A 56,877-nucleotide genomic window follows, 5' to 3' on the forward strand; every position below is an offset into this window, starting at 1 on the left:
GCCGGTGTGGCTGGTAGCCGTCGGCGCGCTGGTCCTCGCGGCGATGATCCAGTCGGCGCTGATCCCCTTCCACACTTGGTTGCTCGCCTCGATGACCGCGCCCACGCCGGCCTCGGCGCTGATGCACGCCGGGTTCGTCAACGCGGGCGGGATCTTGCTGACTCGCTTTGCCCCAGTGGTTGCCATCGACCAGACGGTCATGTTCGCGATCGTCCTCGCGGGCGCTGCCAGCGCACTCCTCGGAAAACTCCTCAAATCCGTCCGGACTGACGTCAAGGGCACCCTGGCCTGCTCGACGGTCGGCCAGATGGGCTTCATGATCATGCAGGCCGGCCTGGGTTTCTTTGGGGCCGCGATCACCCATTTGATCCTTCACGGGTTCTACAAAGCCCACCACTTCCTGAGCGCCGGCGAGGCAATCGAGCGCACCACGCCCGGCGAGGAATCCACGGACGGACTGGGGCTCGTCGGCATCGCCGTCACGCTCCTCACGGGGCTGGCCGGTGGCGCGCTGTTCGCGGTCCTGACGGGGAAAGGTCTCCACGTCGACGGCGGCCTCGTGCTCGTGCTGATCGTGGTCGTGACGACGCTACAGGCGACCCGGGAGGTCGTCGCGCGCACGTCGCTGCCGGCTCTGTTCCGGTACGGGGCGATCCCGACTGTGTTCCTGCCGGCCATCGCCGTATACGCACTCGTGTATTCGGCCGTTTCGGAGCTGATGGACGGCCTTCCGGTCGTGACGGCACCGACGGAACTCACCGTCGTCCACGTCGTCGTCGCCGCCGGGTTCGTCGGCGCGTACCTCGCCGTGGAGACCGGCGTCTACGAGCGAAGCCGGCGACTCTACGTGGCGTTGCTGAACGCGAGTCATCCGTCCGCGCGTACCGTGCTGACTGCCAGGGAGGACTACAATGAGTACTGAAGACACCATCGAAAACAGCATCGAGAAGGCGGCGGCTACCGTCGGGTCCGCCTGGCCGATCCACTCGTTCGTCACAGCCAACCCGCTATCGGGCTTCGAGGACACGCCCTTCGAGAAGGCAGTCCGACAAGCGGCCGACCTGCTCGGCGGCCGTGGCTACCCCGATCCGGAGACGTTCCGGGCCGCCCTCGACGACGGCCGGATCGACCGCGAGATACTCGAAGCCGAGCTCGCCGAGCGCGGATACGCGGCGGACCCGGAGTCGTTACTCGACCGCATGGACGTGACCGGGACGTCCGACCGGAGGAAAACGAGGACGTCCGACGGTGCGGCCGAGCGTGTCGATCACGTCCTGACCAAGTGGCTCTCGGCGTTCCTCGACGAGGGACACGCCGAGTGGTCGATGCCCGACCGCGAAGCGGGGTTCTACGCCGCGTTCCGTGCGGTAGCGTCACACGACACACAGATCCCCGAGACCGGACTCGTCGCCGACCTACCCGAGAACGCTCACGACGCCATCGCGGCCATACTGGAGTCGTATTCGAAGAGTCAGTGGGTCCCCATCTTCGAGGAGCAACTGGCCGCGTTGCCCGGCTGGACCGGATTCATCAAACGTCGCGCCGAGGACGGTGACGTCTGGCAGTCGACTGCCCCCAGCACGCTGGCGGACTATCTGGCCGTCCGACTCACACTCTGTGACGCTTTCAGCGTCGACATCGAGCCGTCGATCGATCCCGGGAGCGAGGCCGACGCGAACGACGATGTCGCCACGGCGTTCCTGCGGGCCTGGGAGCGGAGTTACCGGAGCGAACTCCTCGAAGGCGTCGCGACCGAGAGTCGGTCGGTCGCCGGGACCGATCCGTCGGGACGCCCGGCCGCCCAACTGGTCTTCTGTATCGACACGCGTTCGGAGGTCATCCGCCGGCACGTCGAGGCCACGGGCGACTATGAGACCCACGGCTATGCGGGCTTTTTCGGCGTCCCGATGGAGTACCAGGGCTTCGACGCCGAGCGCTCGGTCGACGCCTGTCCTCCGATCGTCGATCCACAGCACCGCGTCACGGAGCTGCCGACAGAGACGGAGGCGAGGGCCCGTCACGATCGCTGGGCGCGGCTCCGCGCGGCCGCCGGCGACCTCGTCGAGACGCTGACGACGAACCCGGCCACCGCCTTCGGCTTCGTCGAGAAGGCGGGGAGCGGATACGGGCTGTCGCTGGCGGCCCGCACGCTCGTTCCCGCTCGCGTCTCCGACCTCTTCGCGGCCGCCGACGACGTGACTCCGGACGAACACGAGTTCTGTGATCCGCTCGTCGATCACCAGCACACCTACGCCGGCGACCTGCCGGTCGGCCTGACCCATGACGAGCAGGTCGAGTACGCCGCCAGCGCCTTCGAGTTGATGGGCATCGAGGAGTTCGGCCGCCTGTTCGTCTTCGTCGGCCACGCCGCCGAGACGACCAACAACCCTTTCGATTCGAGCCTGGACTGTGGGGCCTGCGCCGGCAACCCCGGCGGCCCCAACGCCCGGGTCCTCGCGACGATCTGCAACGACGACGATGTCCGGACCGCGCTGTGCGAGCGTGGGGTCGAACTCCCCGAAGACACCGTCTTCCTCGCCGGCGAGCACAACACGACCACCGACGAGATCACCCTCTTCGACGACGCTGTCCCCGAGAGTCACGCCGAGGACCTCGCTCAGTTGCGCGAGGATCTGGCTACCGCTCGCGAAGGTGCCGCCGCCGAGCGCGCCGCGTCGATGAGTGCGGCGGGGATCGCAGGTGTCGCCGAGACCGAGCGCCGCGCGTCCGACTGGGCGGAGACGCGTCCCGAGTGGGGATTGGCCGGCAACGCCGGCTTCGTGATCGGCCCCCGCGAGTTGACGAACGATCTCGACCTCGAGGGCCGTACGTTCCTTCACTCGTACGATCACACGACGGACCCCGACGGCGACGCTCTCGCGGCGATCCTTACCGGTCCGATGGTCGTCACGCAGTGGATCAACGCCCAGTACTACTTCTCGACGGTCGACCCTGCCGTCTACGGCAGCGGCTCGAAGATAACCCACAACCCTGTCGGCAACGTCGGCGTCTACCAGGGCAACGGCGGCGATCTGATGACCGGCCTCCCGCTGCAGTCGCTGTTTGGGGCCGCCGAGGAGCCCTACCACCAGCCGCTTCGCCTCTCGACGGTCGTCCACGCGCCGGTCGACCGCGTCACTGCGGTCCTGGCCGATCACGGGGAACTGCAGGAACTACTGGACAACGACTGGCTGTCGATGTCTGTCGTCGATCCGGCCCGGGACCACCGTGTCTTCCACTACGACGGACAATGCACCTGGACGCCGGCGACCGAACCGATCGCGGACGAACCGATGGTCCCGGACGCGCCCGCTGTCGGGGACGATTGACCATCTAGCTCCCAGCCCCGGGCGTCTCGACCGGGCCCACGCCATTCAATACCGTCGCGGACCAAGCGGCCGTTGTGAGCGACGACATCACCTCGCGCCACGAGCGCCTTGATCGCCACGACGTGCCCGGCCCTCGGAACGCCCTCCGGCACTGGATCAAGACGCGCAATCCGCTCTGGATGCTCGTCGTGCCGGCGATCATCTGGGTGCTTCGGCTGGTCCCGAGCGTCCGCATCAAGAACGTCGTCCTCCGTCTCCTCGGGGCCGAGGTCGGCGAGGGTGTCGCCCTTGCAATGGGTGCGACGCCCGATATGCTCTGGCCGGACTTGCTTGAAATCGAGGACGACGCCATCGTCGGGTACGACGCAACCTTGCTGTGTCACGAGTATCTCCAGGACGAATATCGCACTGGGACGGTCGTCGTCGGCGAGCGGGCGATGATCGGCGCGAGTGCGGTCGTCCTCCCCGGCGTCCGCATTGGGGCAGACGCTCAGGTGGCAGCCAACTCCCTCGTTTCGGAGGACGTGCCACCGGGTGTGACTGTGGCGGGTGTGCCTGCCGAGGTTGTGAGTCGTCCGGAGGAAACGTCCGGGACGACCGATGAGTCGTCACCTGAAGCGGGTGACGCCTGATTGGAAGACGCGCTGGTTCGGGACGATGAACTCGGCGTCGTCGTTTTCGACGTGCGTCACGAACATGTCGATCTCCTGGACGACGCCGCGTCGATCGCCGATCTCCACCTCGTCGCCGATCGAATAGGGTTCCGACAGCAGCAGGTAGATCCCGGCCGCGCCGGCGGCCAGCAGATGTTTGAACGCCAACCCGCCCAGAAACAGTATCCCGAAGACGTAGACGCTCAACAGGACGAGCAGGGCCGTCGTTGCGACGCCGAGTTGCCCAAGGGCGACCAGTGCGGCCACGTAGAAGATACTGTATTTCACGAGCGGGGCCAGGACGTAGATCTGCGGGAGTTTGATGCTACGGAGTCGTTCGCTGACTGCCAGAGAGGCTTTGTCACCCAGGATCAGGCCGGCGATCACTGCGAGAGCGGCGATGAACAACTGCGAGAGGTAGGCACTGAATCCGGCCCAGAACTGGGTCGGGTAATTGAGCTGGGCCGTCTGGATGGCGATGAATATCGCCAGCGCGTACACGAAAATCGCCGCGAGCTGGGCGACCAACCCGACCGTCGAGAACCCGACGTTCTGGAGTGTCCGCTCGAAGACCGTTCCCTCGACGGCCTCGGGGATCCCAGCCTGTTCCAGAACCGAATGGGTCATGCGCCAGACGAGATAACTGAGAACAGTACCGATAAACAGGACAAAGATCGCCACGACGACCGCCGTCTCCTCGGAGAAAAGCGTGCGTATGAGATCGGGGATGTCAACCATCAGTACTCCTCCGGATCGAGTTCGAGAATCAGCTCACCGCCTTTGAATGCTCGTACCAGCCCGTCGCTTTCGCTGAGAACGATCGCCGTCGCATTCGTATCCCGCGTCACCGCTCCCGCAGCCATGTGGCGGGCACCCAGCCCCTTCGGAATGTCGACGCCTTCCGCCGACGGTTCGAGATAGCGGTACGCAGAGACGATCTTCCCCGAGTCGGAGATGACGAACGCGCCATCGAGCCGCGAGAACTCCTTGAGCATCACGTTGACGATGGGATCCCCGACGTGGACGTGGGACTTCTCGAATGGATTGTAGCTCAGCGGACGCGACTTGTTCATCACTTTGCCGGCGTCGCCGACGACGAACAGTGCGCCGACGGGCTTGCCTTTCTGGCCTTTCTTGCCGAGTTCGACGGCGACTTCGAGGACGTTCCGGATAACGCCCGGTTCGGCCCGCGAGTTGACGAACAGATCGTAGACGCCGGATTCGACGAACTCACCTGCGCGGACGCGAACGATCGTGTCGAGTTCGTCAGCGTAGGTCCGCCCCAGGCACAGAATATCGTCCGTTTCCATTACGTACTCCTTTTCGAGCGCACCTTCGACGCCAAATCGGACGCGATCGTCGATGGCCGTGAAATCCAGCGGCAACTCGACGAAGCGCTCCGCATCAGGGCCGTTCTCCGCGCCAACGACGATGACCGTGTACGCTTCCGCGAGTTCATCATAGAGGCTATTGCTCGGCGCAAACAGGAATATAGCGTCGAGATCAGCACTCAACCGTCCCAGCACATCGTCAATCTGACTCATTGTCCTATTTTCGATCGGACACGAAAAAAGGGTTGCGGGCGTCAGACGCTCCGCTTCGAGGCACGTCTCGAAGTGGCGACATCGCTGAGAGTCTTCGCCAGCTTCAGCCACTGACTTGCCCGGGAACGCGATCCCAATCAAGGGAATGCCGAGAAACGACGCCGCGGACCGCACTTGCTGACCGCCACCATCAAGATATGGACAACTATTAAGTACGAATGACTGAAACGATCATTCCGAACAAGCAATGATCGACGAAGAAAAAACACGTAACGCAGAACACGACGACACGCGATCGATCGACCGACCAACGGGCGACAAGCACACCCTGTCGACACCATCACGGCGACGGTTCCTCCAGGCAACAGCGGGAACCGGAATCGCCGTCGCGAGTGGTGGCTTGGTGGGGCATGCAGCGGCCGATTCACACACGAGTGCGCTCCCACCGCTCAGACGGAACGGTAATCAGATCGAGACACCCGATGGGGAGACGATCGAACTCCACGGCGTCAATATCGCCGATCCAAAGCGAGTCGACGTGACCGCGTCGGTACGCGGGAAAGATGCCGCCCAGGCGATCGATCTTGCGACAGACCCCAGTCAGGGCTGGCATGCCGACGTCGTCCGGCTGCCGGTCCAGCCGGTCGACATCGGCGAACACCAGGCTGGAGCGGGACCGGAGCCGCCGGCGTTCGACGAATCTCAGCTGCAGGACTATATCGAGAACCATCTCGATCCGGCCGTCCAACAGTGCGCGGCAAACGGGGCGTACGCGATCATCGACTACCACCGGCATCGCGACATTCCGTGGACGGATGACGGGCTCAGCCAGGAAGTGACGATGTTCTGGGACATCGTCGCCCAGCGGTACGGTGAGATGGATCACGTCATCTTCGAAGTATACAACGAACCCCAGGGCAACCCGAACTACGGCGTCTCTGGCCAGGAGTTAGTGGACTTCTGGGGTGAGTGGAAAGCCACAGCCCAGCCGTGGGTCGACACCGTTCGGGAGTACACAGAGAATCTCGTGCTCGTCGGGTCACCGCGGTGGTCACAGATGACCTTCGGTGCGGTGATCGAGGAGTTCGATGGGGCAAATATCGGCTATACACTCCACCTCTATCCGGGACACGGACCGACGACACCTGGAGACTACGATGACTTCGTCACGCCGGTCAACAACGGCGGCGGAGATGTTCCCTACGACGACGAGACGCCCGCCTGGGAGGTCGCGCCGGTCTTCATGACCGAGTGGGGATTCGATTACGACGCCGACCCGGCCGCGGGCGGCGGCGTCAACGAGGATACGGCAGCTGGCGCGGACTGGGCGGAGCACGATTCGGATTTCGGCCACCACGTGACCGAGTGGCTCTCGACGCGCCCGGTGCATTCGACCGCGTGGGTGTTCGACGTGCTCTGGGACCCCAACATGTTCACGCGTGGGTTCGATGTCCCCGACGACGAAGGCTGGGCACCCTATACGGGTGGGGAGATCCCGGAATACGTCACTGATCGGCCTGCCGAATGGGTTCTTCAGACCGGCGACGGCGAAGCTGATATCGACGACGTCCGGTGGCTCCTGAATAACCGCGACAGCGAGGCAGTCAAGACGAACCCGGACGCCTACGACTTCGACGGTGACGGGACCGTCGGCGTCGGCGACATCCTGGCACTATTCAGATCGATCTACTGAGAGAGCCATTCTCGGCATTTCCGCGTCCAACCCCAAAAGCAACGCTCACGCCGGAGAGTCGCTCACGCCCAGTCGTGGTTGTCGATGCCCTCGTAGTGCTTCAGACGACTCTCGATCTCCCAGGGTTCCCAGCCACACTCATTGTAGAGGACGTTCGCAAGTTTGTCGAAGTTGCTCTTATCGAGTTTGATCCCACGGCGTCCGCGGTGGATAATATACGGTTCGCCCCTGAGATCAGCATACACGTTGCGACCTGTCGGGTAGTCGCCGTCGATGGCCGAGAGGTTGAGGAGGGCATCCTCCGTGATCGGTGTTCCCCACTTGTGCTTTGCGATCATCGTCGCCAGGAGGGCGCATTTAACGGATGGCTTCCGCATGATCGTGAAGAAAAATCACGCTCATATAAATCCTGTTAATAGCAAGTTACGTGAGGGGAAATACTTATACACGCATAGAACAGATTCACCTGTATGAGCAGCATGAAGCACGAGGACAGCGATCGCGGGCAAACGAAGGAACTCCGGAAGGAGCATCCCAGTGGATGGTTTCATCTCACCCAGCACGACGCCGTTCCCATACTTGTCGACGCGCTTCTGGACCTTCCACCGAACCGTGAGTTCAACAAGACTGAACTCGCGGAACACGCCGGCGTCACGCGCCAGACTGTCGGGAACTACACTGCCCTCCTGCTTGAAGTCGAACTCCTCGAAGAAGTCCCGAACACGTCACCTCGTCGGTACCGGGTCGCAGACAGCGATGTCGTCCGAGAACTCTTCGAGCTGAACAGCGCACTCAACAACGTCAGCGGATAGAAACCAGAAGACGCACTTGAACGCCCCAGGCGAGTCCGTTCGAAAAACGACGTGAGTGAATGTGGAGACTGGGACGCGATTTTTCGGGATCAGGCTGCCGCACCGACGTACAGCACCGCCACGAGGAACACCCAGACGGCGTCGACGAAGTGCCAGTACATCGAGACAGTACTGACGGACGTGTGCCGGTGCTCGGAGTACTGACCGGCCATGCCGCGTGCGAAGACGATCCCGATCAGAACCGCCCCGAGGGTGACGTGTGCGCCGTGAAGGCCGGTCAGCCCGTAGAAGGCACTTCCGAAGGTCCCCGTCGACAGCGAGAACCCATCAACGACGATGAACTGGTAGTACTCGTAGGCCTGTCCGCCGATGAAGACGATGCCCAGCGCGAGCGTGACGCCCAGCCACTGGAGGAATCGCCGTCGATTACCTCGTCGGAGCGCGAGGTGGGCGACGTGGAGTGTTACGCTTGAAGCGATCAGGATGGCCGTATTGACGACGACGAGACTCCCCAGCAGGTGGGGAAGGTGATCGGGCGGCCACGCGCCGGCGCGGATGAAGAAGTAGTAGACGAAGCCGGCACCGAACGTGGCGATCTCCGAGCCGAGGAACAGTAACATACCCAGCCGGAGGCCGCTACTCGCGCTCGGGTCGGCGCCGCGATGCCAGAAGTCCACGACGAAGGCGTGATACAGCCAGCCGTACATCCCAACCAGGAACAGGAAGACGCTGACGATGATCGCACCCGGTCCGACGGATGAACCCACCAGGGGGTCGTCCCCGCCGGCAAGCAGCCAGAGCGCAGCGCCCAGATAGATCCCGGCGGCACCGATCGCGGTGATAAAGGGCCACCAACTGGCCTCACCGAACCCCTGTGGCCAGTCCTCCTCGGCGGGGAGGTGATGCCCGTCGCCCGCATCCGTGTCTTCGACAATGCTCATAGGAATGAGTTCCCCGGCGGCGGGCAAAAAGGCACCTTCGGGGGAGTCTTTTGCCGCCGTCGCCCGATCACCCGGCTGGCCGGCGGGAAGCTGACAGTGTCCTGGCCGCGTTGCCCAAGCCGGAACCTACACGGGCCGGACCCACGAAGGGGCCCCAATGGCGTCGCCTAGAAGCCGAGAACTCGGGCATCGACTGCTCGCGGTCGCGGCACTCGGAGTCGCCGGGCTTCTCGTCCCGTCGGCCGCCGCCCACGGCGGGAGTCTCGGGGCGAGCGCCCGGGAAAGCGTCACCGTCCCGACCTGGCTGTTTTTGACAACCGGCGGGGCCATCGTGGGCGCTTCCTTCCTGCTCGCGAGCTTCGTCACCGATCGCCGACTCATCGACGAACTCCACGGCTGGCGGGCGACCATCCCGTTCCACGGTCGCACGGCAGTTGGATCGATCGTGCGCGCCGGTGGCGTCCTCGGGATGATTGCCATCGTCGTGATCGGCTATGTGGGTCCCCAAAGTGGACTCAGCAATCTCGCGATCCTGCTCGTCTGGGTCGGGTGGTGGGCCGGGTACACGATGAGCGCATACCTGCTCGGCGAGACATGGTCGACGGTGAACCCCTGGCGGACGATCACAACCTGGCTCCCATCGCTGGATCGAACGCTCCCGGCCGTAGGTGCCTGGCCCGCTGTCGTCGGGTTGCTCACCCTCATCTGGATCGAAGTCGTCAGCCCACTTGCCGACGACCCGACGTTGTTGTCGACGGTGGTGGTTGGCTACTCAGTCGTAACCCTCGCGGGCGCGGTGGTCTTCGGATCGGACCAGTGGTTCGATCGTGTGGACCCGATCTCGACCGTCTTCACATACTATGGCCACGTCGCCCCGATCGCGACCGTCTCGACGCGCGTCGGAGAGGGCACAGACCAGCAACGGGACAGCCCGGATAGACTGACCGTTCGACCGCCGGGCGTCGGACTGACGCGAACGGACCTCGTGACGGATTCGAGCGACGTCGCGTTCGTGGTGGCGTTGCTGTGGTCGACGACCTACGACGGGCTCGTGGCGACGCCCGCCTGGAAGGCCCTGATCGCACCGCTGGTGGAGGTCGGCGTGCCGGCCCATCTGCTGTATCCGACCGCGCTTGCCGCCGGTTTCGGCCTCTTTCTCGGGGCCTACCGACTCGCCGCCCGGGCCGCGCGCTCAAGCAGCGAGACGTACCTGGCAGCCGACAGACTCGCCCGGCGGTTCGCACCACCGCTGATCGCCATCGCCGCCGGTTATCACCTGGCGCACTATCTCGGATACTTCCTCTCGCTCGCGCCCGTGCTCGCGACGGTTCTCACGTCGCCACTGTCGCCGCCCGCGGTGGTCCCAGTGTTCTCGCTGCCGGGTTGGTACGGCGCGATCCCCGTCGCGAGCGTCCTCGCCGGCCACCTGCTGGCGATCTGGATCGCCCACGCGGCCGCTTTCGATCTGTTTCCCGGCCGTCTCCAGGCGATCCGGAGTCAGTATCCGTTCACGCTCGCGATGGTCGCCTACACGATGACGAGCCTCTGGATCGTGACTCAACCGACGATTCAACCGCCGTTCCTCTGACCATGACAATTACATCTCCCCCAGATCCCGACGCCTACGACGTACCGGCCGGGGCTGACCCGGCACGCTGTCCCGAGTGCGGCCGACCGTTCGTTCGGGCGGAACTCCGGACCCTCCATCGCGGCCAGGAGCACGGGGAAACCCTCGACCAGGACGAACGAGACGCATTCGAAGACATTTACGAGGCCGAATCCGAACGATTGCGGCTGTTCCGGCTCAAAGCACTGATCGCCCTGATCGTCCTCTATTTCGTGCTGTTGATGACGTACGCGCTGGTGTGAGGATCGGCTGTCGGGGCACTGCGCCGGTTCAGCGCCGACGGCGTGCGACCCGTTCCTCGGCCGTGTCGGCACAGACGACCTCGTAGAGCAGGGCGCGCCCGCCGTCCTCGGTCGGCCGAAGAATCCGGCCAAGCCGCTGGGTAAACTCCCGCTGACTCCCGCTGCCAGCAAGCAGAACCGCCACGTTCGCGTCGGGAACGTCGATCCCCTCGTCGAGGACGTTCGCCGTGATCACCGTCGAGTAGGCCCCGGTCCGGAACCCCCGAAGGATCTCTTTGCGCTCCGCAGTCGATGTCTCGTGGGTGATCGCCGGTCGGAGGAACCGCTCGGAGAGGCGATAGACGAAGTCGGTCGAGGCGGTGAAGACGAGCACCCGGTCGTCGGGGTGCCGATCGAGCAATTCAGCGAGGGTGTCGACCTTGCGTTCGGCCGTCCGGACGATCGAGCGGGCCCGCTCCTTGGCGAGCAAGGCCTCCCGGGCCGCCGGGTCGGTCCCCGACCGGATGACGAGTTGCTGGTAGTCCTCGCCGCTATGCATGTCGATGTTCGATCGAGCGAGGTAGTCGGTGAAGGTCTCCTGGTTGCGCTCGTAGCTGGCCCGCTCGTCGTCGGTGAGTGTGACTTCCAGGCGTTTGACGTCGTACGGCGCGAGGTGTCCGCCCGCCAGTTCATCGGGATCGAGGCGATAGACGACCTCGCCGATCAACTCGGTAACGACCTCGTGAGCGCCATCCGGTCGCTCGAATGTTGCGGTCAGCCCCAGCCGGGCGGGCGCGGCGAGCAGTCTTGCGATGTCACGGTAGCCTTCGCCGCCAAGGTGATGGACTTCGTCGAAGATCACCAGCCCGAAGCGGTCGCCGATCTCGTCGGCCCGCAGATACGCCGAATCGTACGTGGCGACCGTCAGGGATTCGAGTCGCTGTTCGCCACCGCCGAGTTGCCCGATCGAAACGTCGAACTCCGTCTCCAGTTCCTCGCGCCACTGCTCCAGCAGATCGATCGTCGGCACGACCACGAGTGTCGGCGTGTCGAGCGCTTCGATCGCCGCGATCCCGATGATGGTCTTGCCACTCCCGGTCGGGAGTTCGAGGACACCACGATCGTCACCAGTACGCCAGGCATCGAAAGCCTCCTCCTGGTACGACCGGAGTTCGTAGGTCGAATCGAGAGCGAGTGTGGGAAGGTCGAAAACGCGGTCCGCTACTGTCGTGCCCGTCGCCTCGATGGCGTCCCGGACCGCCGCGTATCGAAAGCCGGGCGCTCGCCAGGATTTCGAACGTTCGTCGCGCTCGACATCTGCGAGGGACTCGCCTGTTTCTGCGTCCAGCCCGTCGATGCGGACCGTCCCGTCCTCGTAGGTCAACGTGACGCGAGCCACGGCTGGTTGTCAACCCGCGGTAGCCTAAAGGTTACTTCCCAACGAAGAAGTGCCGGCCTCGTCTCCCGGCTTTCTCAACCCTTTTATCCACGAACGAGCATCTATCGCATATGACTGAGACCGAGCAGGACGACGACTCAGCCGGCAGAGCCCAACCTGACGAGGAGGGTGAGCCGACCGACGAGCAGATCGCGGCCCTCCGCGAGGAGCAACTCGAAACCGTCCGGGAGGCCGACGCCGAAGCGCTCGCGGACGAACTTGCGGCCCACCGGCTCAAGATCGAGCGCCTGGAGTCCGAACTCGCCGATCTCGAAGAGACGGTTGAGGGGAAAGACGAAGAGATCGAGGACCTGACGAGCCGACTCAAACGCAAGCAGGCCGACTTCCAGAACTACAAAAAGCGGATGAAACAGAAGCGAGAAGACGAGAAACAGCGCGCGACCGAGGATCTCGTCGAGCGGCTACTGGACGTTCGGGACAACCTCCGGCGCGCGCTCGACCAGGACGACGTCGCGGACCTTCGAGATGGCGTCAAGTCGACACTCAGCCAGTTCGAGACTGAACTCGACCGGGAGAACGTCACGTCGATCGAACCCGAACCCGGCGACGAGGTCGATCCCGAGCGCCACGAGGTACTGGTCCGGATGGACAGCCCTCAGCCAGATGGGACGATCGCCGAGGTTCACCGACCCGGCTACGAGATGGCCGGGAAGGTCATCCGGACGGCACAGGTCGCCGTCAGCGACGGGCAGAGCGGCGATGAGACGGTCAGTGAGACCACCGAATCGGACGAGTCCGAGTCAAGCGGGAAGTGAACGCCGTCAGAGACGTGTGGATCGCTACTTCATAATAAAGCCCCCGACTGCGTCCGGCTCCCGATAGCAAAACCGCAGGACGTGAGCCGCCCCCTCTCAGCCCTTTGTTCGCGCTATCTAGTAATGTTTAACCGGCAGAAGCCGGTACGTACGGACAACATGGCGAGCAACAAGATTCTCGGAATCGACCTGGGAACGACCAACTCAGCGTTCGCAGTGATGGAGGGTGGCGACCCGGAGATCATCGTCAACAGCGAAGGCGATCGGACGACGCCCTCGGTCGTGGCGTTCGACGACGGCGAGCAACTCGTCGGCAAGCCGGCGAAGAACCAGGCCGTCAAGAACCCTGATGAGACGATTCAGTCGATCAAGCGTCACATGGGCGAGGAAGACTACACCGTTTCCCTGGACGGTGAGGAGTACACGCCCGAGCAGGTCTCGGCGATGATCCTCCAGAAGATCAAACGCGACGCCGAGGAGTACCTCGGTGACGAGATCGAGAAGGCCGTCATCACCGTCCCGGCGTACTTCAACGACCGCCAGCGCCAGGCCACGAAGGACGCCGGCGAGATCGCCGGCTTCGAAGTCGACCGCATCGTCAACGAGCCGACAGCGGCCTCGATGGCCTACGGGCTCGACGACGAGTCCGACCAGACGGTGCTCGTCTACGACCTGGGTGGCGGGACGTTCGACGTCTCGATTCTCGACCTCGGTGGCGGCGTCTACGAAGTCGTCGCGACCAACGGTGACAACGACCTCGGTGGCGACGACTGGGACCGGGCGATCATCGACTGGCTGGCCGAGGACTTCGCCGAGGAGCACGGCATCGACCTCCGGGAGGACCGCCAGGCCCTCCAGCGGTTGAAGGACGCCGCCGAGGAAGCCAAGGTCGAACTCTCCTCCCGGAAAGAGACCGAGATTAACCTGCCATTTATCACCTCTACTGACGACGGTCCGGTCCACCTGGAGACGGACATCACCCGCGCGAAGTTCGAGAGCCTGACGAGTGACCTGATCGAACGCACCGTCGAGCCGACCGAGCAGGCTCTTGAGGACGCCGACTACTCGAAGTCGGATATCGACGAGGTGCTGCTTGTGGGCGGATCGACCCGCATGCCCCAGGTTCAGGAGAAGGTCGAGGAACTCACCGGCCAGGAACCGAAGAAGAACGTCAACCCCGATGAGGCCGTCGCGCTGGGCGCGGCGATCCAGGGCGGGGTCCTCTCGGGCGACGTCGACGACATCGTCCTGCTCGACGTGACGCCCCTCAGCCTCGGTGTCGAGGTCAAGGGCGGCCTCTTCGAGCGTCTGATCGAGAAGAACACGACGATCCCGACCGAGGAGTCGAAGATCTTCACCACCGCCGCGGCCAACCAGACCTCGGTCCAGATCCGCGTCTTCCAGGGCGAACGCGAGATCGCCGAGGAGAACGAACTGCTTGGAGCCTTCATGCTGCAGGGCATCCCGCCGGCTCCGGCCGGGACGCCCCAGATCGAGGTCACCTTCTCGATCGACGAGAACGGCATCGTCAACGTCTCAGCCGAGGACCAGGGCTCGGGCAACTCCGAGGAGATCACCATCGAGGGTGGCGTCGGCCTGAGCGACGAGGAGATCGAGGAGATGCAGGAGGAAGCCGAGGAACACGCCGAAGAGGACCAGCAGCGCCGCGAGCGCATCGAGGCCCGCAACGAGGCCGAGAGCGCCATCCAGCGCGCCGAGACGCTGCTGGAGGAGAACGAGGATGCTGTCGACGATGACCTCCGTGAGGACATCGAATCCGAGATCGAAGCGGTCCAGGAAACCCTCGACGACGACGATGCGACCAAGGAGGATTACGAGCAAGCGGTCGAGGCGCTCACCGAATCCCTCCAGGAGATCGGCAAACAGATGTACGACCAGGCTGGCGCGGAAGGTGCTGCAGGCGCTGGTGCGGCCGGTGCAGGTGCCGGTGGCATGGGCGGCATGGGCGGCGCTGGTCCCGCAGGCGCGGGTGGCCCCGCCGGTGGGCCGGGCGGCGCTGGCGACGAAGCTGGCGAGGAGTATGTCGACGCCGACTTCGAAGAGGTCCAAGACGAAGACGACGAAGACGAGTAACACGAGTCGAGTCGTCTTCGTCTTGGGCTCGCGAATCTCCGATTCGCGGTGTCTCGAAGTTCGAGCAGAGCGAGGACTTCGATCGACGACGAAGACGAGTAACGACCGAAAAGTCGGTTAGCCGAGACGACAGTTCGGCAACGCTACGAATTGTGACGTGATTTCTCACCGCAAATAGTAACCTCCATACGTTCCGGTCTCGAAAGATTATCCATGACGGATCTCCCGGAAATCGGACTCGGAACCTGGCAGAACGAGGACCCCGACCAGTGTGCCGACAGCGTTGCGACGGCCCTCGAAATGGGGTATCGACATATCGACACGGCGGAGATCTACGGTAACGAGGACGCAGTCGGCGACGGGTTGGCGAAGGCAGACGTTCCTCGGGACGAAATCTTCCTGGCGACGAAAGTCCACGGCGAGTCCACCAGTCTCTCCCATGAAGGCGTGATCGAGACAGTCCACAACAGCCTCGATCGGCTCGGCGTCGAGTCCGTCGATTTACTGTACGTCCACTGGCCGACCGGCGATTATGACCCCGAGGAGACCCTCTCGGCGTTCGAGGAACTCCGCGAGGCGGGCGTCACCGAGCGGATCGGCGTCTCGAACTTCGAGCCATCCACGGTCGAGCGTGCGCTTGCCGTCCTCGATGCGCCGCTGTTCGCCAATCAGGTCGAGATGCATCCGCTACTCCAGCAGGAAGCACTCCTGGCACACGCCGACGAACACGACTATCATCTCGTCGCATACTCGCCACTCTCCCGGGGTGATGTCTTCGATGTTCCGGAGCTTACCGAGATCGCCGAGAAACACGGCGTCAGCGAGGCCCAGGTCAGCCTGGCCTGGGTGCGGGAGAAGGGAGCCTATCCGATCCCGAAAGCGACCAGCGAGGCCCACATCCGGGACAACTTCGAGAGCCTCGAACTGGAACTCGACGACGAAGACATCGCAACGATCGACGATATCGACCGCGAAACGCGCCACATCGACTACCAGGCCGCTCCCTGGCACCAGTAGCGGTCCTGATCGTCTGTGACGCGCGCCGAACAATCCCGAGATTTGGACCGGTTTGGGGGTGGCTCGTATCGTCGTTAGCATATTCATAAACTTAAGGTGACGACCGATCCTAGGACACATATGGATACGAGAAAGGTCCAGCAACTCGGACCCTCGACGCTCGCGATGACGCTGCCGGCGGAGTGGACGACGGAGACAGATGTCGAAAAGGGTGACGAGATCTCCATCCGGATCGGGGACAAGGGGACGTTGACTGTACTGCCCGAGTCCGTCCAGTCAGGCGATACAGAGGCGACGATCTACGTCGCCGATCTCGACGCTGATGCCGTCGAGCGGGCGATCGTCGCCCAGTACGTCCTCGGGCGGCAGGTCATCCACGTCGAAGCCGACGAGGGGGCGACACTCGACAGCGCCCATATCAACGCTGTGTATAACGCCGAAACCCAGTTGATGGGGCTGGGCGTGATCGAAGAGACGCCCGAACGAATCACCGTCCGGTGTTCGGTCGATCCCGGCGACTTCTCGTTGCACAACCTCCTCGAACGGTTAGAGAGCACGGGCAGCACGATGCGAAACGAGGCGATCCGGGCACTCGCCCACGGCAACCCGGATCTGGCTCAACGGGCCCTGAACCGGGAACGACAGGCCAACAAGATCTTCGTGTTGCTCCTCCGGCTCATCTTCACTGCCCACCAGAACCCGAACGTCGCCCGCGGGATCGGTCTCGACGATGCCTTCCCGCTGATCGGCTATCGGTCGGTCGCGAAGAATCTCGAACTCGCCGCCGATAACGCCGAAGACATCGCCGACATCGCACTCGAAGCTGACGGGCACAGCCTCGACGTCGACGCGGGAACGATGGATCGGATTCGCGACATGGTCGAACAGGTCGACAAAATCTCCGAACAAGCGGTCAAGGCCGCCGTTGATCGAGACTATCCCGCTGCCATCGAGGTCCGATCGAAGTTTCGCGAGATCGACGAGATGGGGGCGGATCTCCTCGACGGACTCGAAGAGATGCCCAACGAAAAGCTGCTTGCCGTCCGGGAAGTCCTGGTCGGCCTTCAGGACACGGCGCAGTATTCGGTTCGCAACGCCGAGATCGCGACGAACCTCGCACTCAACGAGGAATCCGAGCACATCACCCTCGAGTGATGGAGCTGAACAGGCGATGAGGACCCGGCCATCGATCACCCTCACGGAAGCAGATTCGGATTCCGCTGGCACTGGTGGTGCATCAGAGTCAAAGGTGGCCTTTGACGTCGGGGACCCCCTCAGGAACATGACTCACTGCGAATGAGGCTCGCTGGCGATTCGATCGGCCCGAGTGCTGGAAACACTTGCAAACACAAACCGGACCCCACCGGTGTCGCCTGGTTCCGCGTGAACCGACCAGCCATGGGATTCGGCCATCGTTCGGACGATAGAGAGCCCAAGACCGGTCCCCTCGTCGCTTGTCGTATACCCGTATTCGAAGATCTTGTCGGTCGCTGATTGATCGATCCCTGGACCGTCATCAGCAACGAAGAACCCGCCGTCGATCGATCCGATCGTGACCGTCACATCGTCGGGCCCGTGTTCGACACTGTTCCGAAAGAGGTTCTCGAGGATGGAGCGAAGTTTGCTCCGGTCTGCCTGTACCGTGGTGTCTTCGGCGACCGTCAACGATGCGGATCTCGTATCGACGGTTTGCCAGGCGTCGCTGGCGACGGCTGCAAGCGAGAGTGACTCGGCGTCCTCGATAGTTTTGCCCTCGCGGGCGATGGTCAGCAGGTCAGAGAGGATATCCTCCATCCGCTCAAGTGAGGCTTGCGTGGTATCGACCGCGTCAAGCACCGTGTGACGGTCCCCGGATTCGATCTCGCTGGGTCCGAGACACGTCCGGATCCGTTCAGTATTGCCGAGAGCCACCTGAATCGGGTTTCGAAGATCGTGAGAGATCGTGCTTGCAACCTGATCGAGGCGTTCGTTCTGGGCCTGGAGTTGACTTCGGGAGCGTTCCAGTTCAGTCACGTCCCGAAGCACCACCGAGTACCAGTTCGCGTGTGCCTGGCTCTGTCCGCCGACCTGTGAGACGTTCACCGAATAATGACGCGTCCTGTCGTTTGTCGTCATCGAAATTTCGGTCGTCGTTTCCGCCTCGTGTTCAGGAAAAACTAATGACTCACCGAGTGCCGGAAAGACGGCGTCGAATGGCTGGCCAACGCCGCTCTCGACGGCCGGAACCAGACGTTTCGCTGCCTGATTATAATCAACCAGGCACCGATCGGCCTCGAGGACAAACACGGGATCCTGCAGCTCCTCGACGACTGCGTTCCGAGCGACTGGCTGGATGTCGAACAGCCGAAATCGGAACAGTGCAAACGTCATGAAGAGACTGAACGGTAACAATCCGTACGTCGAGTGGTTGAGCTGTGTCGCTGGGAAGAGACCGAGTTTCCCGCTGATCGTGAACAGCGGTATCGAGAGCGCACCGAGAACGAGCAACACGAGTGGATACCCGCTGTCTCTGGGTGTAGAGAGGAGATACCGCACCAGTGCAGTCATCCCCGCCCCGCCAAGGACAACTATAACCAGGAGAGCCGAGAGATACACGAGTCCTGGTTCGACGGTCACGTACTGAAACGGCTCAGCGATGACAACCCGCTGTTCGTAGAACAACTCCGAGAAGGGACTGACGAACGATGGGGTCAGGGCGTTGATGATGAGATAGCCCAACCCGGCCCTGGCTAACCAGTGGCGATGAAAGTCGCTGCCCGAATACAGTGACGCGAACACGATCCACGCCATGAACGAACCCATTGCGGTTTTCTCGGCGAACGTCCGGACGATCCACTGTATCTCCGGATCGGCGACGACGAACATCACAAATTGAAATATTGCCCAGACGAATCCGAGAAACAGTGAGAAGGCAAACCACCGCGAACCGCGAACGTCGTCGTGATGCGCGAAAACCCAATATGCCAGCGAGACCTGGACTGGGACCGTGACAACGAGAACGAGGACGTACGTTGCCCAGACCAGCGCCATATCGTCTAGTTGCCAAAGTCCGGTATTAATCGCTGCCCATCTGTTCTCAGAAATGAGAACCAGGTGCGATTGGACGTAGCGGAAACGGCTTGCTACTGGCGGGTCAGTCGTCGGCAGCCGGGGGCGACGCGAGCTCCCGATCGGCCCGTGGCCCCTCAAGGTCGATTCCGGGCAACAGATCACGCAGGTACCGACCGGTGTAGGAGCCCTCCGTCCGTGCCACTGTTTCCGGCGTCCCGGTCGCGACGACCGCCCCGCCGTTCTCGCCACCCTCGGGACCGAGGTCGATGATCCGGTCCGCGTTCTTCACGAGGTCGAGTTCGTGTTCGATCACGACGACCGTGTTCCCGTCGTCCGTGAGTCGGTGGAGTACGTCGATCAACTTGCGCTCGTCCGCTGGGTGGAGTCCGGTCGTCGGTTCGTCGAGGAGATACAGCGTCTCGCCGGAATCCTTCTTGCCGAGTTCCTCGGCGAGTTTCACGCGCTGTGCCTCCCCACCCGACAGCGTCGTCGATGGCTGACCGAGTTTCATGTAGCCCAGCCCGACGTCTCTGAGTAATTCGAGTCGACGACGAATCCCCGGGTGACTCTCGAAGAACTCGTGGGCCTCCGCGACGGTCATCTCCAGGACATCCGCGATCGTCTTGCCCTTGTAGGTGACGTCCAGCGTCTCGGCGTTGTAGCGGTCGCCGCCACACTCCTCGCAGGGCACTTCGACGTTGCTGAGGAAGTTCATGTCGATGGTGACGGTTCCCTGTCCGCCACAGGCCTCACACCGGCCGCCTTTGACGTTGAAGGAAAACCGGCCCTTTTTGTAGCCGCGCTGAGTGGCGAGTTTGGTCTCGGCGAACAGTTCCCGAATGTGATCAAAGACGTCCGTATACGTGGCCGGATTCGATCGCGGGGTGCGTCCGATCGGCGACTGGTCGATCAGCCGGACGGTCTCGATCCCCTCGATGCCCTCGATCGCGTCGTGTTCGCCGGGATTCACGCTCGTGTTGTCGTTCATCTCGCGGGCGAGTCCCTTATAAAGGACATCGTGCATGAGTGTCGACTTCCCCGATCCCGAGACGCCGGTGATCGCCGTGAACGTCCCAAGTGGGATGTCAACGTCGAGGTCCGCCAGGTTGTGCTGGCGCGCACCCTGGATCGTCAGTGTGCCATCGGGGTCACGACGCTCGTCGGGCACCGGGATCGACCGCTCACCGGCCAGATAGTCGCCAGTGATCGACTCCTCGCTGTCCAGCACGTCCTCGACGGGACCGTTGACGACGATTTCGCCGCCGCGATTGCCCGGTCCGGGACCCATGTCGACGATGTTGTCCGCCCGTCGCATCGTTTCGGTGTCGTGCTCGACGACCAGCAGCGTGTTGCCCAGATCGCGCAGTTCTTCCAGCGTGTTCAGCAGGCGGTCGTTGTCCCGCTGGTGAAGCCCGATCGAGGGTTCGTCGAGGACGTACAGCACGCCGACAAGTCCAGACCCGATCTGGGTCGCGAGCCGGATACGTTGGCTCTCGCCGCCGGAAAGCGTCGAGGCTTCCCGATCGAGAGTGAGGTACTCCAGGCCGACCTCCTGCATGAATCCGAGCCGGGCCCGGATCTCCTTTAAGATCTCCGTGGCGATCATGGCGTCTCGCTCGCTCATCCCGTCTTCCATACCCTCGAAGTGTTCGAGGGCGTCGCCGATCGACAGTTCGTTGACGTCGGTGATCGACGTGCCGTCGACGAGCACCGCTCTGGATTCGGCCTTCAGTCGCGTGCCCTCGCAGTTCGGGCACGTCGTCGTGGCCATGAACTCCTCGATGTGCTCGCGGGCACGATCGGAATCAGTCTCGACGTGGCGGCGTTCGAGGTTCGGGATCACGCCCTCGAAGCGCTCGGTCTTCTCGCGGGTGCCGTTCTTGGTCTGCCACTGGAAGTGGACGACGTCGTCGGTCCCATAGAGAAACTGCCGCTGGATCGATTCCGGCAGCTCCTCGAACGGTGTCTCCAGACTGACGCCGAAGTGCTCGGCGACGTTGTCGAGCTGTCGTGAGTAGTACGTCCGGTTGTAGCTCCAGGGTTCGAAAACGTGCTTGAGCGGTTTCGATGGGTCGGTGATAACGAGGTCCTCGCTGACCTCCTTGGTCTCACCCAGCCCTTCACACGCCGGACAAGCACCGTGTGGCGAATTGAACGAGAACGAGCGGGTCTCGGTCTCGCTGATGTCGATCCCACAGTGAGTGCACGCCAGGTCTTCGGAGAACTCGACGACGAGTCGGTCGGCAGCGGTGTCGTGGCTCTCGTCCTCGGCCAGATCGCCCGTGGAACGAGCGGTCGCACCGCCCAGTTCCGCGTCTTCGGGCGGGTCGGGCACGATCACTTTGAGAATCCCGTCGGCCGCCGTCAGCGCCGTCTCGACGGAGTCGGTGATCCGCGAGCGAGCGTCAGGGGCGACCGTCACGCGGTCGACGATCACGTCGATCGTGTGATCGTAGTTCTCGTCGAGATCGGGCCGATCCAGCGTCAGATCGTGTTCCTCGCCGTCGACCTCGACACGGCTGTACCCCTCACCGACGAGGTCGTCGAAGCGATCCTCGAAGGCCCCCTTCTGATCGCGAACGATCGGCGCGGCGATCTTGAGTTTCGTGCCCTCCGGAAGCTCCAGGATCCGTGAAACCATGTTCTCGGCGCTTTGCTCGCCGACCTCGCGCCCACACTCGGGACAGTGTGGTGTGCCGACGCGGGCGTACAGCAGGCGGAGGTAGTCATGGAGTTCCGTGACCGTCCCGACCGTCGAACGGGGGTTGTTGGCGGCGTTCTTCTGGTCGATCGAGATCGCGGGCGAGAGCCCTTCGACCGATTCGACCTGTGGCTTGTCCATCTGCCCGAGGAAGTTCCGCGCGTAGGCCGACAGCGATTCGATGTATCGGCGCTGGCCTTCAGCATAGATCGTCTCGAAAGCGAGAGATGATTTGCCCGATCCCGAGAGACCGGTGACGACCGTCAGTTCCTCGCGTGGAATCGTACAGTCGACGTCCTTGAGGTTGTGCTGTTCGGCCCCGCGGACCTCGATGACGTCCTTGCTCATTCGGTATAGTCCACGGGTTGGACCAGTGAAACCCTGTCGGTACGTGCGACCTTCGCTGAATTGCCACTGGTTGTACCAAATGAATTGGGTACGACCATTATATCAATCCCAGGACAATTCCTTATGTGGCATGACAGACCTAACCACCATTTCGCTGTGGGCAGGCACGGCAGGAATGTTCCTGGGAATGCTGTACTTCATCGCGACAGGATGGAACGTACGGGATTCCCGGCGAAAGAAATTCTACGTCGTGACGACGTTCATCGCGGCGATCGCCTTCGTCAACTACCTGGCGATGGCAACAGGCTTCGGTAAGCTGCCGATCGAAGTCATCGAAAACATCCTCGGCACGGAGTTCGGCAGCGGTGTCCCCGAGGAGATCTACTGGCCGCGATACACCGACTGGATCCTGACGACGCCGCTGTTGTTGTACGACATCGCGTTGCTCGCCGGTGCTGACCGCAACACGATCAGTACACTTGTTGGACTCGACGTGTTGATGATCCTCACCGGCGTCGTCGCGACGCTGACGTTCACCGGCGGGGCCGGGCTGGAAGTCGAGGGCGCTCGCATCCTCTGGTGGGGCGTCTCCACCGGCTTCCTCCTGGTGTTGCTGTACTTCCTGTTCTCGACGCTGACGGCAAAAGCCAACGAGCTGTCGGCTGACACACAGCGTACGTTCAAACTTCTGCGCAACATGATCGCAGTCCTCTGGCTGGTCTACCCGGTCTGGTGGATCATCGGCACCGAAGGACTCGGCGCTATCGGGATCGGCCCGGAGACCGCCGGTTTCGCCGTGCTTGACGTCACCGCGAAGGTGATCTTCGGGATCATCCTGCTGCGAAGCCACGACGTCCTCGACGAGGGCGCTCCGTCGGCAAGCTGAGCTGTACAGTGCCGGAAGTCCAAGTCGAATTTCGAACTTTTTTCAAGGTTGCAGTCGCCGAGAAGTCACGCAACTTCGTCCGCGAGCGATCACTCACTCCGCACGCTCGACGGTCGTGTCGAGTACGTCCGTCACGGTCGAGATCGCGTCGCGTTCCACGACCCAGCCGAGCAGGACCAGCCCCTGAACGAGAAAGGCGTTTGTGACGAGGAAAAACAGCGCCTCCTCGATTGGAAGCCCCAGAATCGCGAACCCCGTTGTTTGGGTCGCCGAGAACGTCCACAAACCGATTTCGATCGCCAGCCGATCGACGACCCAGAGGTAGACGGTCGGAACTGCGAGCGCGATGGCAACGGTTCGACGTCGTCGGAGCAGGACTGGCCAGCCGAACCCCCACTGGAGGGCGAGAACCGGTGCTGCCCACACCAGGATCGCGCCCAGATACGTCCCGGCCGGGATCGAGAGCAGGGCAAGTCCGGCGACACCGATCGCTCCACCGGCAAGAACGCCGACGACCCGCGGTCTCCAGGAGACAGATCCGCTCCCGTCGGGCGTATCGATGAGCGTGGTCCACAAGCCAGTCAGTACCGTCTGGGCGACGATGAACAGCAACTCCTCGTAGGGGACGACACCGAGGCGGCCGACCAGCGTCGAGCCGTAGTCCCAGATGCCAAGTCGGATCAACTGACCGTCCCACGGGAACGTATAGACCAGCGCGACACCCGCGAGCAGGACGGTCCCGGAAACCTGGAACGGCTGAAAGCGCCGGCGTACCCCGAGCAGTATCGTCAGGATCGCGACCGGGACGACCACGAAGACGATCACGAACGGAAGGTAGGCGATCGGTGTCATCGCGAGTGCCCCATCCGATGACCGACGACACCGGTACTTGTCTTCCTGGGGGCAGTAGCCGGTCCTGGAAGGTTCGGGGGCTCGATTCTCATGAGCAGTCTCTCATTGTACGTATGCCAGCCGGCTGAAGTCGATACCTATTCTGTTGGGGTACCGACCGGATCGAACGGCTACCGTGCCATCGATTACCGGTCAGGAGTCGAAAAAAGCCCGGACGAGTTTCTTTTCGGCCGCCCGGAGATGCTGGTAATACGTTGAGGGAACGACTCCCATCGAGTCGGCGAGTTCCTCACCCTCGCTCTCACGTGGCCACTCGAAGAACCCGCTCACGTAGGCTTTTTCGAGGGCAGTCAACTGCCGGTCGGTCAGTTCGGACTCGACAGCACTCCGAAACGCCTGGGGTGTCTCGCCCGGGTCGTCGGATTCAGTGTAGGAGACCAGCGTCGCTGTCTCGTAGGTCGACCGGTGTTCCTCGACGATCGCCCGACCGTTCTGTTCGGTCGCGACTTGAAAGGCGAGTTCGATCCCGTCGTCGTCAACGGAAATGTCCTGGATGTCGCCGCCGTATCCGGACAGGATCCTGACGAAGGGCGTCCCGTCGGTCGTGATTTCGATCACACAATCGTCGTCCGTCCGTGAGAGGACGGTCACGGCAGAAACCCGTTCGTCCCGCTCGGCCGCCTCGCGGAGGCTGGCCTCGTCGTCCGCGTCGATATGGAACAGAAACCGCACCCGCCCGTCGTCGGTCGCCTGCGCACCACGGTACGCGAGGGCACCATCGAGTCGCCCGGCGAGGGTAGCCAAAAGGAGATCCGGCCCGTGCAACGAGACCGTGATTTCGACGGTGGCATCGGTCGTCACGGTCCGCTTGCTCAGGACGGCGTTGACAGCTGACCCGATCGCCCGACCGAGAGCGGCGAGTATCGTCCGTTCGGTTTCGTCGAAGGCGTCCGGATCGCGGTCGTAGACGACGAGGACCCCGTAGGTCGTCTCTCGATAAACCAGCGGGATCACCACTCCAGAACCAGTCAGTCCGTCCCCGTCCGAAACCGTCGATCCGTCCACTCCACCGACGGGGGATTCCAGGTCAGCGTCCTCGAACCGTTGGACCTCCCCCCGGTCCACGGCCGTCGCGACCACGTCGATGGCAGATCCGGCCGCCGCGTCAGTGAGATCGAGCGTGACGGACTCGGTGTCCGTGTGGCTGTCTTCGGTGATCGTGATCGTCTCGGATGGCGGGTCGTACTCCCCGATCCACGCACGATCGAATTCGTCGCCGGCCCCGACCCGTTCGACAGTCATTCTGTCGATATCCGCTCGCGAATCGGCCCTGACCAGAATCTCAGTCACGTCGCCGACGAGCCCCTCGACGCGCTCCAGCAGCCGCCGTAAGGTCTCCCGCTCACGTTTGATCGCCGCCTCCGCCTCCTTGCGCTCGGTGATATCCTGCTGGAACCCCACGAAGTTAGTCACCGTTCCGTCGTCGTCCCGGATCGGCGAAATCTCGAGGTTGTTCCAGAAGGTCGAGCCATCGGCACGGTAGTTCCGCAACTCGACTGCAGCCGCTTGCTCGTCCATCACGGCTTCCCGGAGTTCCAGGGTCGTCTCGGCGTCGGTCCCTTCGCCCTGGAGGAACCGACAGTTGACCCCGATCGCGTCCTCCTTCTCGTAGCCCGTCATCTCCACGAAGGAGTCGTTGACGTAGATCAGCGGCTTGTCGGGTGCCGTCGCGTCCGCGATCGTGATCCCGACTGGGGCTTCATCGAGGGCACGCTCTTTCAGGCGCTGTTGTTCGGTCGCCGTGCGGTCGCTGATCGGCATCCGTACCTGTCGGTCCCTACGATCAGGTTCGGGGACGGCGTCGTCGATGGCTTCGACCACGAGACCGAGGGCGTCATCACTCGTCTGGGGGACATAGGCGGTCGCATCGGCGGCCACTGCCCGACGAGCGATGGCCCCCGTCGAAACGCTCGGGATGACGACGACCGGCAATCCCGGTCGATCCTGACGGATCGCCTCTAAGAGCGCCAGTCCGTCGAATCCCGACTCGGTGTGGTCCACGACAACGCAGTCTGCCTCGTCGGCTTCGACCCGTTCGACTGCCGTACGGAAGTCGGTCGACGATTCGACGACGACGTTGTCCGCCATCTCCCGGAGCCCGTCCGTCGAGACCGGCGACGCCCCTGGATCGTCCCCAACCCGGAGTATTCGCCGACCGTCCCCTGAACTGCTCATGGCCACTGTGTTGGCAGACGATTACCGTAAAGCTGGGGCTCGAATCGACTGATACCCGGCTGGTCGGCGGAGCTCAACCGAGGAACCGCGCTTTGATCCCACGCTCGCGCTCGTCCTCGATGACGGCTTCGGCGGCGTGTTCGCCACTGATGATCGTCATCGGCACGCCGATCCCCGGCGAGGTGAACCCACCGACGTAATACAGTCCGTCGACCTGCTTTGCCCGATGTGAGGGACGCATCGGCCCGGTCTGGAACAATGTGTGTGCCAGCCCCAGGGCAGTTCCCTCGGGGTAGTGCAGACGCTCGGTGAAATCGTCGACGCACATCGATGCCGCCGTGACGATCCGGTCCCGAAGGTCGACGCCGATGTTCGTGGCGAGGTCATCGAGGACCCAGTCCCGGTATTCCTGGCGTCGCTCGTCGCTGTCTTCCAGCCCCGCCGCGATCGGAATGAGGACGACCACTGCATGGTGGTCTTCGGGAGCGACACCGTCGTCAGTGATCGAAGGGACCGAAAGGTAATATGCCGGATCGTCCGGCCAGCCGGGTTCCTCGAAGATCGACGCGAAGTGTGGATCCCAGTCGTCGGGAAACACCAGCGAGTGGTGTTCGAGCGGGCCCACGTCGCCTTCGACGCCGAAGTACCAAAGCAGCGCCGAGGGTGCGTAGGTCTGGTCGTCCCAGTGGTCGAGATCGTGATCGCGCTTTCCGGGGGAGAGCAACTCGCGCTCGACGTGAGCCGGCGGTGCGTTGGCGACGACCCGGTCGGCACGGCGGCGACCCGCAGTCGTCTGCAGGGCGAGTCCGGTGATGGTTTCCTGGATGTCCGTCACCTCGACGTCGGTTCGATACGTGACGCCCAGTTCCTCGCCGAGTTCGGCCAGCCCCTCGACGAGGCTGTACATCCCACCCTCGGGGTAGTAGACCCCCATGTTGTAATCGACGTGAGACATCAGGTTGTACAGCGCCGGCGTGTTGTGTGGGGAGCCGCCGAGAAAGACCAGCGTGTACTGCAGCAGTTGCTGGAGTTTCGGGTTGTCGAAGTAGTTTTCGACGTGGCCCTGCATCGATCCGAGCATCGTCAGCCCCGGACCGGCGGCGACGACGTCCCGATCGAGCAGGTCGCGAAAGCGGGATCGATCCTCGTAGACGAAGTGTTCCATCCCCACGTCGTAGGTGTGTTCGGCCTCCGCAAGGTACTCCTCGAAGGCCTCACCGCCGCCCGCCTCGTAGGCGGCGAAGATACGCTTGATCTGGTTGCGATCCGGGGTGACGGTCACCCAGTCACAGGGTGCATCGACATCCTCGTCGTAGGGCGTGCCCGCACCCGGGACCGGTTCACTGTCGCGGAAGAACACACGGTACTGCGGGTCGAGTTTCTGCAGTGTGTAATACTCCTCGGGCACGCGGTCGAACTGATCGAAAAAGCGTTCGAAGACGTCGGGCATCAGATACCACGAGGGACCAGTGTCGAAGCGGAAGCCATCGGTTTCGAGCAGGTTCGCGGCCCCCCCAAGGCGGGGCTGCTTTTCGAGGACGGTCACGTCCGCGCCGGCGTCAGCGAGAAAGGCGGCGGCGGAGAGTCCACCGATCCCGCCACCGATGACGTCGACCGACCGGCCGGCGAGTGACCCGGCTGCATTTCCTGTCATGGCACGTACCAGATGCCGCGCTCGCGGTCCATAAATGAACCGACGACCACGTGCGGGAGTGCGATGATACTGATCGAGATGCTCCAGAAGGCGACCAAACCCGGTAACAGCGGCGCGCCACCGAGCGGCTCGCTCGCGACGAACAGGATCGTCCCGACGACGGCGGCCGTCGCGATCGACCCGGCGATCAACACGCCCCAAGCAGTCAGCGCGATCACGCGTGGGTCGTCACTCTCGAGAAACGGCGTGAGGACGCCGCCCTGTTCCGGGACGTCGTCCTCGATGGAGACGTGTCGCCCGACCTGTCGCATGGAGTACCAAAGCGGGAAGTACAGCCCGACGGCGACGACTACGGGCACGACCGCGAAGAAGGCGATCAATACCGCTGTTTCCCCCGCGTCGACGAACCAGGATCGTGTCCCGTCCCGGCGAACGTATCCGAGCCCGACGTGGGCGACGGCGAATGTCGCGAACGTGATCCCGATCAGTGGGCGTGTGACGCTGAAGTACTGCGTAAACGGTTCGAGCCCGCCGGGCTGGAAGATGTTCACCATGTATGCGCTGAACGTCTCGAAGGTCCCCGGCCAGGCAACGATCGGAACGGCCATGACGACACCGCCACGGACCAGTGCGGCGAGATGACGCTGGATGGGCGTCCGGAGGTAACCGCTCCCGGTCTCGGCGTCCATGACGTGGAGGCCGCCGTAACCGCCTTTGAGGACCGCGACGAGGATCGCAAGCGCGAGGCCGGCCACCGGCGCGAGGGCGAACAGGGTGATGAATCCTGCGACGAGCGCGAGATATTCGACGACGTAGCGCCACTGGAAGGTGAGGCCACGCTGGCGGATATTATTGAAGTGTTCGTACCCACCGTGGGGCAGGTTCAGCGCGACCATCCCGAACAGATAGATGGCCGCTTGGGTTGTCAATCCGAGCCGGACCCCCGCTGCCTGGCCCACGACGAATCCGATGGCGATCGTCGCCAGCGCCACGCGAGACGCCACGATCGGTCGGTTCCCCGGCCACGAGACGGAGCCACGGAGGACCGACGATTGACGTGTCGATTGTGCCATGGGCCGGGGTTCGCCCGGCAGAGTCCTCAAGTACCCGCCCAACTCGTTTGGGTCCCCTTCCGGGACCAGCCACGATCGATGGCCGGCGATGACAGACCATTTATTTCGCCGGGGGACTACCTGGGGGATAATGGGGATCGAACAGTTGTCGTGTCCGGCGTGTGGGGCGACATTCGAAATGGGGTTGCCCCGGGATGTGACCGTCCAGTCCGTCACGACGGAGGATCGCGAGGAGCCCGATGACGACCGCGTGAAAGTTCGGCCCAACGCGTGCTCGAACGGCCACGAGTGTTACGTCATGTTCCGCTTTTGAGGGGGCGTCCCTCACCGACTCGCTCACACACGCTCGGGCAGCCATCCACCCGAGACCTCGACGTTCGCACCCGAGATGTAGTCACTGTCAGGATCGAGAAAGAACAGCACGGCCTGGAGCAGATCCTCGAAGTGAGCGGGACGACCACGCGGGAGTTCCTCAGGGAACTCCGCCGAGTTCTCGACGACGTACGGCGAGACCGCGTTGACGGTGATCCCATCCTCGCTGGTATCGGCCGCGAGCATCCGCGTGAACATCAACACGCCCGCCTTCGCCACGAAATACGGGAAATTCTTCGGGCTGACCAGCCCCTTCTCACTCGAAGCGTAGCCGACGTTGACGATCCGGCCGTCGCCCGCCTTTCGCATTCCCGGCAGCGCGCGTTTCGAACACAGATACGTCGCGTCGAGATTGGTCTCCATCACGGTCTGCCAGGTGGCATAGTCTAGTTCGTCCCATCGATCCGGTGCGAACGCACCGACGTTGTTGACCAGGACGTCGACGCTTCCCAGTCTCTCTTCGACCGCGTCGAACAGCCCGTCGACGCTGTCCGGGTCAGTCACGTCCGCCTGGACGGTCAGTGCTTCGACGCCCGCCTCGCGAGCGGCCTCGGCGACTACCTCGGCTTCCTCGGGGCTGGTTCGATACTGGACGGCCACGTCCGCCCCGCAGTCGGCGAGCGCGAGCAGCACCTCGCGCCCGACGCCGCGGGCGCTGCCGGTCACGAGCGCGGTCTGACCGTCGAGGGTCGGCGAGAGCATATTCCGGTTACGGGGGCCGACCACAAAATGGTCAGGACAGCGGGGTAGATTTATTGACGGGCCGGGAGACGCCCCCTTCATGGAGTACGACATCGAACACAGACCCTCCTACGCGTTGCTCTCGGTCGACCTCAACCAGAGCGAAGAGTTACAGGCGGAAGCCGGCGCGATGGTCAGCCACACCGACGGGATCACGATCGACACGAAAGCCCAGGGCGGCATCGTCGACTCGCTGAAACGCACGGCCTTCGGCGGCGAGTCATTCTTCATGAACACCTTCAGCGCCGACCGGCCGGGCCACGTCACGCTCGCCCCACCCCTGCCGGGCGACGTGATCGGCAAGGAACTCGCGGACGAACGCCTGCTCGTCCAGTCGGGGTCGTTCCTGGCCGCCGAGTCGGGGATCGACATCGACACGAAGTTCGGCGGCGGGCGAACCTTCTTCGGCGGCGAGGGCCTGTTCCTGCTCGAACTCTCCGGCACGGGTCGCACGTTTCTCTCGAGTTACGGCGCGATCGAACGGGTCGACCTCGACCCCGGCGAGACCTACACGGTCGACACCGGCCACATCGTGGCCTTCGAAGGCACGACTAACTTTGACGTCAAGAAAGTCGGCGGGCTCAAGTCGACGCTGTTCAGCGGCGAGGGCCTCGTCTGTGAGTTCAGCGGCGAGGGGTCGGTCTGGCTCCAGACCAGAAGTACCGACGCGTTCCTGTCGTGGCTGATCCCGAACCTGCCCGCTGGCGACGGCGGGGATCACGACGAGGGGTTCAGTATCAACTTCTGATCGGCGCTCACTCGAAGACGGCGATCGATCCGCGGTGATTCTTCCCGTGCCGGTTGAGGACGGCCGTTTCGCCGTCTCCCGCCAGTGCCACGGTGTGATCCAGAGGCTGCCCGCTCTTGGCTGCCGGCGAAAGTGTTGTCTGCCGTGCCCAGACACCCTCGGAATGGGCAAACACGGACGCCGAATCCGGGGACGTGTCGGTCGAACCTTCCGGCGTCGTGATACCCACGATGGCACTCGACCCGGCCGCCGAGACCGCGATCGATCGTCCGAAGTCCCGATACGGCACGGAATTCCCAGCCACGAGCTTCGGCCGTGGCGTCCACGAACCCCCGCTGCGCTCGAAGACGTAGACGGACCCCCAGAATAGTGTCTCCGATCCGCCCCGGTGGATCATCACGCGCTCGCCGGGTGCTCCAACGAGCGCGAGCGAGCCGTCGTCGGTCAGCGCGACGGCGGCCCCCAGATTGTTCGACCGCCCGGGCTGTGGAACGAATCGTGCCGTCCGGGACCACGTTTCATCGGAGCGTTCGAAGACATACGCTGCACCCGGATGCCGGTCGCACCCCACGTCACAGAACGGTTCGAAGATCTCCGGGCGACCGGACTTGCCAGCGACTGTCGCCGATCCGGTGATCCCCTCGGAAGTGGTAGTGGTATATGGCGCACCGACGATGATCGTCGCTCCGTCGCTCGATACGGCCGTGGCGTGCCCGAAGCGGTGGCTGTCTTCGGCCGTCAGCTCCGCCGACCCGCGCCACTCACCGTTCGATCGCTCGTAGACGTACGCCGAACCCGGGTATTCGAGTGGGGCTCCGATGACGGCAGTACGTCCGTCCGCCGCGAGCGCCACGCTAGCCCCGAAGCGTTCGGATCGGTTGACGTTCTCGGGCCGTACCTCCGCGGTGCGGGACCACGATCCATCGTGACGCTCGAAAACATATGCGGTTCCACGCACCCGGTCGCTCATCGTTTCGACGCCATGGGTGCCCACGAGAACCGTCGATCCGTCGCGGGAGACGTCGACGCAATAACTGCCGGCCGGGTCGCCGTCGTCGGGGACCGGTAGTGTCCTCAGGGACCACGAGCCATCCGCCCGCTCGAAGACGAACGCCGCCGTCGGATCGTCGGTCTTCCGCGGTTCGGACCGCCGCGCACCGACGACCACTGTCGATCCGTCACCGGACGACCCGATCGATTCCGCGAACCCAACTCGATCCGTCCCGCCACCGGGCGTCAGTGTCGCCCCCCGTGACCAGGACCGAACACCCGGTGCGACGACGTTCGAACACCCGCTAATGGCCGTGATACCGCCGATCCCGGCTAGTTTGAGGGCCCCGCGGCGGCTGATATCCATGGCCGATGATACAAATCACAAATAGATAACGGTTGGTGGAAACCGTCAGGGGTGTGACCGCCGGTTGATGCGACCCCACAGGTCGCGTGTAGCCGGGAGCAGAGCGCGCTGTCAGTCACAGCGCGTTCTCGACGGCGCTCGCCACTTTGCGGGCTTTCTCGGCGAGTGCCTCGGGAACGTCGCCGGCCGCGACCGCCGCGTCGAGTTCGTCGTCGTCGACCCGCTCGACCGTCCCGTCAGTGTGCTTGACCACGTCGACGTGGAGATCGACGTACCGGATTTCGTTCGGGAACACCTCCACGGGCGTACAGACGTTGACGTAGGTCCCGCGCTTGTCGCCGTCCTCGCCCCGGTAGACGGTCGGATACCACCACTTGCCCTCGGTGAACTTCGTGACGGCGACGTCGCCACCCCGGCGCTTTGTGCCCAGCGCGTCGTAGGTCCCGCCGGGTGACATCTCGCGCTCGACGCGGATGGTGCCGTCCGGGTCGCGTTCGGTCACGTCGCCGCGGCCGAGGCTGACCGTCCGCCCGTCGGGCTTGCCGTGGGCGATGGCGACCCGGTCTCCCGCCTGTGGCCCGAACTGCCGCGTCACGACGTCGAACGGGAACTCACCGTCGAGGTCCGGCGCGAGGTCCTCGACGAAGTCGACGGCGGCGCTCGCGCGTTCGTCGCCCGCCTTGATCCGGTGGTGGCCCGGCATCGTCGGCGTCACTTCCCGGCGATCCTCGTCGAGAGCGAAGCGGGATTCACGGCCAAAGAGCACCCACTGCGTTCCGCGACCGTCGACGATCCGACCGGTTGTCGTGGTCTCGTCGTGGGCTGAGAATGCGTCGTCGATGTCGGCGGCCCGGTCGATCAGCGGTTCGAGTTCGGCCTCCAGGACCGCGAAGTCGGCGTCGTCGGCGTCCCGCCCCCATGAGACCCGCCAGCCGTCGGGGACGTCCACCGAGAGCACGTCAAGGAGGTCCGGCCCCGCGGCTTCGGTCGACGCTTCCCGGACGAGCGTGGCCAGATCACCGCGGACCGACACGGTTGTGTCGAGTTCCGGCCGGTCCGTGCTCCAGGGGGCCGCGGGTTCGGCGACCTGGACACGGAGTCTGTCGTCGGTTTCGACGTGTGCGCTGGTCGCGTTGAAGGGGAGAAAGCCCTCGGTATCACCCAGATCGACCACAGCGCCGCTCCCCAGTGTCTCGGTGACGACGCCGTCGAAGATCGCCCCCTGCGGCGTCGGATCCCTCCAGCACAGCGTGTCGATAGCCACGTCGAGGGCATCACGCACCCGTTCGACACCGGCTTGCGTTCCGACGATCGAAACACCCAGTCGTTGCTCGTCAGTTTCGATCGTCACGCTGGCTGGTTCCTCGGCGAACGTGGTCTCGAAACGTCGTTGGATCGGTGTCGAGGCCTGGACGACATCGACGTCGTCCGCCCGAACCAGCCGCTGCGTTATCGCTGTGGCGTAGATACCCCGAACCTGCACGCCGATCGACTCACCATCGGTCATGGTATCGAATACCCTCCACTCGATAAATGATGGTTGTGGGCTTGCACCCACTCCAGAGCCGATACTCGCCGCTTGCGAACGGCTCGTCCCGAACTATCGAGTCGCGGACGATGCTGATCCATGCGGGAGAACAGGACGGTCCGGTTTGAAAACGTCGCGGTACGTGAGTGCGCGCCAGTCAGGCGACCAGGTTCAAGACGAGTACCAGGACGCCAAAGAGCGCGCCGAACGCCACGATCGTCTTGGGATCGATCCGGATCGCGTTGCGGTCCTCGGCGTCGAAATACCTGACGAGACCGGCACTCGACATCAGCCCGCCGCTATCGCTACTACTCATACCCAGACGTGAGTCATCAGCGTGCCTAAGCCTTTCGGCCTCGGGCTCACATCGTTAAACCGCCGCAGTGAAAACGCTTATTTCGCCGCCTCGGCAACGTACAGTGGATATCATGACCGTCACCCTGATGGACTTTCATGCCGACTGGTGTGGGCCGTGTAAGACACAGGAGCCTATTCTGGAGGATCTAGAGGACGACTGGCCGGAGGTCGACTTCGAGCGCATCGACGTCGAGGAAAAACAGGATATCGCCAACGAGTATCAGGTCCGGTCGTTGCCAACCCTGATCATCGAGAACGACGACGGCGTCGTCGAACGGTTCATCGGCGTCACCCAGGGCGGCGACATCGAGGACGCCCTGGAAGAAGCCGCAGCCTGATTGTAGCCGGCAGTCCCGGCTCTCACTCGAAGCGGACGCCGACGTCGTGGAGTTCGTCGTTATGCATCGCCAGATTGATCAAAAGCGGCGTCAGCGATTCGACTTCCGCGGCATTGTCGATCGAACCTGCTCGTAGCGCGCGGATCCCGTCGATCCCGTCTGCGAGGAGTTCGACGCGGTCGACGGCGTCTTCGTCGTCGCCGACCAGAATAGCGTCAAGTGACAGGTCGATGTCGAGGTTTGCAAGCTCATCAGCCGCGAGATTGTGGAACGCGCCGACGACTGCCACGTCGTCGGGTGCTGCATCCGCAGCCAGCGCCGTGACGCTGCCGGCCCCAGGTCGGTTGTAATGCATGCCACTCTCGTCGCGTTGCATCCCGACGGCCGGACTGACGAGCACTGTCTCACCGTCGAGGCCCTCCTCGACCTGCTCGATCGTATCCGCGAGGTGATAAGCCGGGACGGCAGCGACGACGACATCGGCCCCGGCTGCCGCCTCGGCGTTCGCCGCCGCTGCGATGGTCGTTTCCGCGCCGCGACTCGACAGTTCGGTCTCGTACTCCTCAGCTTTTGAACGTGCACGCTGTGGATCGCGTGATCCGATGACGATGTCGTGAGACGTGTGATAGGCCCACCGGAGCGCCAGGCCTTCGCCGATGTCACCCGTCCCACCGAGGATAGCCACTCGCATGTCCGAGATTTCCGGGCGCGACCGTTAAGCCCCCTGCGATCCCGCACGGTTTTCGCCCCCTTCGAGGAGTTCCGGCAGGTCGTTGACCGACTCGACGACGGCGTCGGCCCCTGCTTGCTCGAACTTCTCCCGGCCCGATTCGCTTGTGAGTCCACCGGTCAGGACGCCGATACCGTGATAGGTCCGGTCAGAATCGGTGTCAGCAGCGTTGACGGCGGTGCGAACGTCATCCAGCGTATCACCGGCGAAAGTGACGGTGTCGGCATCGAAGCGTTCGGCTAGCGTCACGAGTGCGTCAGGGTCCGGCTTGCCCGCGTCCCAGTCGTCCATGGTAAAGCGGTGGTCCGCGGGAATGTCCAATCCGACGCGATCCATGGCGATGTCGGCCTCCGCCGCTGGTCGCCCAGTCAGAACACCAACCTCGAAGTTCGCAAGCAGCGTCTCGAGAGTCGACCGATCGACCAGGACGGTCTCGTCGTGGATATAGCCGGCTTCCGAGAGCGTCGGTTCGCTCCCCTCGATCTCCCGATATTTGTCGCTGCCAAGATACAGTTGCTGAAACACCTCACGGAGCTGTTCCCGATCGAGTGCCGCATAGATTCGTTCGCGCGCGGCGGCGTCCATCTCGTCGTCGACGACGGACCGCGCCCCGGAGAATCCGCCCCCGGAGGCGGCAATCCGATCAGTAAATCCCTCGACGCAACGGTCGAATCCTTCGCTCCGGGCGAGCACGTACAACGCGAGCGCGTCAGTCAACTCCCAGTCGTTGTTGAACCCCCCCGCGTCCTTGAACGCCTGCAGCGTGGATCGTGAGATGGTTTCGCCGTGGATGCGCGCCACAGTGTCGACAACGGCCCGCCGATACGAGTCGGCGACGTCCACCAGCACGCCGTCCACGTCAAGTACGACCGCGTCTGACTGCATGGGTATGTGCGCACAGAGGCTCGGGATTAAAGCAGTTTCCGACTGTCGACGGTCGCCGTCCCATCGGCGAGGTATTTAAGCGCCCCCCGTGCATACGGGGTTGTATGCACGTCGACATCGTGCCGGTCGGTGATCTCCCCGCGATGGTCAAACGTGAGGCCTCTGCCGGTCTGCGATCAGTCTACGACTGTGACGTCACCGTCAACGACACCCAGTCGATCCCAGCTGGATCCTTCGATCCTGATCGCGACCAGTACCGCGCAGAGGAATTCATCGACCTCGCCAAGCGAGAGGGGACTGGCGAGAAAAACATCGCGATCACCGACCGGGACCTGTTCTACCGCCGCCGCAACTACGTCTTCGGCCTCGCCTACCTCGACGGCAACGGCAGCGTCATCTCGACGCATCGACTGCAGATGACCTCCGACGGCGGGATCTCGAACAAGTCCAACACCGAGGTGTTCGCCGAACGCGTCCGCAAGGAAGTCGTCCACGAGATCGGCCACACGCTCGGGCTCGAACACTGTGATAACAAGCGCTGTGTCATGAACTTCTCCCCCAAGGTTCGCCAGGTCGACGTCAAAGAACAGACCCTCTGTGGGAGCTGTCAACGTCGCATCCTCTGATCTCCGCGCCGATCGTTGAACAGCGGTTCACCGGCCAAACTATTATTGTCACTGTCTTTGTACTCTAGACGGTGATGGACCGTTCTGTCTCCGATACTATCCGGATCCTCTGTGTGGACGACGAGCGCGACTTTCTGGAACTGACCGCGACCTTTCTCGAACGGGAGCAGCCTTATTTCACCGTCGAGACGGCACCGAGCGCGACTGCAGGACTTGACCGTCTTGGGGACGGAGCCTTCGATTGTGTCGTTTCTGATTACGAGATGCCCGGTGCAAACGGGATCGAGTTTCTCGAAACGGTGCGTGAATCCCACCCCGATCTCCCGTTCATTCTGTTCACCGGGCGAGGTTCGGAAGATATCGCAAGCGATGCCATCTCATCCGGCGTCACCGATTACCTCCAGAAGACCACTGGCTCGGACCAGTACACTGTGCTGGCGAACCGAATCAAAAATGCCGTCGAACAGACCCGATCACGGCGACTGCTCGCGCGCAGCCAAACGCGACTGCGCGAAGTCATCGATGCCATGCCCCACCTGGTGTATATCGTTGCTGAGGACGGGACGTATTTACTCGCCAATCAGGCATTGGCTGACTTCCACGAGACGACAGTCGAAGCGATCGAAGGGGCGACTGTCAGCGAGATTCTCGGGGACCAAGCCGCCGAGCAGTTTCGGGCCGATCTCACGGACGTGCTGGAGTCGAACACGTCAAAACGTGTGCCCGATGTCGAAATCACGTCCCCCAAGGAGAAGACTCACGTCTTCGAACCGCGCCTGTTCCCACACGACCTGGCGGACACGGACACGCGAGCCGTTCTCGGGATCGCCGTCGATCGTACCGAACGGGTCGATCGCGAACGGGAACACGAAGAGACAGACGTCCTGCTTTCGACGCTGTTCGATACGCTTCCGGTCGGCGTGCTGGCCGAGCACGAATCCCGACAGGTGCTTTCAGTCAACCAGCGACTGCTTGACCTGTTTGACGTCGACGAGTCACCGTCAGCCATCGTCGGGACAGACAGTGCGCACCTCAGCGCCAAGATGCGTGACCGACTCGTAGAATCTAGCCGATCGCTCCATCAGCTCGACGAGTCGCCCACCGCCCCTGAGTCGAACACAGATCGGCAACTCGATCTGGGTGATGGTCGCACTGTCGAACAGCACTATCAAACAGTCGACTTTCCGGACGGGATGGGGCATCTCTGGGTCTATCGAGACGTGTCCGAGCACACGAAACGCAACGCTGAGTTGAGCACCGTCGTCGACCGCCTCGAAGGCCTCCACGATGCCACCAGAGATCTCATCCGGGCTGACGATCGGGAAACGGTTGGGACACTCGTGGCTGACTCGGTGAGTTCGATCCTCGACCACCCGAGTAACGTGGTTCGGTTCCGTGAGGGTGACGTCCTCCGACCGGTCGCCGTGACCAGCGACGCCAGGGCGGAACTCGGCGATCGCCCCTCGTATGCGATCGGCGAAGGCTTCCCGGGAGACGTGTATCGGACTGGCGAATCCCGCCTCGTCGAAGACTTCGAGGCGTGCGATCGAGGCGTCGACAATGGCCCACACCGCTCAGCGCTATATGTCCCGATCGGCGATCACGGAACACTGTCGATTGGAAACACTGAACAGGGTGCGTTCGGTCGGGTGGACCGAATGCTTGCGACGGTCCTCGCAGACAACGCGGCGACTGTCCTCGACCGCTTGACCGGCGAACGGACGCTCAAACGCCAGAACGAACGGCTTGCGGAGTTCGGACGGGTCGTGAGCCACGACTTGCGAAACCCGCTCGAAGTGGCACGAACACGCTGTCAACTGGCTATCGAAGATTGTGACCACAGTCATCTAGATGCGGTCGAACGGGCCCACGAACGCATGGAGACGTTGATCGACGATCTGCTGGTGCTAGCTCAAAACGGAGCGACCATCGCCGAGCCGGAGTGGCTCGATTTCGCGACGCTTGTCGATCGGTGTTGGACAACTGTCAGGACAGCCGACGCGACGCTCGAAAACGAGGCCGACGGACGGATCTGCGGCGACGAGAATCGGCTCCGACAACTGCTCGAAAACCTGTTCCGTAACGCGGTCTCTCACGGCGGGGAGACAGTGTGCGTCCGGATCGAAACCACAGACTGCGGGTTTTGTGTGGCCGACGACGGGCCGGGCATTCCGGTTGCGGACCGTGAGCGTGTCTTCGATGTGGGCTACTCGACCAGGGATGCGGGGACCGGATTCGGCCTCAGTATCGTCTCACAGGTGGCTGATGCTCACGGCTGGGACGTGACGGTGACTGAAAGCGATCGTGGTGGGGCACGGTTCGAGTTCACTGACGTCGAGATCGAACCGTAGCTTTCGACGGCACTCAGAACACGCCGGGTGCGACGACGTAGACCAGCAGCGTGCCGACCGTGCCGACGAACAGCGCGAAGATGACTGTCGGGACGGCGACTTTCCGGAGAATATCCCCTTCACGGCCGGCGATGCCGACGACGCCACAGATCGCGGCGATGTTCTGGACCGAGATCATGTTGCCGACTCCGCCGCCGACGTTCTGAATCGCGACGATCATGCCCCGTGAGAGGCCGACGTTTTCGGCCGCGTTGTACTGCAGGGAGTTGAACAGAATGTCGGAGACGGTGTTCGAGCCGGTGACAAAGGTCCCCAGCGCGCCGATCCAGGGCACGACCATCGGGAGTGCCCCGCCGGCCGCGCTCGCAAGCACTTCCGAGAGCACCTGCATCATGCCGGCGATGTTCTCGGGGTTGGTCGCCGACTCCTGCATCACCTGTGTCAGCGAGACGACGACAACGAGCGTGAGTGCCGCCGGTGCGACCTGTCGGACGGACTCCCGCCAGGCTTCGACGGTGCCCTCGACGTCGAGTCTGTAGAGCAGACCCGTGCCGATCGCGATCGGCATGAACGGCATCGTGCCCGGCAAGTACAGGTACTCGATGTCCCAACCGAGTTCGGTCCCCAGAAGGTTGCCGATCTCGAAGGTCACCGCCTGCAACTGGCCTTCGATCCCGAGGCCGGGCCACCGAGTCACCAGGAGGAACCCGGCGACCAGGAGATACGGCGTCCAGGCCAGCCAGACCGGCATTTCCTTGGTCGGCTCGTCGTCGCTGATCGAATCGAGGCTCAGCCCGCCGAGCCAGGTGTCCGACCACCGACCGCGATCGGGGAACGTCCAGGTCTTCTCGGGCACAAGAACGTCGTACTGTGCCATGACGATGCCCAGACCGATGACCACGAACCCGGCGGCAATGTCGGGCAGCGAGTAGCCGATGAACCAGGCGACGGCCCACTGGACCAGCCCGGTGATGACGCCGAGAACCAGCGCGAACGGAACCATGGGGGCACTCGAGCGCGCTGCCCCGCGCACGGTCCGCTCCTCGTCGTCCCCGAACCAGTAGATCAGCAGGAAGACGCCGAGTAACCCCCAGAAGACGAACGTCAGCCCCGTCATGACGCCGGTCCAGGCCGAGACGATCGACTTGAACTCCGCGACCCCGATGGTTCCCGAGAGCGTCGACGATAGCGTCTCGACGCCGGCGTTGATCGGCGTCCCCGCGGCACCGAACTGTGGATTCGGCGCGTTGAAAAACAGGCCGAAGACAGCCGCTGCGAGCGGCGGGAACCCCAGGCCGATGAACAGCGGCGCGGCCAGTGCCCCTGGCGTGCCAAAGCCGGCGACGCCTTCGATGATGGTCTCGAAGCCCAGGCCGATCAACAGCAACTGAACCCGGCGGTCGTTCTCGACGCGCCGGAAGAACCATCGGATCGTGCTGATCGCCCCGCCGACCTCCAGATAGTTCATCAGCAAGATTGCGCCGAAGACGATCAGGATGATGTCGACCGCTTCGAGGACGCCTTTCAGCGCCGCGGCCGCGAACCACGTGCCTTCCATTCCCCAGACGCCCAGCCCGAGCGCCGCCGCGATCACCCACCCGACAGTCATCGACCGTGCTGCCGACCATCGCAACCCGGCCAACAGTACGAACGCGACCGCGATCGGTAGGCTCGCGGCGAGCGCCAGGAGCACTACACTCGCCATGTTGGTTGCACTGACACGGTCCCCTGTGAATAGTCACACGGTTCTCTCCGGTATTTGCCACGATCTATCGGGTTCGATGTGCGGGACACCACGGTCGCGGAAGCGTTGTTTCGTGATCCGTCCATGTCGACCTCAGACAAGATCCAACTCGACGATCGGCAGGTGCCACTCCTCACGGACCGCGCGAAGTTCCTCGCTGCAGTCGATCAGCGATCCGGGCGCGTGGGCGTCCGACCCGATGGTGAAGGAAACGCCCGCGTCGACCAACAGTTCCGCGAAGGACTCGCTCGGATGGAACTCGCCGTAGGCGTCGAGCACGCGGCCGGCGTTGATCTCGGGTACAGTCCGGGAATCAGTGAACGCATCGGCGATTCGTCCGTAGTGATCCTCGGTCAGCAGCCCACGGAGGGCCTCGTTTCGCTCGACGAGATCGACGTGAGCGGCAATCTCGAACAGTTCCGAGTCGACCAGCGAAATCAGGTGATCGACGTACATCTCGACGGCAGCTTCACGCTCTGTTTCGGAGAGGCCGGCGAAGTATGACTGGTTGTGGACGTTGACTCCATCGATCGCGTGGACGCTACCGATGGCATATTCGAAGTCGGCGTCCTCGAGGAACGATTCGATCGCCTCCTCGCGTGCCGCGTGATAATCCATCTCGACGGCGTCGAACAGCCGGAGGTCCGTCCGCTCGCGCGCCCGGTCGATCGCCCGGCGTCGGCGCTCGTAGGTCAGATCCAGGTTGAAGCCGGACGCCTCGCGGTAGGCCTGATCGGCCTCGGCGTCGAAGACGTTGCAGTGATCCGCGAAGCCGACACCGTCGAGGCCGGCCCGCTCGGCAGCGTCGATCATCCGGGGAAGAAAGGAGCCATCGGAGTACGTGGTGTGGACGTGGTAATCGTACATGTGTGCTGGCTTCCGCTCGAAGGGGAATACGGGTTTCGCTCATGAGGGGGCGACCGTCCGTCACTAGGGGCGGCGGAAGGTTCGCCGACTTCACTAGGGGGCGGCGGAAGAGTCGCCGACTTCACTAGGGGGCGGCGGAAGAGCCGCCGACCTCACTCTGGCGCGTAGTAGTACTCGCCGGCCTGCTTTTGCTCCCGGTCCAGACGACTCTCGGGCTTGTTGATCCGGGGGCGGCCCGTGCGTTCGTCACGCCGGAACGTGATGTCGAGGTTGCCCAGGAAGTCGTTCATCCCCGAGCGCATCGACTGGGGGGTGCTGGCGTGGCCGGCGACGGCGGGTTCGCCGTCGAAGACGAGCAGGCGGTCAGCCAGCAGGTCGATCATGTAGATATCGTGGTCGATGACCATCGCCGTCGCGTCGTGGTTCTCGGCGTAGCGCCGGATCGCACTCGTCGCGAGCACCCGCTGTTCGACGTCGAGGTGGGCGCTGGGCTCGTCCAGGAGATAGAGGTCGGCGTCACGGGAGAGACACGCCGCGATGGCAACACGCTGGCGTTCGCCCCCCGAGAGGTCCGTGAGTTGCTGTTCCATGATCCGGTCGAGCTGGAGGGGCTGGGCGATCTCGGTGTTCCAGTAGGAGGTCCCGAAGTCCTCGGCGATCGACCCGAGGAAGGCGTCGACGCGCATCGGCTGGTCGACCTCGACGTACTGAGGTTTGTACGAGATGTCGACGCTGGCGTCGAGTTCGCCGGCGTCCGGTTCGAGTCGGTCGGCCAGCAGCTTCGCGAACGTCGACTTCCCGATCCCGTTGGGCCCGACCACGCCGAGGACCTCGCTCTCCCGGATCTGCCCTGCCTCGACGGAAAGCGAGAACTCGCCTTCGCCGTAGCTTTTCTCCAGACCGGGATACTCGATCACGACGTCGCCCGTCGAAACTGATCGGGGGGCGTGTTCCTCGAACTCGATGGCGTCCTGGCGGATCCGCATGTTCTCGTTTTCGAGATACCCCGAGAGGTACTCGTTGATTCCGTTCTTGACCGACTTGGGATCCGTGATGACGCCGAACGCGCCGGGTTCACCGTACCCGACGTGGATCACGTCCGCGAGGAGGTCCAGTATCGCGAGGTCGTGTTCGACGACGAGCATCGACCGGTCCTCCTCTTCGGCCATCTCCTGGATGAGTCGCGCCGCGGTCATCCGCTGGCCGATGTCCAGATACGGCGAGACCTCGTCGAGGAAGTAAAAGTCCGCATCACGCGCGAGGGCGGCGACGAGTGCCACCCGCTGGAGTTCGCCCCCGGAGAGCGTGTCGATGTCCTGGTCGACGACCGGTTCGATGCCGACGCGCTCGATCAACTCGTCGAGGACGCCGCGCTCGTCGGTGCCTTCGAGGAGGGCGCGCGTCGTGCCGTCGAACTGGTCGGGGATCTCGTCGACGTACTGGGGCTTGCGCGCGACCGTCACGTCACCGTCAAGCAGTGATTCGAGGTAGTCCTGGAGTGCGGTACCGCGATACTCCTCCAGCACAGCGTCCCAGTCGCCGCTCGTGGCGCTGTCCCCGAGGTTCGGCGTGAGTTCGTCCGCGAGAATGTGGACGGCCGTCGTCTTCCCGATCCCGTTCGGCCCGAGAATGCCGGTCACGCGGCCTTCACCGGGGGCCGGCAAGCCGTACAGCGCGAAGGCGTTGTCCCCGTAGCGATGGACCGGATCGTCGGTGAGTTCCTGAGGAAGATTGATGATCTGAATGGCGTCGAAGGGGCACTTTTCGACACAGATCCCACAGGTTTCGCCGAGACAGATCTCCTCGCTGATCCAGACCTGCTCCGGAGCGCCCTCGTGGGGTTCTCCCTCATCGTAGTGGTCCTCTCGCGTGACGATACACTCCTTGCCCGTCCGGTTTGGCGGACAGAAGTTCGAACACTCGTAATTACACCGATCGGGCTGACATCGATCGAGATCGACGACCGCGATAGAATCATCTGCCATGTATTGAATCCTCCTCGGTCCTCGTTATGCCGTGGTCAGCAGGATGCTCCAGGTGACAAACCAGAGTGAAAACGTCATAAAGCCGACGTAGAGGTAGTCTTTCGTGGAGAAATCCCCAATATCGACACCGAGGATATACAGTATCGGGAACTGGGCGATAGCCGCGGCGATGACGAGACCGAGCGCCGACTGTGACTGCCCAACCGTAAAGAGTTCGTGAGAGGAGACGCCGGCGATCACCCCCGCGATCGTGGAGAGGGCGGTGACCGTGACGCTCTTGGCGTGGCCGGTCAGCCGATGTGACGTTTCGATAGCCATACGCCATGATCGGCCACGGGGGCTAAAAAGCCGTTCGTTCGACGGAACCAGAAGCGTGCGCCGTAGACGGGGCGCTCATCGGTTCCCCACGAAAGACGACTCCTCAATATTTATACGGCCGGCGAACGTTGGTTCGTTCAATGGCTGAACCTGACGAGGAAGACATCACAGATCTCCCGCCGAGTGCCAAACTCGTCTTCAAGGTCCTCGAATACAAGGGCCCGCTGACACAGAAGGGAATCGTCGAAGAATCGATGCTCTCGGCCCGCACAGTCAGATACGCGCTCGAACGGCTCGAAGAAGTCGATGTCGTCTCCGAGGACGTCTACTTCGCTGACGCCCGGCAGAACCTCTACGAGCTGACCACCGGCGACGACGCCACCGAGAAACAGGATCAGGCCGTCTCCGACTGAGTCTACTCGAAGCTGCTGTCTGCTTGCGATTTTCTCCTTCTTTCCGTCGTTACGTCGACCCACTGGTGACGAGTTCGCTGATCATCGTGTGGACGAACTCGCGTTCGTCGTCGTTGACCCCGTGGCCCATTCCCTCGTACAGTCGTTCGGTCACGTCGGCGTTCAAGTGCTCGAATACCGCGGAGGTCTCCCGGACGCGTTCGGCAGCGATGTGTGGGTCGACATCGCTACATCCCAGGAAGACAGGGGTGCCCGCAAGGTCGCCATCGTAGTCCTCGACGTCGACTGACTCGCCGATGAGACCACCGCTCAGCACGGCCAACCCACCGTAGCGCTGTGGGTTACGGGCGACGTACTCACTGGCGAGACACGCACCCTGCGAGAAGCCAAGAATCAGTGTTCGGTCAGTCGGGATTCCGGCGTCGACAGCCTCACCCACGGCGTCGGAGATCGCCTTGAGACCCGACGATCGGCCGGGCTCGTTCGACTCGACGATCGCGGTGAACGGGTTGGGGTACCACGTGTTCCGGGCGGCCTGTGGCGCGAGATACGCCACGCGCTCCCTGGGGAATCCCTCAGCCATCCGGAGAATGCTCTGGGCGGTTGCGCCGCGACCGTGGACGAGGACAGCGGCGGCATCGGCGTCTTCAATCGGTGCACCAGCGGTAACGAGTGGTTGATCGTGGTGTGGTCCGGACACTGCTACTCATCTCAATACACGCCGCCATCTCGCTTAAGCGCGTTGCAAACGGAAGTTTCGGTGGGTGCTGACTGTCGATTTCGAGCCCGGGACGATCGATGACTGGACACTCTCCAAGTCGGCGACGAATCAAACGACGAGATCGTGACTGAACGGATCAACAGCTACGAAACCCAGGAGCTGACCCTGTTCCGCGGTGGTGACGAACTCTGAACGAAGACAGAAGCGAGGGGCTTCGATCAGGACTGGGCACGGTCACAGACGTCCGCCCAGCGATCGCGTTCTTCGAGGCGGGACTGGAGTGCACGGGCGTACTCCTCGGCGAGTGCTTCGGCCGTTTCGCGAAGCTGGTCGCTGGGTTCACCGACGCCAAAGGCCCCCTTGACGCTGTCGAGGATCCCGCCGTCACTGTCGGACGTTGCGGCGGACCCCGGCTGGCGATCGCCGATGCGGCGGATCTCGTCCATAACACTCGATAGCTTCCGAGCGTCGACGACTAGATCGGCAGTCTCGGGATCCTCGGGGCCGTCGATGTCGAACTCGACGGCAGTCATGACCAGGCCCCACTGCTGGCTGGACAGCGGCGAGTCCGCGACCCGATCGGCGAACTCCTGGTCGGTCTGCATGCGCTCGGCGGCGATCCGTTCGGTCCACGATCCGTCAGTCATACCACAGGCTTGTTCCTCGATACCCATGAGGGTTTTCGACGCCGTTCGCAACCCTTCTGTCCGTGGCGTCCGAAGAATCGTCAGCATGCAACCAGTCGGATTCATCGGACTCGGTGCGATGGGCGCACCGATGGCCGAAAACGTCAGTGAGGCGGGCTACCCGCTCGTCGTCTACAACCGGACGCGATCCCGTACGGAACCGTTCGCCGAACGGGGAGCGACCGTCGCCGACTCCCCCGCAGACGTCGCGAATCGGGCGGACACCGTCGTCGTGATGGTCACCGACGACGAGGCGCTCGAGGCGGTCCTCGACGGCGAAAACGGTCTCCTCGCTGGGCTCACGTCGGAGACGACCGTCATCCAGATGAGTACGGTCACGCCAGCCGCCACCGAGGCTGCGGCCGAGGCAGTCCGGGATGCAGGCGGACAGTACGTCGATGCGCCGGTCTCTGGCACGGTCGGCCCTGCCGAAGAGGGGACGCTCACCGTCCTCGCTGCGGGTCCCGAACGGTTGCTCGAAGACGTCGAGGGGATCCTCGCCGCGATCGGGGAGCCGATCGTCGACTGCGGGGCGGTCGGCGACGGCGCGCGCATGAAACTGTTCGTCAACCTCCTGCTCGGGGACATGATGGGCGCGTTCGCCGAAGCGCTCGCCTTCGGCACGTCCCAGGGACTCGACTACGACGACATGCTTGCCGTCGTCGAGGCCGGCGCGGTGGACTCACCGCTGTACTCGATCAAGGGCGAGAACATCGCCGCCGGCGACTTCGAGCCGCGATTCCCCGTCGATCTACAGTTCAAGGACCTCCGGTACGCTGTCGAGGAAGCCAACGACGCCGGTGTCCCGTTGCCACAGACGGCCGCCGCACGCGAGACGTTCAGCGCCACCAGCGGCATGGGCCACGGCGAAGCGGACATGGCTGCTGTCGTGAAGTTCTTCGAGCAGGTGGCCGGGCTGTCGGTCGGCGAGCGCGAGTCCTGACCGCCAGACTGACGCGCGGGCAACGTGCTGGCGGTATCAGCCGGTCGTGGATCAAAGGCGGGGCAGTCGAACGTCACAGTGTCTCATCGTGCCCACTGCCTGGGGATCCGCGGAGTTCGTCGCCACCGGTGGCTTTTCCTCCCCCGGCGGTGGAATTCACATCGTGCTGACGAAGGACCTGCTAGCCGTCTCCCGCGCTGGCGGCGGGTACCACCCAGAGTTCGTCGACGAGGGCCACCGGGACCTCGCGGCGCGAGTGATCGGCGTCTTTCAGGGCCACGTCGGCGAGCGCCGCGAGACACTCACCGATGCCCTGACGGAAGTCGAACGCGAGTCCGACGATTTCAAACTCGTCCGCGGGTTCGCCAAGCTCCTCGAACGCGACGCCACCTTCGAGACACGAGCACCCCTTCCGCCGGAGCGAGCGCGCCGTGCAGCCTTCGAGGCCGCCGAGTCGATCGGGGTGGTCACCGAAGGCGAACGAGCCCGTGCGCTCCAGCAGGCCGCCGACCGCCTCGGCAGCGACCGGGCCGCCATCGAATCGTCGCTGTACGCCGATCTCGACGCCCGACAGATACTCACAGAGTTCGACCGACAGTGGACACCGGCGGCGTTGCTCGAACAGTACAATCTCTCGCTGGCTCAGACGGCGCTGTTCGACGCAACCGCCATCCGGATCAGCTCCGCCGATCCGAAAGCACTCGTGCGTGCTGTCAAACGTCTCGGGCTGCTTTACGAGGTCCGAAAGACCGACGACGGAGCGCGGGAACTCCACGTGACTGGGCCCGATGCACTGTTCAAGTCGACCCGTCGGTACGGCACCCAGTTCGCCCGACTCCTGCGGAGCGTGGCGAAAACCGACGACTGGCGACTCGAAGCCACCATCGATGACGACGGGCGCGAGCGGACGATGACCCTCACCGACGCCGACGTCTCGGTGCCCGACGTCGACCCGATCGTCGAGCCCACCTACGACAGCGACGTCGAGGCCGACTTCGCCACCCGTTTCGCGTCGCTGGATCTCCCCTGGGACCTTCGTCGCGAACCCGAACCGCTCGAAGCCGGCGCGAGCGTCGCGATCCCCGACTTCGCCTTCGAATACCGCCACGGTGACTTCCGCGTGTTCTTCGAGATCATGGGCTTTTGGACGCCGGCGTACGTCGAGAAGAAACTCGCCCAGTTCGATACGATCGATGACGTCGAACTGCTGGTCGCCTACGACGAGAGCCTTGGCGTCGGCGAGGCGATCGAAGCCCGGGACCATCGGGCGATCCCCTACACCGGCTCGGTCCGAGTGAAGGACGTCCGGGACGCGCTCCGGCGCTACGAGACCGATCTCGTCGCCGCGAACGTGGCCGAGTTGCCCGCCGAACTCGAACCTGAAGCCGACGTCATCACGCTCGCCGAACTGGCCGAGACCCACGGCGTGAGCGAAGATGCCGTCGAGACGACGAGTTTTCCCGAACACGAGTTGGTCGGTCGGACGCTGGTTCGGCCGTCGATTCTTGCTGATCTGGCTCAGCGGATCGAACCCGAGATGACCCTTTCCGAGGCCGAAGCAGTCCTCGACGAGTACGGAATCGACGATGCCAGCGCCGTGCTTTCGCGGTTGGGCTATCGCGTCGAGTGGGAGGGGCTGGGTGGCGGCGTGATCCGCAGTCAGAAATCAGCCTGATCTACAACTCCCGTCGTCGCCCTTTCGGCACCTGTGACCGAAGTTCGCCGTGAATATACAGCCCGACGCCCAGTGGTTCGACCTCGCCGGCGAGGTTGTGGGCCACGATCAGGTACCCCCAGTCGCCGTCCCACTCGATCGCTTGATCATCGCCCGCGAGGAACGTCCGGGCCTGCTCGCGTGAGAGATGAATTACGCAGGTCTCGGCGTGGTGTCCAAAGCGCTGGACGGCTTCGAGCGTCGGCTTCCAGTGTTCCTGGCGCGTCCGAAGGAAGGTCATGCCGAGCGCTTCGATGTGGACCGGCGACGGAAGATCGCCGTAGAAGACCCAGATCTTGCCCGAGCCGCGCTCCCAGAACGTGTGCTCCTCGAACGTCTCCGGCGGGACGCCGAAGCGATCGTCCCAGTAGTCGAGCACATCCTGGCGGGTCGGTCGACCCTGGACCTCGCGCTCGTCCTCTGTCGCCGGCAACCGGTCGAATCGATCGCCGTCGTTCTCACCGAGTTCGGCGTCGCTCGATGCGCTCCCGTCGGTCATGCTGGCACCTCCAGTTTCGCGACGAAGAACCCGCCCGTGTCATTGAGGTGGGGATAGACCCGGTGGGCCTTCCGGACGCTCGGATCGAAGGTCTCGCCGTCCCACTCGGTCACGCCGGGTCGACTGTCGAGCGGGAGGTCGCTCGAGACGAGCCGGGCATCGGTCTCTTCGAGGGCGTGGTCGAGGACGGCCTCGTTCTCCTCGGGAGCGAACGTGCACGTCGAGTAGACAACGGTCCCGCCGGGCTTGGTGACCTCGACGGCGCGCCGGAGGATCCCCTTCTGGGCACCGGCGATGCCGGAAACGTGATCGAGCGACCACTGCGCCAGTGCATCCGGGTTCTTCCGGATCGTCCCCTCACACGAGCAGGGCGCGTCGACGAGTGCGTGATCGTATTGCCTGCCGTCGAACGGCTTCAGCGAGTGGTTGCGCGCGTCCTCGTTCGTAACTGCAAGATTTGTGACGCCGAGGCGTTCGGCGTTCGACCGCAACGCCGACAGCCGACCGAGGTTGTTGTCCGTCGCCACGATTGCCCCCTCGTCGTCCATCAGCGCAGCGAGTTGGGTCGTCTTGCTGCCCGGTGCGGCCGTGGCGTCCCAGACGCGATCACCCGGGTCGGGATCGAGCACGACCGGCGGCAGTGCCGAGACTTCCTCCTGACCGTGGAGCCACCCCTGCACGTACGGCCAGTTCGATCCAGGATTGTCGTCCGGCAACCGCAACAAACCGTCGTGCCAGTCGACCGTCTCGTAGGTGATCCCCTCCGTCTCCAGGGCTGTCTTCGCCCGCTCGACGGTCGTCTTGAGCGTGTTGACGCGGACGACCGACGGGAGCGGGCGGCGACAGGCAGCACGGAATCCGGACCAGTCCTCGAAAAGCGACTCGTAGCGCTGCAACACGTCCATGGAATGGATTGCGCGGGCGCTCGTTTGTCGGTTTCGACCGCCAGCTTCATCACGCGCTCTCAAGACGGCTTGCCGGCACGTTTTTTGATGCAAGGGCGTGAAGTGCTGTCATGGCACAGATAACGGTCCACGAGACGGAGCTTTCGCTGTCGAACCCGACCCTCGTCGAGGGGTTGCCGGGCGTCGGGCTGGTCGGGAAGATCACCGCGGATCATCTGATCGAAACCTTCGAGATGACCCATTATGCGACGTGTCACTGTAAGGGACTGCCGGAAGTCGCGATCTACCACGAGAACGACCCGGAGATCACCGGGGCCGTCCGGCTGTATGCCGACCCGGAGCACGAACTCCTCGTGCTCCAGAGCGACGTCCCGGTTTCGCCGAACGCCGCCGAGGAGTTCGCCGGGTGTCTCACTGGCTGGATTCGCGATCAGGACGCCCTCCCGATCTACCTCAGCGGCCGCTCGACGGACCCGGACGACGAGCGGGCGACCTACGGCGTCGCGACGGGCGAAGCCGGCGAGATTCTATCTGCCCACGACATCGCCCCGCCGGACGAACGAGGGGCGATCAGCGGCCCGACCGGCGCGTTGCTCTATGAAGCACATCGACAGGATCTCGATGCGCTCGGGTTGATCGTCGAAGCGTCAGCCAGGTTCCCCGATCCCGCGGCCGCCACGTCGCTGATCGAGACGGCGATCGCCCCGATCACTGGACTCACCGTCGAAACGGACTCACTCCTCGACCGCGCCGAGGAGATCCGAGCGACACGACAGCAACTCGCCCAACGGATGCAGCAGGCCCAAGAGGAGAGTTCGAAGGCCGAACCGGTCGGGATGTACCAGTAGGCAGATACGATCCGGGGCCCGCGTCGAGCGTCTCGAAGCGCTTTTGCGCTACGCGGCAAAACCAACGTACAACGCTGTGATAGATGTACTGGTAACCGGGCTTGCCGGGTCGATATTCGGGCTGGCGCTGGCCGCGCCACCGGGGCCGATGAACGCCGTCATCGCCGAGGAAAGCGTCGTGGGCGGCTTCCGGGCCGGCGTCACTGCCGGGCTGGGGGCGATGGTGGCCGACGCGACGTTTTTCGTCCTCTCGGTGCTCGGCGTTGTCGCGATCGTCCAGGAAGCGACGCTCCTGCAGGGAACGATGGTCGGGATCGGCGGCGTGTTGATGCTGTACTTCGCGATCGACGCCGTCCGTGAACTCGACCGGACGTTTACCACGTTCGACGAGGACGCGACCACCGGGGCCGGTCACAGCGGTGACCGACCCGACGCACGAGGGTTTCGGCGGGCGTTCGTGCTTGCACTCACGAACCCGTATCAGATCATCTTCTGGCTGACTGTCGGCGTCGGCCTTCTCACGCCGGGCACGGTCGACGTCCTCTCCCAGACGCCGTACGTGGGCGGGCACCTCGAGGGGCTGCTCGTCGTTCGAACAGGTAAGCCGACGCTGCTCGTGGGCTTTTTCGCCGGGATCGGCGTCTGGATCGTCGGCTTCCCGGCGACGCTGGTGACTGCCGGTCGGCGAGTCGACCGCTTCGCTCCGGCGGTCGCCGTCCTCAGCGCGGTCTTTCTGGCCGGCTTCGGCGTGTTCTTCCTGTACGACGCCCTGTCGACGGTCGGTCTCGTGGGATGAGACTGGCGGGGACCCGGCGTTCGCTCCCGGCGACGGGGTTCTCAGACCTCGCTTTCGGCATCGACCACGGCGATCTCCTCTTCGAGCCACTCCTTGAACCACCGCACCCGCTTGAGTCGGCGGTGGAGGTAGCTCTCGGCGGTGTCGCTCTCGATGCGCTCGCGAGCGTCCGTTCCCCGCTCGGTGACGCGTTCGACCATCTCCGGAGCGTCGACGTGGGACCGTGACTCATATCCCATGCGCAACAGCAACAGCGCCGTCCCGTTGGCACCGACCTTGTCGAGGACGTCAGCCTCGATGAGACACCGGGTCTCAAGCGGCAGGTCGGTGAGGTCACCCTGATAGGAGTGGTCCTCGATCGCGGCGACGACCTGTTCGACGAACGACTGTGGATAATCACTGTGCGTCTCCAGGAACTCCTTGGCGATGCGGGCACCGGCTGCTGCGTGTTCGTCCTGCTCCGCTTCGAGTTTCGCCACGTCGTGAAACAGTGCTGCCACTCGTGTGACCTGCACGTCCGCCCCTTCCTGCTTGGCGATATCCGTGGCGAGTTCCACCACGTTGAGGATGTGGTTGAACCGGTACTCGGCGGAGTGCCAGGGGTACCACCGCATCCGTCCGCCAGCCTGTTCGTTCTCGACGCTGGCCTCGAGATAATCGTGGACGAACCGCTTCATCTCCTCGAATTCCGCCGCCGACACTGGCGCCTCCCGGATTTCAACACCCACAGAACCACCTCCAGAGATCGCGTGTTTCGGTCATCTTGCCTATAAAGAAGCGGCTTTAACTCTTTAGCGTTACGACACCGACAGGACTCCACCGCCGTCATCAGACGCAGGGACGGGATGACATTTCACTTCGACGAAACGCTAGCCTGGGGTTGCGTCGGGAGCCTGCCCGGGCGGGACCGGGCAGGCGACTCGCTCACAAAGGTTGCTCTCGCCGGTTGGCTTAAGTTGACACGCCTCACAGTCATTTGCATGAACATCCGGACTGCGACTCCAGCGGATACACCAGCGATCCGTGACGTCGCCAGACGATCGCTCCAGGCGTCATACGCACTGAGTCCACAAACGATTACCACCGGCATCGAGGAGTGGTACGGCGAAGCACAGCTCGAGGAGAGTCTCGACTCCGACGATCGCATCCTGCTGGTCGCAGACGTCGACGAACAGGTCGTCGCGTTCTCCGAGAGTACGTTGACCGCAGGTCGGCCCTGGGTCGTCGACGAGTCCGACCACGGGCGTGACGCCATGCTGCTGTGGCTACACGTCGACCCTGATTACCGTGGCGAGGGGATCGCGAGCACCCTCTTCGACGAGACGATCGGTCGACTCCGTGACGAAGGCGCGATGGCGATCCAGGGCCGCGTCCTGGCGAACAATCAGGACGGGACTGGATTCTTCGAGTCCAAGGGCTTCGAGCGGGTGGGTCGCACCGAGATCGAGATCGGCGGCCGGAATCAGATCGAGTACCGATACATCGCCGAGCAAACCGGGCTCGAACCGCTGGAGTCCGGCGGCGAAACGGTGTACGTCGATCACGACGAATCCGAGCGTGGGTCGACAGCGCAGTTTCACATCGTCTACGCCGACGACGACCGCCAGGACCGCTACGGCTACTACTGTGACAACTGTGGTGAACTTGCGAACGCGATGGACGCGATGGGACGCATCGAGTGCAACTCGTGTGGGAACCGGCGCAAACCCACCCGATGGGACGCGGCGTACCTGTAGGTCAGGGCACGACTCGTTCTGATCGGCCGTCGGTCGCTGTCTCGCCCTCACCGTTCGATCTCTGGCCACGGTAGCGTTCCAGAAGCGTCGCTGCGAGCCCACCGAGTCCGACCAGTAAAACCACGAGCTGAATCAGCCCGCCCGCGACGGGGAGGCGTCCGAGGGCTGCGACGGCGAGAAAGCCGGTCAGCAACGCCAGCCAGCGGTTCTCGGTGTCGAGCTGTGTCAGGACGAACGTCCCGACCGCGTACCGGCCGTATAGCGACCCCACCCAGAGCCCGAGCAGGTAGATGAACAGCCCGATCAGCGCCAGCGGAATGCCGACGATCGTCAGGACGAGCACGACCAGTCCGACGGGGATGCCGACCAGTGCGACGATGCCGATCGCTCCGGACCGAAGCGGCTGCGCCGTCCCGGCTGTCGCAACTGACCGCGAGAAGTCCGGGAACAGGCCAAGAAGGATCACGGCTCCCAGCAGGCCCACCATGAAAGCGTAGATCCCAACGATCCAGGAGGGGATCGAGAAGCCAAGCGGCGAGTCGAACCCGAGATCGGAATCCGCAGATATCGTCCCGGCGATCGACGCGCCGGACGCGCGTTCGAGCGTCCCGCCGTATTCGAGATTGCCGGCTATTTCCGCTGTCTCGGTTACGCGGACGATCTCAGCGCCGACCTGGACGTCGCCCTGAACCGACCCTGCGATCGTGACGTCGCCGCTGGCCCCGGTGAGTGACCCCTCGATCGTCGCGTCGGGGCCGATGACGACCGAGCCGGCAGTCGCGGAGACGTTCCCGGTGACGGTGCCGTCGATCCGGACCGTGCCACCGACGGCCCGGACGTTACCCTCGACTGTGCCGTGGATGGCGACTGACCCGGCGAAGACGTCGAGGTCGCCCGCGACTGTTTCATCGGCCCCGACGACGACCGAGCCGCCGGTTCTGGTTTCCGCAAATGCCGTACCGGGAATCGATGCGAGCAGGAGAAAGACCACGACGAGGGCCGTGATCGTCCGGACGTTCGTTCTGGATAGCGACCGTTTGGATACCATGCCAGGTAGCCGGTTCGCCGGGCACGGGTATAAAAATAGGATGCGATTTGGCGAACGAACAACTGTGGTCCTCGGCGGGATCCTCGGGCAGTGAGCCATGATGCGGGCGTGACACTTCCGAAATAACCACATCCGTCCCTTCCGCGGGGCGATCGTGTTTCGCCCCCAGCTTCAAGACCGACGCGCTGGAAGGTCTCCCTATGCGATTCGGTATCCTGAGTACGGCCGGCATCGCCCGCAGTGCCCTGCTCCCCGCGATCGAGCGAAGCGCCCACGACGTCACGGCGATCGCTTCACGGGACGTGGATCGTGCGGAAACCGTCGCCGCCGACCTGGGGATCCCCAACGCCTACGGAAACTACGACGCGATGCTCGCGGAGGCACCGATCGACGCCGTGTACAACCCGCTCCCGAACGCGCTGCACGCCGAGTGGACGATGCGCGCGGCCGACGCTGGCCTCGATATCCTGTGTGAGAAGCCAGTCGCGGTCGACGAAAAACAGGCTCGGGAGATGTTCGAGTACTGCGATCGCCAGGACGTGACGCTGATGGAAGCGTTCATGTATCGGTTTCATCCGCGGACCGAACGAGCGGCCGAGATCGTCAGCGAGGACTTCTTGAACGTCCGATCCGGATCCGCAAGGTTCACCTTTTCCCTCCGGGGCAATCCAGACGACATCCGACTCGATCCGGACCTCGCCGGCGGGTCGTTGATGGATCTCGGCTGTTACACCGTGAGTGCGATGCGGCTGTTCCTGGGTGAACCCGAGCGGGTGTACGCAACGAGTGTCGACACCCGCGACGCCGGCGTCGACAGCCAGTTGACCGGAATCCTGGAGTTCGAGTCGGGGGCGACGGCACAGATTCACTCCGGATTCGACACGCCGTTCGTCGAGTCCTACCGCGTCGAGGCCGAGAACGGCTGGCTGGCGGCCGAAAACGTCTTCGGTGCCGATCCGAACCAGTCCGTCTCCATCGAGTACGAGGTCGACGGCAGACACGTGACCGAGGAGTTCGACCCCGTCGACCCGTACCAACGAGAGGTCGAGCACTTCGCCGAGGCCGTCGAATCCGGATCGACGCCGCGAATCGACGAGGCGGAATCCGTCCGGAACATGGCCGTGATCGACGCACTGTACGAGAGTGCCGACCGTGGCCAGCCAGTGTCTCTCTCGTAGCCATCCCGAATGTGGTCACTGGCGTTCAGATGTGTCCATCGGCGTCGACAGGGCATCCTATCCCCGAACATTATACACGAATGTTTTTACCTGAGACACCCCTAATTGTACGATACATGACTTCACAGAACGTGGCAGGCGGGGACAGCGCCGGGGGGCGCAAATCAGTACTCCACTGTGGAAACTGTGGACACGACAGTCTCGTCGACGGCGACTGGATTCTTCACGAACGGCGGGGGTCGCGTTCGGTCTGGTATCAATGCCCGGACTGTAGCCATGCGGTCTCGGTCCGGCCGATAGAATCGCTCGACAGTTCCCGGTTTCCGTCCCCACTGTCGCCGACGGCGACGAAAACCGCATTCGACAGGTCGGCAACGACCGATCGATCGTCCCTCTGGGAAAACTTCTGGCGGAGTTACCGGGACGTCGCGACCGCGTGGCTGTCGCCGTGGCAGGACGATTGTGAAGCGAAAGCGGACTGAGCCGAGACGGGATCGGTTCGAACGATCCCAACCCAACGCATCATAGCAGAGACACGTGAACGGTCTCAAGACGGGTTCGACCGGAAGAACCGCGAGCCAGCAGCCAGCAGGCGTGCTTATTGTTCTTCGAGGAGTTCAAGGAACGTCGCGATCCATTCGGGGTGGTCGGGCCAGGCCTGGCCAGTCACCAGATTGTCGTCCCGGACGACGCCGTCAACCCACGAACAGCCGGCAGCCTCGACTTCCGGCCGGACTGCCGGATACGCCGTCATTTCGTAGCCATCGAGGACGCCAGCTGCGGCGAGGATCTGGGGGCCATGACAGATCGAGGCGACTGGTTTGTCGGCCTCGAAAAAGTGCTGGACAGCTTCGATCACCACATCGTATCCACGAAGGTATTCGGGAGCTCGTCCACCGGGAACTACCAGGCCGTCGTATTCGGTCGGGTCGACGTCGGCCATCGTTGCGGTCAATTCGAAATCGTGGCCCCGTTCTTCGAGATAGGTCTGGTCGCCACGGAAATCATGAATCGCCGTCTTGATCGTCTCTTCGCCCTCCTTTTCGGGACAGACCGCGTCGACTTCGTGGCCGACGGCCTGCAGGGCCTGGAACGGTACCATGATCTCGTAGTCTTCACCGAAATCGCCGACGATCATCAGGAGTTGTTTGCTTTCCATTATGAATCAGGCGCTCGTGCGCAGCTAGTATGACGATTGATCGTTACATAAAACTTCGCCGGAGCCGATCATCGGACTACCGCCACTTAGGCGTTCTCGGGTTCGACATCACCGTTGTCGATGACGAGTGCGTAGGAACCCGCTTCGAGTTCGACCCCGTCGACGTTGGCGACCTCCGCGTCGAGAGTGATCGACCCGTCGATCGCGGTGAACCCCTCCCCGGCTTCAATTGCGTCGAGATTGTCCGCTTCGACGAGGAACGCGTCGATCGACGGGCCGCTGAGGACGCCAACCGTGTAGCGTATCTCGGTCGTCTCCTCGAGTTCGAACTCGTCGACC

At 63.5% G+C, this 56,877-nt stretch carries 55 protein-coding genes (2 of these 55 running past the window's edge); 26 read left to right on the plus strand and 29 right to left on the minus strand.

Features of this window, described 5'->3' with window-relative positions; translation table 11 throughout:
- The 3 genes from HUTA_RS01435 to HUTA_RS01445 all read left to right on the plus strand — a co-directional run.
- Positions 1–922, plus strand: the 3' portion of a protein-coding gene (locus HUTA_RS01435; RefSeq protein WP_012795361.1) for a proton-conducting transporter transmembrane domain-containing protein. The gene continues 563 nt to the left of window position 1, outside the view; the window shows 922 of its 1,485 coding nt (coding positions 564–1,485); its start codon lies beyond the left edge, outside the window; the stop codon is at positions 920–922.
- Positions 912–3,329 (plus strand): DUF2309 domain-containing protein, encoded by a 2,418-nt coding sequence (locus HUTA_RS01440; protein ID WP_012795362.1) that lies wholly within the window; start codon positions 912–914, stop codon positions 3,327–3,329. Before HUTA_RS01435 ends, HUTA_RS01440 begins: the two co-directional genes overlap by 11 nt.
- A 74-nt stretch (positions 3,330–3,403) precedes the next feature.
- A complete protein-coding gene (locus HUTA_RS01445; protein ID WP_012795363.1) occupies positions 3,404–3,961 on the plus strand; it encodes an acyltransferase in 558 nt (185 codons plus the stop codon).
- Here the strand turns inward: HUTA_RS01445 and HUTA_RS01450 are convergent.
- Together HUTA_RS01450 and dacZ are read right to left on the minus strand one after the other, a co-directional pair.
- The gene (locus HUTA_RS01450; protein WP_012795364.1) at positions 3,938–4,720 is read right to left on the minus strand and encodes a mechanosensitive ion channel domain-containing protein; all 783 of its coding nucleotides are present in this window, start codon (positions 4,718–4,720) and stop codon (positions 3,938–3,940) included. The genes HUTA_RS01445 and HUTA_RS01450 overlap by 24 nt on opposite strands.
- Positions 4,720–5,526, minus strand: coding sequence for a diadenylate cyclase DacZ (gene dacZ, locus HUTA_RS01455; RefSeq protein WP_012795365.1), 807 nt, complete (start codon positions 5,524–5,526; stop codon positions 4,720–4,722). Before dacZ ends, HUTA_RS01450 begins: the two co-directional genes overlap by 1 nt.
- 247 nt (positions 5,527–5,773) lie before the next feature.
- On the opposite strand from dacZ, the gene HUTA_RS01460 reads away from it, so the two are divergent.
- A complete protein-coding gene (locus tag HUTA_RS01460) occupies positions 5,774–7,219 on the plus strand; it encodes a glycoside hydrolase family 5 protein (RefSeq protein WP_012795366.1) in 1,446 nt (481 codons plus the stop codon).
- Between the two features lie 62 nt (positions 7,220–7,281).
- On the opposite strand, the gene HUTA_RS01465 is transcribed toward HUTA_RS01460, so the two are convergent.
- Positions 7,282–7,596 carry a hypothetical protein gene (locus HUTA_RS01465; protein WP_012795367.1) on the minus strand — a complete coding sequence of 105 codons (315 nt, stop codon included), beginning with the start codon at positions 7,594–7,596 and terminating at the stop codon, positions 7,282–7,284.
- A 93-nt stretch (positions 7,597–7,689) separates the two neighbouring features.
- On the opposite strand from HUTA_RS01465, the gene HUTA_RS01470 reads away from it, so the two are divergent.
- Entirely contained in the window at positions 7,690–8,031 is a 342-nt protein-coding gene (locus tag HUTA_RS01470; RefSeq protein WP_012795368.1) for a hypothetical protein, read from the plus strand.
- 89 nt (positions 8,032–8,120) lie between these two features.
- Here the strand turns inward: HUTA_RS01470 and HUTA_RS01475 are convergent, their stop codons facing one another.
- Positions 8,121–8,972, minus strand: a complete 852-nt coding sequence (locus HUTA_RS01475) for a cytochrome c oxidase subunit 3 (protein WP_012795369.1) — start codon at positions 8,970–8,972, stop codon at positions 8,121–8,123.
- Positions 8,973–9,129: 157 nt separating this feature from the next.
- Between HUTA_RS01475 and HUTA_RS01480 the strand changes: the two genes are divergently transcribed.
- On the plus strand, positions 9,130–10,560 hold the full coding sequence (locus HUTA_RS01480; protein ID WP_012795370.1) for a hypothetical protein: 1,431 nt from the start codon (positions 9,130–9,132) through the stop codon (positions 10,558–10,560).
- 2 nt (positions 10,561–10,562) lie between these two features.
- Positions 10,563–10,841, plus strand: a complete 279-nt coding sequence (locus tag HUTA_RS01485) for a DUF7410 domain-containing protein (RefSeq protein WP_012795371.1) — start codon at positions 10,563–10,565, stop codon at positions 10,839–10,841.
- Positions 10,842–10,869: 28 nt separating this feature from the next.
- Here HUTA_RS01485 and HUTA_RS01490 read toward each other — a convergent pair whose 3' ends face one another.
- Entirely contained in the window at positions 10,870–12,219 is a 1,350-nt protein-coding gene (locus HUTA_RS01490; protein WP_012795372.1) for a DEAD/DEAH box helicase, read from the minus strand.
- Between the two features lie 110 nt (positions 12,220–12,329).
- Between HUTA_RS01490 and grpE the strand changes: the two genes are divergently transcribed.
- The 4 genes from grpE (at position 12,330) to HUTA_RS01510 (ending at position 17,300) form a co-directional block, all read left to right on the plus strand.
- Positions 12,330–13,034, plus strand: coding sequence for a nucleotide exchange factor GrpE (gene grpE, locus HUTA_RS01495; protein WP_012795373.1), 705 nt, complete (start codon positions 12,330–12,332; stop codon positions 13,032–13,034).
- A 159-nt stretch (positions 13,035–13,193) separates the two neighbouring features.
- On the plus strand, positions 13,194–15,128 hold the full coding sequence (gene dnaK / locus HUTA_RS01500) for a molecular chaperone DnaK (RefSeq protein ID WP_012795374.1): 1,935 nt from the start codon (positions 13,194–13,196) through the stop codon (positions 15,126–15,128).
- A gap of 213 nt (positions 15,129–15,341) precedes the next feature.
- Positions 15,342–16,145 (plus strand): aldo/keto reductase, encoded by an 804-nt coding sequence (locus tag HUTA_RS01505; protein WP_012795375.1) that lies wholly within the window; start codon positions 15,342–15,344, stop codon positions 16,143–16,145.
- Positions 16,146–16,265: 120 nt separating this feature from the next.
- Complete coding sequence (locus tag HUTA_RS01510; protein WP_012795376.1) at positions 16,266–17,300, plus strand: PhoU domain-containing protein; 1,035 nt, start codon at positions 16,266–16,268, stop codon at positions 17,298–17,300.
- 132 nt (positions 17,301–17,432) lie between these two features.
- Here the strand turns inward: HUTA_RS01510 and HUTA_RS01515 are convergent, their stop codons facing one another.
- Positions 17,433–19,175 carry a sensor histidine kinase gene (locus tag HUTA_RS01515; RefSeq protein WP_012795377.1) on the minus strand — a complete coding sequence of 581 codons (1,743 nt, stop codon included), beginning with the start codon at positions 19,173–19,175 and terminating at the stop codon, positions 17,433–17,435.
- A gap of 103 nt (positions 19,176–19,278) precedes the next feature.
- Positions 19,279–22,245, minus strand: a complete 2,967-nt coding sequence (uvrA, locus tag HUTA_RS01520; RefSeq protein WP_012795378.1) for an excinuclease ABC subunit UvrA — start codon at positions 22,243–22,245, stop codon at positions 19,279–19,281.
- Between the two features lie 130 nt (positions 22,246–22,375).
- Here uvrA and HUTA_RS01525 point away from each other — a divergent pair, with 130 nt between their 5' ends.
- Entirely contained in the window at positions 22,376–23,131 is a 756-nt protein-coding gene (locus HUTA_RS01525; RefSeq protein WP_012795379.1) for a bacteriorhodopsin, read from the plus strand.
- Between the two features lie 93 nt (positions 23,132–23,224).
- On the opposite strand, the gene HUTA_RS01530 is transcribed toward HUTA_RS01525, so the two are convergent.
- From HUTA_RS01530 to HUTA_RS01545, 4 genes are all read right to left on the minus strand, one after another.
- Positions 23,225–23,983 (minus strand): lycopene cyclase domain-containing protein, encoded by a 759-nt coding sequence (locus tag HUTA_RS01530; protein WP_012795380.1) that lies wholly within the window; start codon positions 23,981–23,983, stop codon positions 23,225–23,227.
- A gap of 192 nt (positions 23,984–24,175) precedes the next feature.
- Positions 24,176–26,218, minus strand: a complete 2,043-nt coding sequence (locus HUTA_RS01535; protein ID WP_012795381.1) for a bacterio-opsin activator domain-containing protein — start codon at positions 26,216–26,218, stop codon at positions 24,176–24,178.
- A gap of 73 nt (positions 26,219–26,291) precedes the next feature.
- Positions 26,292–27,872 (minus strand): phytoene desaturase family protein, encoded by a 1,581-nt coding sequence (locus tag HUTA_RS01540; protein WP_012795382.1) that lies wholly within the window; start codon positions 27,870–27,872, stop codon positions 26,292–26,294.
- The gene (locus HUTA_RS01545) at positions 27,869–28,945 is read right to left on the minus strand and encodes a Brp/Blh family beta-carotene 15,15'-dioxygenase (protein ID WP_012795383.1); all 1,077 of its coding nucleotides are present in this window, start codon (positions 28,943–28,945) and stop codon (positions 27,869–27,871) included. Before HUTA_RS01545 ends, HUTA_RS01540 begins: the two co-directional genes overlap by 4 nt.
- Before the next feature lie 130 nt (positions 28,946–29,075).
- Here HUTA_RS01545 and brz point away from each other — a divergent pair, with 130 nt between their 5' ends.
- Positions 29,076–29,258, plus strand: a complete 183-nt coding sequence (brz, locus tag HUTA_RS01550; protein ID WP_012795384.1) for a transcriptional regulator Brz — start codon at positions 29,076–29,078, stop codon at positions 29,256–29,258.
- A gap of 23 nt (positions 29,259–29,281) precedes the next feature.
- Here the strand turns inward: brz and HUTA_RS01555 are convergent, their stop codons facing one another.
- Complete coding sequence (locus HUTA_RS01555) at positions 29,282–30,019, minus strand: SDR family NAD(P)-dependent oxidoreductase (RefSeq protein ID WP_012795385.1); 738 nt, start codon at positions 30,017–30,019, stop codon at positions 29,282–29,284.
- Between the two features lie 79 nt (positions 30,020–30,098).
- On the opposite strand from HUTA_RS01555, the gene HUTA_RS01560 reads away from it, so the two are divergent.
- Positions 30,099–30,806 (plus strand): TIGR00266 family protein, encoded by a 708-nt coding sequence (locus HUTA_RS01560; protein WP_012795386.1) that lies wholly within the window; start codon positions 30,099–30,101, stop codon positions 30,804–30,806.
- Between the two features lie 7 nt (positions 30,807–30,813).
- On the opposite strand, the gene HUTA_RS01565 is transcribed toward HUTA_RS01560, so the two are convergent.
- The 3 genes from HUTA_RS01565 to HUTA_RS01575 all read right to left on the minus strand — a co-directional run bounded on the left by HUTA_RS01565 (position 30,814) and on the right by HUTA_RS01575 (position 34,007).
- Positions 30,814–32,163 carry a hypothetical protein gene (locus HUTA_RS01565; RefSeq protein ID WP_012795387.1) on the minus strand — a complete coding sequence of 450 codons (1,350 nt, stop codon included), beginning with the start codon at positions 32,161–32,163 and terminating at the stop codon, positions 30,814–30,816.
- Positions 32,164–32,278: 115 nt separating this feature from the next.
- The gene (locus HUTA_RS01570; RefSeq protein WP_012795388.1) at positions 32,279–33,670 is read right to left on the minus strand and encodes a DUF402 domain-containing protein; all 1,392 of its coding nucleotides are present in this window, start codon (positions 33,668–33,670) and stop codon (positions 32,279–32,281) included.
- Positions 33,671–33,848: 178 nt separating this feature from the next.
- Positions 33,849–34,007, minus strand: a complete 159-nt coding sequence (locus tag HUTA_RS01575) for a preprotein translocase subunit Sec61beta (RefSeq protein ID WP_012795389.1) — start codon at positions 34,005–34,007, stop codon at positions 33,849–33,851.
- A 112-nt stretch (positions 34,008–34,119) separates the two neighbouring features.
- Here HUTA_RS01575 and HUTA_RS01580 point away from each other — a divergent pair, with 112 nt between their 5' ends.
- Positions 34,120–34,386, plus strand: a complete 267-nt coding sequence (locus tag HUTA_RS01580; protein ID WP_012795390.1) for a thioredoxin family protein — start codon at positions 34,120–34,122, stop codon at positions 34,384–34,386.
- 22 nt (positions 34,387–34,408) lie between these two features.
- Here HUTA_RS01580 and npdG read toward each other — a convergent pair whose 3' ends face one another.
- Complete coding sequence (gene npdG, locus HUTA_RS01585; protein WP_012795391.1) at positions 34,409–35,077, minus strand: NADPH-dependent F420 reductase; 669 nt, start codon at positions 35,075–35,077, stop codon at positions 34,409–34,411.
- Positions 35,078–35,101: 24 nt separating this feature from the next.
- Entirely contained in the window at positions 35,102–36,001 is a 900-nt protein-coding gene (locus tag HUTA_RS01590; RefSeq protein WP_012795392.1) for a TIGR01548 family HAD-type hydrolase, read from the minus strand.
- Positions 36,002–36,105: 104 nt separating this feature from the next.
- Between HUTA_RS01590 and HUTA_RS01595 the strand changes: the two genes are divergently transcribed.
- Together HUTA_RS01595 and HUTA_RS01600 are read left to right on the plus strand one after the other, a co-directional pair.
- Complete coding sequence (locus HUTA_RS01595; RefSeq protein ID WP_012795393.1) at positions 36,106–36,627, plus strand: archaemetzincin family Zn-dependent metalloprotease; 522 nt, start codon at positions 36,106–36,108, stop codon at positions 36,625–36,627.
- A 74-nt stretch (positions 36,628–36,701) separates the two neighbouring features.
- On the plus strand, positions 36,702–38,978 hold the full coding sequence (locus HUTA_RS01600) for a response regulator (RefSeq protein ID WP_012795394.1): 2,277 nt from the start codon (positions 36,702–36,704) through the stop codon (positions 38,976–38,978).
- A 13-nt stretch (positions 38,979–38,991) separates the two neighbouring features.
- Here the strand turns inward: HUTA_RS01600 and HUTA_RS01605 are convergent, their stop codons facing one another.
- The 4 genes from HUTA_RS01605 to HUTA_RS01620 all read right to left on the minus strand — a co-directional run bounded on the left by HUTA_RS01605 (position 38,992) and on the right by HUTA_RS01620 (position 43,892).
- Positions 38,992–40,683: an L-lactate permease gene (locus HUTA_RS01605; RefSeq protein ID WP_012795395.1), complete on the minus strand. Its 1,692-nt coding sequence runs from the start codon at positions 40,681–40,683 to the stop codon at positions 38,992–38,994.
- Between the two features lie 132 nt (positions 40,684–40,815).
- A complete protein-coding gene (locus tag HUTA_RS01610) occupies positions 40,816–41,589 on the minus strand; it encodes a PHP domain-containing protein (protein WP_012795396.1) in 774 nt (257 codons plus the stop codon).
- 152 nt (positions 41,590–41,741) lie between these two features.
- Positions 41,742–43,574 (minus strand): ribosome biogenesis/translation initiation ATPase RLI, encoded by a 1,833-nt coding sequence (locus tag HUTA_RS01615; RefSeq protein ID WP_012795397.1) that lies wholly within the window; start codon positions 43,572–43,574, stop codon positions 41,742–41,744.
- Positions 43,575–43,598: 24 nt separating this feature from the next.
- Complete coding sequence (locus HUTA_RS01620; protein ID WP_012795398.1) at positions 43,599–43,892, minus strand: EMC6-like membrane protein; 294 nt, start codon at positions 43,890–43,892, stop codon at positions 43,599–43,601.
- A gap of 140 nt (positions 43,893–44,032) precedes the next feature.
- Here HUTA_RS01620 and HUTA_RS01625 point away from each other — a divergent pair, with 140 nt between their 5' ends.
- Entirely contained in the window at positions 44,033–44,305 is a 273-nt protein-coding gene (locus HUTA_RS01625) for a MarR family transcriptional regulator (RefSeq protein ID WP_012795399.1), read from the plus strand.
- 49 nt (positions 44,306–44,354) lie between these two features.
- Here the strand turns inward: HUTA_RS01625 and HUTA_RS01630 are convergent, their stop codons facing one another.
- Positions 44,355–45,005, minus strand: a complete 651-nt coding sequence (locus HUTA_RS01630) for an alpha/beta hydrolase (protein WP_012795400.1) — start codon at positions 45,003–45,005, stop codon at positions 44,355–44,357.
- Positions 45,006–45,107: 102 nt separating this feature from the next.
- Here HUTA_RS01630 and HUTA_RS16145 point away from each other — a divergent pair, with 102 nt between their 5' ends.
- Entirely contained in the window at positions 45,108–45,218 is a 111-nt protein-coding gene (locus HUTA_RS16145) for a DUF7557 family protein (RefSeq protein ID WP_449404459.1), read from the plus strand.
- Between the two features lie 26 nt (positions 45,219–45,244).
- On the opposite strand, the gene HUTA_RS01635 is transcribed toward HUTA_RS16145, so the two are convergent.
- Positions 45,245–45,673 carry a DUF5799 family protein gene (locus HUTA_RS01635; RefSeq protein WP_012795401.1) on the minus strand — a complete coding sequence of 143 codons (429 nt, stop codon included), beginning with the start codon at positions 45,671–45,673 and terminating at the stop codon, positions 45,245–45,247.
- Between the two features lie 85 nt (positions 45,674–45,758).
- Between HUTA_RS01635 and HUTA_RS01640 the strand changes: the two genes are divergently transcribed.
- Positions 45,759–46,655, plus strand: coding sequence for an NAD(P)-dependent oxidoreductase (locus HUTA_RS01640; RefSeq protein ID WP_012795402.1), 897 nt, complete (start codon positions 45,759–45,761; stop codon positions 46,653–46,655).
- 163 nt (positions 46,656–46,818) lie between these two features.
- Positions 46,819–48,330 carry a DUF790 family protein gene (locus HUTA_RS01645; protein WP_012795403.1) on the plus strand — a complete coding sequence of 504 codons (1,512 nt, stop codon included), beginning with the start codon at positions 46,819–46,821 and terminating at the stop codon, positions 48,328–48,330.
- 1 nt (position 48,331) lies between these two features.
- Here HUTA_RS01645 and HUTA_RS01650 read toward each other — a convergent pair whose 3' ends face one another.
- A complete protein-coding gene (locus tag HUTA_RS01650) occupies positions 48,332–48,868 on the minus strand; it encodes a DUF7122 family protein (protein ID WP_012795404.1) in 537 nt (178 codons plus the stop codon).
- Positions 48,865–49,773, minus strand: a complete 909-nt coding sequence (locus HUTA_RS01655; RefSeq protein WP_012795405.1) for an RsmB/NOP family class I SAM-dependent RNA methyltransferase — start codon at positions 49,771–49,773, stop codon at positions 48,865–48,867. Before HUTA_RS01655 ends, HUTA_RS01650 begins: the two co-directional genes overlap by 4 nt.
- A 110-nt stretch (positions 49,774–49,883) precedes the next feature.
- Here HUTA_RS01655 and HUTA_RS01660 point away from each other — a divergent pair, with 110 nt between their 5' ends.
- A complete protein-coding gene (locus HUTA_RS01660; RefSeq protein WP_012795406.1) occupies positions 49,884–50,621 on the plus strand; it encodes a proteasome assembly chaperone family protein in 738 nt (245 codons plus the stop codon).
- Between the two features lie 112 nt (positions 50,622–50,733).
- Entirely contained in the window at positions 50,734–51,417 is a 684-nt protein-coding gene (locus tag HUTA_RS01665; RefSeq protein ID WP_049941393.1) for a LysE family translocator, read from the plus strand.
- Between the two features lie 41 nt (positions 51,418–51,458).
- On the opposite strand, the gene HUTA_RS01670 is transcribed toward HUTA_RS01665, so the two are convergent.
- Positions 51,459–52,145, minus strand: a complete 687-nt coding sequence (locus tag HUTA_RS01670; RefSeq protein WP_012795408.1) for an HD domain-containing protein — start codon at positions 52,143–52,145, stop codon at positions 51,459–51,461.
- Between the two features lie 252 nt (positions 52,146–52,397).
- On the opposite strand from HUTA_RS01670, the gene HUTA_RS01675 reads away from it, so the two are divergent.
- Positions 52,398–53,153 (plus strand): GNAT family N-acetyltransferase, encoded by a 756-nt coding sequence (locus tag HUTA_RS01675; RefSeq protein ID WP_012795409.1) that lies wholly within the window; start codon positions 52,398–52,400, stop codon positions 53,151–53,153.
- A gap of 1 nt (position 53,154) precedes the next feature.
- Here HUTA_RS01675 and HUTA_RS01680 read toward each other — a convergent pair whose 3' ends face one another.
- Positions 53,155–54,201 carry a bactofilin family protein gene (locus HUTA_RS01680; protein WP_012795410.1) on the minus strand — a complete coding sequence of 349 codons (1,047 nt, stop codon included), beginning with the start codon at positions 54,199–54,201 and terminating at the stop codon, positions 53,155–53,157.
- A 200-nt stretch (positions 54,202–54,401) separates the two neighbouring features.
- Here HUTA_RS01680 and HUTA_RS01685 point away from each other — a divergent pair, with 200 nt between their 5' ends.
- Both HUTA_RS01685 and HUTA_RS15720 read left to right on the plus strand, forming a co-directional pair.
- Positions 54,402–55,379: a Gfo/Idh/MocA family protein gene (locus HUTA_RS01685; protein WP_012795411.1), complete on the plus strand. Its 978-nt coding sequence runs from the start codon at positions 54,402–54,404 to the stop codon at positions 55,377–55,379.
- Between the two features lie 116 nt (positions 55,380–55,495).
- Complete coding sequence (locus HUTA_RS15720) at positions 55,496–55,861, plus strand: hypothetical protein (RefSeq protein ID WP_012795412.1); 366 nt, start codon at positions 55,496–55,498, stop codon at positions 55,859–55,861.
- 116 nt (positions 55,862–55,977) lie between these two features.
- Here the strand turns inward: HUTA_RS15720 and HUTA_RS01695 are convergent, their stop codons facing one another.
- Positions 55,978–56,538, minus strand: coding sequence for a DJ-1/PfpI family protein (locus HUTA_RS01695; protein WP_012795413.1), 561 nt, complete (start codon positions 56,536–56,538; stop codon positions 55,978–55,980).
- Between the two features lie 86 nt (positions 56,539–56,624).
- On the minus strand, positions 56,625–56,877 hold the 3' portion of the coding sequence (locus tag HUTA_RS01700; protein ID WP_012795414.1) for a hypothetical protein. Its footprint extends 188 nt past the window's final position; 253 of the gene's 441 nt are visible here — the last part of the coding sequence; its start codon lies off the right edge, out of view — the gene reads right to left on this strand; it ends in the stop codon at positions 56,625–56,627.

Origin of the sequence: Halorhabdus utahensis DSM 12940 (assembly GCF_000023945.1) — an archaeon.
In the GTDB taxonomy this organism is placed as follows: Archaea; Halobacteriota; Halobacteria; order Halobacteriales; family Haloarculaceae; genus Halorhabdus; species Halorhabdus utahensis.

Coding starts and splice junctions, on each gene's coding strand:
- HUTA_RS01440 (WP_012795362.1), top strand. CDS start 912: ATGAGTACTGAAGACACCATCGAAAACAGCATCGAGAAGGCGGCGGCT.
- HUTA_RS01450 (WP_012795364.1), bottom strand. CDS start 4,720: ATGGTTGACATCCCCGATCTCATACGCACGCTTTTCTCCGAGGAGACG.
- dacZ (WP_012795365.1), bottom strand. CDS start 5,526: ATGAGTCAGATTGACGATGTGCTGGGACGGTTGAGTGCTGATCTCGAC.
- HUTA_RS01460 (WP_012795366.1), top strand. CDS start 5,774: ATGATCGACGAAGAAAAAACACGTAACGCAGAACACGACGACACGCGA.
- HUTA_RS01465 (WP_012795367.1), bottom strand. CDS start 7,596: ATGCGGAAGCCATCCGTTAAATGCGCCCTCCTGGCGACGATGATCGCA.
- HUTA_RS01470 (WP_012795368.1), top strand. CDS start 7,690: ATGAGCAGCATGAAGCACGAGGACAGCGATCGCGGGCAAACGAAGGAA.
- HUTA_RS01475 (WP_012795369.1), bottom strand. CDS start 8,972: ATGAGCATTGTCGAAGACACGGATGCGGGCGACGGGCATCACCTCCCC.
- HUTA_RS01480 (WP_012795370.1), top strand. CDS start 9,130: ATGGCGTCGCCTAGAAGCCGAGAACTCGGGCATCGACTGCTCGCGGTC.
- HUTA_RS01485 (WP_012795371.1), top strand. CDS start 10,563: ATGACAATTACATCTCCCCCAGATCCCGACGCCTACGACGTACCGGCC.
- grpE (WP_012795373.1), top strand. CDS start 12,330: ATGACTGAGACCGAGCAGGACGACGACTCAGCCGGCAGAGCCCAACCT.
- dnaK (WP_012795374.1), top strand. CDS start 13,194: ATGGCGAGCAACAAGATTCTCGGAATCGACCTGGGAACGACCAACTCA.
- HUTA_RS01505 (WP_012795375.1), top strand. CDS start 15,342: ATGACGGATCTCCCGGAAATCGGACTCGGAACCTGGCAGAACGAGGAC.
- HUTA_RS01510 (WP_012795376.1), top strand. CDS start 16,266: ATGGATACGAGAAAGGTCCAGCAACTCGGACCCTCGACGCTCGCGATG.
- HUTA_RS01515 (WP_012795377.1), bottom strand. CDS start 19,175: ATGGCGCTGGTCTGGGCAACGTACGTCCTCGTTCTCGTTGTCACGGTC.
- uvrA (WP_012795378.1), bottom strand. CDS start 22,245: ATGAGCAAGGACGTCATCGAGGTCCGCGGGGCCGAACAGCACAACCTC.
- HUTA_RS01525 (WP_012795379.1), top strand. CDS start 22,376: ATGACAGACCTAACCACCATTTCGCTGTGGGCAGGCACGGCAGGAATG.
- HUTA_RS01530 (WP_012795380.1), bottom strand. CDS start 23,983: ATGACACCGATCGCCTACCTTCCGTTCGTGATCGTCTTCGTGGTCGTC.
- HUTA_RS01535 (WP_012795381.1), bottom strand. CDS start 26,218: ATGAGCAGTTCAGGGGACGGTCGGCGAATACTCCGGGTTGGGGACGAT.
- HUTA_RS01540 (WP_012795382.1), bottom strand. CDS start 27,872: ATGACAGGAAATGCAGCCGGGTCACTCGCCGGCCGGTCGGTCGACGTC.
- HUTA_RS01545 (WP_012795383.1), bottom strand. CDS start 28,945: ATGGCACAATCGACACGTCAATCGTCGGTCCTCCGTGGCTCCGTCTCG.
- brz (WP_012795384.1), top strand. CDS start 29,076: ATGGGGATCGAACAGTTGTCGTGTCCGGCGTGTGGGGCGACATTCGAA.
- HUTA_RS01555 (WP_012795385.1), bottom strand. CDS start 30,019: ATGCTCTCGCCGACCCTCGACGGTCAGACCGCGCTCGTGACCGGCAGC.
- HUTA_RS01560 (WP_012795386.1), top strand. CDS start 30,099: ATGGAGTACGACATCGAACACAGACCCTCCTACGCGTTGCTCTCGGTC.
- HUTA_RS01565 (WP_012795387.1), bottom strand. CDS start 32,163: ATGGATATCAGCCGCCGCGGGGCCCTCAAACTAGCCGGGATCGGCGGT.
- HUTA_RS01570 (WP_012795388.1), bottom strand. CDS start 33,670: ATGACCGATGGTGAGTCGATCGGCGTGCAGGTTCGGGGTATCTACGCC.
- HUTA_RS01575 (WP_012795389.1), bottom strand. CDS start 34,007: ATGAGTAGTAGCGATAGCGGCGGGCTGATGTCGAGTGCCGGTCTCGTC.
- HUTA_RS01580 (WP_012795390.1), top strand. CDS start 34,120: ATGACCGTCACCCTGATGGACTTTCATGCCGACTGGTGTGGGCCGTGT.
- npdG (WP_012795391.1), bottom strand. CDS start 35,077: ATGCGAGTGGCTATCCTCGGTGGGACGGGTGACATCGGCGAAGGCCTG.
- HUTA_RS01590 (WP_012795392.1), bottom strand. CDS start 36,001: ATGCAGTCAGACGCGGTCGTACTTGACGTGGACGGCGTGCTGGTGGAC.
- HUTA_RS01595 (WP_012795393.1), top strand. CDS start 36,106: ATGCACGTCGACATCGTGCCGGTCGGTGATCTCCCCGCGATGGTCAAA.
- HUTA_RS01600 (WP_012795394.1), top strand. CDS start 36,702: ATGGACCGTTCTGTCTCCGATACTATCCGGATCCTCTGTGTGGACGAC.
- HUTA_RS01605 (WP_012795395.1), bottom strand. CDS start 40,683: ATGGCGAGTGTAGTGCTCCTGGCGCTCGCCGCGAGCCTACCGATCGCG.
- HUTA_RS01610 (WP_012795396.1), bottom strand. CDS start 41,589: ATGTACGATTACCACGTCCACACCACGTACTCCGATGGCTCCTTTCTT.
- HUTA_RS01615 (WP_012795397.1), bottom strand. CDS start 43,574: ATGGCAGATGATTCTATCGCGGTCGTCGATCTCGATCGATGTCAGCCC.
- HUTA_RS01620 (WP_012795398.1), bottom strand. CDS start 43,892: ATGGCTATCGAAACGTCACATCGGCTGACCGGCCACGCCAAGAGCGTC.
- HUTA_RS01625 (WP_012795399.1), top strand. CDS start 44,033: ATGGCTGAACCTGACGAGGAAGACATCACAGATCTCCCGCCGAGTGCC.
- HUTA_RS01635 (WP_012795401.1), bottom strand. CDS start 45,673: ATGACTGACGGATCGTGGACCGAACGGATCGCCGCCGAGCGCATGCAG.
- HUTA_RS01640 (WP_012795402.1), top strand. CDS start 45,759: ATGCAACCAGTCGGATTCATCGGACTCGGTGCGATGGGCGCACCGATG.
- HUTA_RS01650 (WP_012795404.1), bottom strand. CDS start 48,868: ATGACCGACGGGAGCGCATCGAGCGACGCCGAACTCGGTGAGAACGAC.
- HUTA_RS01655 (WP_012795405.1), bottom strand. CDS start 49,773: ATGGACGTGTTGCAGCGCTACGAGTCGCTTTTCGAGGACTGGTCCGGA.
- HUTA_RS01660 (WP_012795406.1), top strand. CDS start 49,884: ATGGCACAGATAACGGTCCACGAGACGGAGCTTTCGCTGTCGAACCCG.
- HUTA_RS01675 (WP_012795409.1), top strand. CDS start 52,398: ATGAACATCCGGACTGCGACTCCAGCGGATACACCAGCGATCCGTGAC.
- HUTA_RS01680 (WP_012795410.1), bottom strand. CDS start 54,201: ATGGTATCCAAACGGTCGCTATCCAGAACGAACGTCCGGACGATCACG.
- HUTA_RS01685 (WP_012795411.1), top strand. CDS start 54,402: ATGCGATTCGGTATCCTGAGTACGGCCGGCATCGCCCGCAGTGCCCTG.
- HUTA_RS15720 (WP_012795412.1), top strand. CDS start 55,496: ATGACTTCACAGAACGTGGCAGGCGGGGACAGCGCCGGGGGGCGCAAA.
- HUTA_RS01695 (WP_012795413.1), bottom strand. CDS start 56,538: ATGGAAAGCAAACAACTCCTGATGATCGTCGGCGATTTCGGTGAAGAC.